Origin of the sequence: Neoroseomonas alkaliterrae (assembly GCF_014199195.1) — a bacterium.
GTDB lineage: Bacteria > Pseudomonadota > Alphaproteobacteria > Acetobacterales > Acetobacteraceae > Neoroseomonas > Neoroseomonas alkaliterrae.
On record NZ_JACIJE010000002.1, the window covers coordinates 497,672 to 548,870 of the forward strand.

A 51,199-nucleotide genomic window follows, 5' to 3' on the forward strand; every position below is an offset into this window, starting at 1 on the left:
TCTCGACCACCCAGGGATGGGGCGCGCCGCGGCTGATCCGGTCCACGAGGATCCGCGCCACGAGGTCGGTCGAACCCCCTGGCGGGAAGGGGAGGATGATGCGCACCGGGCGGTCCGGCGCCCAGTCCTGGGCCAGGGCGGGCGTGGCAATGAGCCCCGCAAGGAGCGCGAGGGCAATCCGGCGCAGCATCGGCTTCCTCCTGCTTTCGTTGCCGCCAGACTGCCCCTGGCCGCCTGGGTCGGCAACATCGGCGCTTGCGGCAGGCGCGCGCCCCACTTATCCTGCGTTGTGCGATGATGCTGCGCGCCATCCCGTCCGGCCTGATCCCGGGGCGTCCCGCCCCGTCAGCCGCTCGCGCGCCGCTCGGCCTCCTTCTCCTTCGACTTACCCGCCCCTGGGCGTGACGCCCGGCTGACCGAGGCCGGCCATCGCTCAGGGGAACCTGGGACCGAACGCGCGCATCCACACTCATTGCCACACGGGACACGCCTGACATGGCCATCACCCATCCTTCCTTCGGCACCCTGCCGGACGACCGCATCATCATCTTCGACACCACGCTGCGCGACGGCGAGCAGTCGCCCGGCTTCTCCATGAACCTCGAGGAGAAGCTGCGCATGGCCGAGGCGCTGGCCGAGCTCGGCGTGGACGTGATGGAGGCCGGCTTCCCCATCGCCTCGCCAGGCGACTTCGAGAGCGTGCTGTCCATCGCGAAGCATTTCGCGAAGGACGGGCCGGTGGTCTGCGGCCTCTCGCGCACCGCCCCGGCCGACATCCTGCGCGCGGCCGAGGCGGTGAAGCCCGCCGCCCGCAAGCGCATCCACACCTTCGTCTCGACCAGCCCGCTGCACATGCGGGTCAAGCTGCGGCTCGAGCCCGAGCAGGTGCTGGAACTGGTGACCAGCAGCGTCTCGCTCGCCCGCCAGCACACCGACGACGTCGAGTGGTCGGCCGAGGACGGCACCCGCACCGAGCCAGACTTCCTCTGCCGCTGCGTCGAGGCGGCGATCAAGGCCGGCGCGACCACGATCAACATCCCGGACACGGTCGGCTATGCGCTGCCGGAGGACATGACGCGCATCTTCAGCATGGTGCGCGAGCGTGTGCCCGGCGCCGACCGGATCATCCTCTCCGCGCACAACCACAACGACCTGGGCCTTGCGGTCGCGAACACGCTCGCCGCCATCCGCGCGGGCGTGCGCCAGGTCGAGAGCACCATCAACGGCATCGGCGAGCGCGCGGGCAATGCCAGCCTTGAGGAGATCGTGATGGCGCTGCGCACGCGCCACGACGCCATCCCGACGCGGAACGCCATCGTCACCGAGCGCATCCTGCGCACCTCGAAGCTGCTCGCGACCATCACCGGCTTCGACGTGCAGCCCAACAAGGCGATCGTCGGTCGCAACGCCTTCGCCCATGAATCGGGCATCCATCAGGACGGCGTGCTGAAGGACAAGTCCACCTACGAGATCATGACGCCCGAGAGCGTCGGCTGGTCCGACACCTCGCTGGTCATGGGCAAGCATTCCGGCCGTGCCGCCTTCCGCGACAAGCTGAGGTCCATGGGCTACGAGATCGGCGACAACCAGCTGAACGACGCTTTCCGCCGCTTCAAGGACCTCGCGGACCGCAAGAAGGTCGTCTACGACGAGGACATCGCCGCCCTGGTGGACGACGAGGTGGTGCGTGGCCATGACCGCATCCGCCTGACCGCGCTGACGGTCGCGACCGGCATGGCGACCAAGCCGACCGCCTCGATCACGCTGGAAGTGGACGGGCAGCCGCGCGACGGCGTGGCCTCGGGCGACGGCGCGGTGGACGCCACTTTCAACGCGCTGCGCCAGGCCTTCCCGCACGAGGTCAACCTCAAGCTCTATGCCGTGCAGTCGGTCACCGGCGGCACCGATGCCCAGGCGCGGGTCACGGTGCGGCTCGAGGAGGACGGCAAGCTCGTGGACGGGCAGGGGGCGGACACCGACACCATCGTCGCCTCCGCCCGGGCCTATGTGCACGCGCTGAACAAGCTGCTGGTCAAGCGCCAGCGGACCGAGCCGCCAGCCGTCCTGCGCGCGTGATGCTCCTGCGGCGCCGGGCGGGGCTGCTCGCCATGCTGGCCCTTCCGGGCGCCGCCCAGGGCCAGCCCGCCCCGGCGCCGATCGGGGTGGCCCGGATGGAGCCCGACGGGACCATCATCCTGGACCTTGTGGCCCGCACCGGCGGCACCACGGGCCAGGCGCGGCTGGTCTACCCGCCGGGGCATCCGGACCATGCCATGATCCTGCGCCATCTCGGCGGGTTGCGGCCCGGCGAGGTCAAGCCGGTGCCGCCCTTTCCCTGATCCCCCCGCCGCCCCGGGGAATCCGGCTTGAGAGTCCGGCCCGGGGGGGGTAAACGCCGCAATCTCCATCCAAGCCCCAACAGTCGCGACGGCGGCTTCGGCCCCCTCTGCGGGCTGGGCGGCCCCGTCGGAAGGTCCGGTACGCATGTTCTCTCGCCTGTTCGGCTTCCTGTCCGCCGACATGGCCATCGACCTCGGCACCGCGAACACGCTCGTGTACGTGAAGGGCCGCGGCATCGTGCTGAACGAGCCGAGCGTCGTCGCCATCTCCGACCAGCGGGGACGCAAGCAGGTGCTCGCGGTGGGCGAGGAGGCCAAGCAGATGCTCGGCCGCACCCCCGGCAACATCGCCGCCATCCGGCCGCTGCGCGACGGCGTGATCGCCGATTTCGAGGTGGCGGAGGAGATGATCAAGCACTTCATCCGCAAGGTGCACAACCGCCGATCCTTCGCCTCGCCGATGATCATCGTCTGCGTGCCCTCGGGCAGCACGGCCGTGGAGCGGCGCGCCATCCAGGAGAGCGCGGAATCGGCCGGCGCGCGGAAGGTGCTGCTGATCGAGGAACCCATGGCGGCGGCGATCGGCGCGGGCCTGCCGGTGACCGAGCCCTCGGGTTCCATGATCGTGGACATCGGCGGCGGCACGACCGAGGTCGCGGTGATCTCGCTCGGCGGCATCGTCTATGCGCGGTCGGTCCGCGTGGGCGGCGACAAGCTCGACGAGGCGATCATTTCCTACATCCGCCGCCAGTTCAATCTGCTGATCGGCGAGTCCACCGCCGAGCGGATCAAGATCGAGATCGGCGCCGCATCGGCCCCGGAAGATGGCGAGGAAGGCCCGCTCGCCGAGGTGAAGGGCCGCGACCTGATGAACGGCGTGCCGCGCGAGGTTGTGGTCAGCCAGCGCCAGGTCGCCGAGTCGCTCAACGAGCCCGTGACGCAGATCGTCGAGGCGGTGAAGGTGGCGCTCGAGAACACGCCGCCGGAACTCGCCGCCGACATCGTGGACAAGGGCATCGTGCTGACCGGCGGCGGCGCGCTGCTCAACCGGCTGGACCAGGTGCTGCGGGACGCGACGGGGCTGCCCGTGGTGGCGGCCGAGGATGCGCTGTCCTGCGTCGCCCTCGGCACCGGCCGTGCGCTCGAGGACATGAAGCGGCTTCGCCACGTCCTCACTTCGATGTATTGATGAGGGCGGTGGGCCCGCCACGGGGCGGGTCCGGGGGCTTCACGGTCCTGTCAGGGGAAAGAGGGGCGCGTGATCCGGCTGAGCATTCCGCTCCGTCAGGCCTTGGCGCGGCTTTCGCTGCCGCTGATGATCGCGGCTGCCTTCGGCGTGATGCTCCTCGGCAAGGCGGACGCGCTGCTCGCCGAACGGCTTCGCACCCATCTCTCCGACGCGCTGTCGCCGATCTATGCCGCGCTTGCCGAGCCCACGGCCGCGGTCCGCTCGGCCGTCGAGGAGGTGCGCTTCCTCGCCACCCTGCGGGAGCAGAACGCGGCGCTGCGCGAGGAGAATGAGCGGCTCCGTCGCTGGCACGCCACCGCGCTCGCGCTCGAAGCCGAGAACGAGATGCTGCGCCGGCAGCTCAACTTCCTGCCGGAAGCCGCGCCGGCCTTCGTGACCGCCCGTGTGGTCGCCGACGGTGGCGGCACCTATGCGCGCGCCGTGCTGCTTGCCACGGGTCCGCAGCACGCCATCCGCAAGGGCCAGGTCGCGCTCGACGAGCGGGGCTTCGTCGGCCGCGTCACCGAGGTCGGCTCGCGCTCCGCGCGCGTGCTGCTCGCCACCGACATGAACAGCCGGATCCCGGTGACGCTCGAATCGAGCCGCGCGCGCGCCATCATGGCCGGCACCAATGGCGCCCGCCCCCGGCTTGCCCACTGGCCCGAGGGCGTCATTCCGGTCGAGGGCGAGCGCGTGGTGACCAGCGCAGAGGCCGGCGCCTTTCCCGCCGGCCTGCCGGTCGGCGTGATCCGCGTCTCGCCGCAGGGCGCGCCGGAGATCGAACTCTTCGCTCGCCTCGACCGCCTGGATGCGGTGCGGCTGTTCGACTACGGCCTGTCGGGCATCATCCCGCCCGAGGCCGTGGCGCGGCCGGAACCGCGGCCCAGGCGGCGCTGAAAGGGCCGCCCCCGTGGCGACGCCGCCGAACCGCCGCCCGCAGGGCCGCCCCGCACCTGCGCCGGGGCTGGTGCGCCGCGTGGATGCTTTCGCGCGGCTGGCCTTTCCCGGCTTCTCGACGGCCTTTCTCATGGTGCTCGCCGCCGCGCCGGTGACCCTGCCATCCCCGGTCCTTGCGGTGACGCTGCCATGCGTCGCCTTCTGGTCGGTCTTCCGGCCGGCGGCGATGATGCCGCCGATCGTGTTCCTGCTCGGCCTGTTGCTGGACCTGCTGACCCTCGCCCCGCTCGGCTCCGGGATCCTGGTGCTGCTGGTGCTGCAGGCGGTGGCGCTACGGTTCCGGCGGTTCCTGGTGCGCCAGTCCTTCCTGGCCGTCTGGCTCGCCTTCTGCGTCGCGGCCTTCGGAGGCGCGCTCCTCTACTGGGCGTTGCAGTCGCTGCTCGCACTCCAGTTGCCGCCGGTGGCGCCCGCCCTGCACGCCGCGCTGCTGTCCTGCGGCCTGTATCCCGCCGTGGCGCTGCTGCTGACGCGCATCCACGAGGCGATGCTGCAGGCGGAGAACGCGCCGTGATCTGGCGTCCCTGGGCGAAATCGGGGCTGCTGGGCCGCGAGCGCACCGTTCGCAAGGAGGAGGAGCGCCGCCGCGGCATCTTCACCCGCCGCGCCGCGGCGCTCGGCTTGGTGCAGTTCGGGGCCTTCGCCTTCCTCGGTTCGCGTCTCTACCGGCTGCAGATCGAGGAAGGGGCGCGCTACGCGACGCTCGCGGAGGAGAACCGCGTCAGCGCCCGGCTGTTCGCGCCGCCGCGCGGGCGCATCCTCGACCGCAACGGCAAGGTGGTGGCGGGCAACCGGCTGAACTGGCGCGCGCTGCTGGTGGCCGAGCAGGCGGTCGATGTGGGCGCGACGCTCGAGACCTTCTCGAAGATCGTCCCGCTCGCCGACCACGAGAAGGCGCGGATCGAGCGCGACATCCGGCGCAGCCGGCGCTTTGTGCCGGTCGTCATCCGCGAGTTCCTGACCTGGGAGGAGATGGCGCGCATCGAGGTCAACGCCCCCGATCTGCCCGGCATCAGCGTGGACATGGGCACGACGCGCATCTACCCGGAGACGGAGCATCTCGCGCATGTCGTCGGCTATGTCGCGGCGCCCGCCGAGAGCGATGTCGGCGACGATCCGCTTCTGCAGTTGCCCGGCATCCGCGTCGGCCGCGCCGGCATCGAGCGGCACCACGACCGGATCCTGCGCGGCCGCGCCGGCACGGTGCAGGTCGAGGTGAACGCGGTGGGACGCGTGATCCGAGAACTGGACCGGCGTGAGGGCATACCCGGCCAGGACGTGCAGATCAGCGTGGATGCGGAACTGCAGAAGGCGATCCGCGGCAAGATCCAGGAAGGCACCACCGCCGTGCTGCTCGATGCGCGGAACGGCGAGGTGCTCGCGATGGCGACCAAGCCCGCCTTCGATCCGAACATCTTCAACTCGGGCGTCAGCGCGGCGCAGTGGCGGCAATGGACGGCGGCGCGCAGCACGCCGCTGATCAACAAGGCGACGAACGGGCTCTATGCGCCGGGCTCGACCATCAAGATGGTGGTGGGGCTCGCCGCGCTCGAGGCCCGGGTCTGCCGGCCTGGCGACATCGTGCATTGCCCGGGCCATTTCGACTTCGGCGACACGCGCTTCCACTGCCACAATCGCAACGGCCATGGCGGGATGAACCTGCGCAGCGCCATCGTCGCCTCCTGCGACGTCTATTTCTACGAGATGGCGCGGCGCATGGGCATCGACCGCATCGCCGCCATGGCGAACCGCTTCGGCCTCGGCGTGGATCTCGAGATCGAACTGCCCGGCACGCGGCGCGGCGTGATGCCGACCCGTGGCTGGCGGCTCGCCCAGGGGCGGCCCTGGTCGATCGGCGACACCATCGTCCATGGGATCGGTCAGGGATTCTACCAGCTCACGCCGCTCTCGCTCGCCGTCATGACGGCGCGGCTGGCCACCGGCCGCGCCGTGCAGCCGCATCTCACCCGCGCGATCGGCGGGCGGCCGGTGCGCGGCTCCCGCCCCGAGGACTGGCCGAGCCTCGGCATCCCAGAGGCCGATCTGCGCTTGGTGCGCGAGGCGATGTGGGCGGTGGTGAACGGCGGCGGCACGGCCAGCGCCTCCCGCCTGCCGGCGCAGTATGGGCAGATGTCCGGCAAGACGGGCACGACCCAGGTTCGCCGCGTCTCCCGCGAGCAGCGCGAGCGGGGTTTCAACGTCAATGCGCTGCCGCGCGAATGGCGCCCGCACGCGATGTTCGTGGCCTATGCGCCGCACGACAATCCGCTGTTCGCTCTTTCGGTTGTCGTCGAGCACGGCACGAGCGGCTCGGGCGCGGCGGCGCCGCTCGCGCGCGACATCCTGATCGAGGCGTTCCAGCGGCTGCGCCCCGCCCCGGGCGCACGCGTGGCGGAGGCGACACGATGATCTTCGAACGGCGCCTCCTGGCCCGCGACCGCGGCGCGGGCGTGCTCGAGAAGCTGTGGCAGATCCCGTGGTCCTTCGTGATCCTGCTCTGCGGGGTGGCGGCGATCGGCTATGTCGCGCTGCTCTCGGCCGGCGGCGGCAATCCGGACACCTATGCGCAGAAGCACGCGATCCGCTTCGGCTTCGGGCTGGTGCTGATGCTCTGCCTTGCGCTGGTGGACATCCGAATCATCGCGCGCTTCGCCTGGCTCGGGTATCTTGGTGCCCTGGTGCTGCTCGTGCTCGTGCTGCTGCACGGCAATGTCGGCAAGGGGGCGCAGCGCTGGATCGACATCGGGCCCGTCCAGCTGCAGCCCTCGGAGCTGATGAAGATCATGCTCGTGCTGGCGCTGGCGTCGTGGTTCCACCGCGCGTCGTGGGAGCGGATGGGCAATCCGCTGTTCCTCATCCCGCCGGCGATCGCGGTGCTCGTTCCCGTCCTGCTGATCCTGAGGCAGCCCAACCTCGGCACGGCGCTGATCACCGGCATGATCGGCGCGGCCGTGTTCTGGGCCGCCGGCATGAGGTGGTGGAAGTTCGCCGCTGCCGCCGGACTTGCGGCCCTCGCGGCGCCGATCGCCTATGATCGCCTGCACGACTACCAGCGGGCCCGCATCACCACCTTCCTCGATCCGGAGAGCGACCCGCTCGGCGCCGGCTACAACATCATCCAGTCCAAGATCGCCCTGGGTTCCGGGGGGCTCTGGGGCAAGGGCTTCCTGCAGGGCACGCAGGGGCACCTCAACTTCCTGCCCGAGAAGCAGACCGACTTCATCTTCACCATGATCGCCGAGGAGTTCGGCCTCGTCGGCGCGATGACGACCCTGGCGCTGCTGATGCTCACGGTTGCGTTCTGCTTCTTCGTCGCCTTCCGCTGCAGGCACCAGTTCGGGCGGCTGCTCGCCATCGGGCTGGGCACCAACTACTTCCTCTACGTGTTCGTGAACGTCGCGATGGTGACCGGTTCGATACCGGTCGGTGGCGTGCCGCTGCCGCTCATCAGCCACGGCGGTTCGGCTATGCTGACCGTCATGCTGGGGTTCGGGCTCCTGCTCTCCGCCTATGTCCATCGCGACGCCGAAATGGGGCCCATGCGGGATTGATGGCCGGGCCGGTTTCAAAGGGGCTGGACAAAGCCGCCGCGGGCGCTAAGTAGCGCGCTCTGGCGGCGGCCATGCGGCCAAGCCCGGCGGGCGCATAGCTCAGTTGGTAGAGCAGCTGACTCTTAATCAGCGGGTCCAAGGTTCGAATCCTTGTGCGCCCACCATGTTTTCAAGGCCTTAGCCCCGCAACCCGCGGTATCCGGTTCCACGCAAGTCGTGCTGGGTCGCAGCACGGCCCTCGTCGGGAGGGGTGATGCGGCGAGCGACCTGGGCTATGCCGGCCTCCATGATCCGTCCCGATCCCCTGCCGGCGCTGCGGCGCGTGGCGGCCAGCTTCGCGCAGAGCCCGCAACCGTTGCACGCACTCGCAACCCTGGAATCGGCGATAGGCGACGCAATAGGCCATCGCCTTTTCACCGTGATGCGCCACGATGCGGCAGGCGGGCGCAACCGCCGCGTGCACAGCAGCGACCCCGCATCCTATCCCGTCTCCGGCTTCAAGCCCGTGATGTGGGAGCATCCCTGGACGCAGCGCGTGCTCGTCGCGGGCGAGCCCTGGATCGGGCGTGACGAGGCCGACATCGCCTGGGCCTATCCCGACCACGAGAAGATCGCGGCCATGGGGCTGCGCAGCGCGATGAACCTGCCGGTCCGCTGGAACGGCGCGACGCTCGGGACGGTCAACCTCCTGCACGATGCCGGGCACTTCACCGAAGCCGATACCGCACTCGGGATTGTCTTTGCGGCTCTTGCGGTCCCGGCGCTTCTGGCCGTGGATGTGACATGACTTTCCGGAGAACAGCGATGATGCCCTTGCCCCGCCGCGGCCTGATGCTCGCCGCCCCCGCCCTGATCGCCGCCAGGGAAGTGGGCGCGCAGGGTGCGTTCACCCGCCCCGTTCGGCTCGTCATTCCCTGGGCTCCGGGCGGCACCACGGACATCCTCGGCCGCATCGTGGCCGAGCCGCTGGCCCAGGCGCTCGGCCAGCCGGTGCTGGTCGAGAACCGTTCGGGTGCGAGCGGCAATGTCGGGTCCGATGTCGTGGCGAAGGCGGCCCCGGATGGTCATACGCTGCTGTTCGGCTCGATGAGCACGCATGCGATGAACCATGCGCTGATGCGCAGCATGCCCTTCGATGGCGTCGCGGATTTCACGCCGCTGGCCATGCTCGGCTTCGCGGTGAACACCATGGTGATCCACCCGTCGCTGCCGGCGCGGACGGTGCCCGAGTTCATCGCCCATGCGCGCGCCAACCCCGAGAAGGTGGCCTATGCCTCGGCTGGCCCGGGCTCGACGAACCATCTCTGCGCCGCTCTGTTCGAGAGCATGACCGGCGTGCGCATGGTGCATGTGCCCTATCGGGGCGGCCAGCCCGCGGTCACCGACACCGTGGCGGGCCAGACTCAGCTCCTGTTCAGCGCGGCGACGCAGACCATGCCGCATGTGCAGGGCGGCCGGCTGCGCCTGCTCGCGGTGACGGAGGCGGCGCGCTGGACGCGCCAGCCCGAGGTGCCGACCGTCGCCGAGTCCGTTCCCGGCTATGAGATGGCGGTGTGGTATGGCGCCTTCGGCCCGAAGGGGATGGATCCCGCCCTGCAACAGCGGTTGAACGCGGAACTCAACCGCATCCTGTCCCTGCCCGCGGTGCATGAGCGCCTTGCGGGCATGGGCGTGGAGATCGCGCCCGAATCCACGGAGGCCTTCGCGGCAAGGCTGCGGGCCGATGCCGAGAAGTGGGGCGCGCTGATCCGGCGTCTCGGCATCGAGGCGAGCTGAGCGCGTCTTGCCGCCCCGGCGGCCGCGCTCCATCCTCCGCCGCGCAGGACGGGGGATACGCCGATGGACGCGCCGATCAAGGTCGAGATCGAGGAGGGCATTGCCCTCCTCACGATGAACCGCCCGGAAACGCGCAACCCGCTCGACCCGGAGATGCAGGATGCGTTGCTCGACACGCTGTCCTCGCTGGATGCGGGCCAGGCGGTGCGCGTGGCGATCCTGACCGGCGCCGGCTCCGCCTTCTGCGCCGGCGGCAATGTCCGCCGCATGGGCGAGGCTGCGAGCGGGCCCAAGGAACGCACCCCGGCCCAGGCGCGCGGCTACTACCGCTGGGGCATCCAGCGCATTCCCCGCCTGCTGGAGACGCTGGAAATGCCGGTGATCGCCGCGGTCAACGGCCCTGCCATGGGGGCGGGTTGCGATCTCGCCTGCATGTGCGACCTGCGGATCGCAGCCGAGAGCGCGCGCTTCGCCGAAAGTTTCGTGAAGCTCGGCATCATTCCGGGCGATGGCGGGGCCTGGCTGCTGCCCCGCGTCGTGGGCTTCGCCAAGGCATCGGAAATGGCGCTCACCGGGGATGCGCTGAGCGCGCAGGAAGCGCTCGCCGCCGGGCTCGTGTCCCAGGTGGTGCCTGACGCCGAACTCATCCCCGCAGCGCGCGCGCTCGCGGCCCGTATCGCGGCCAACCCGCCCCAGGCTGTCCGCATGGCGCGTCGGCTGCTGCGCGAGGCGTGGAACAACCGCCTCGATACGGTGCTCGAGATGTCCTCGGCCATGCAGGCCGTCGCGCATACCACCGAGGACCACAAGGAGGCGCTCGCGGCCATGCGCGAGAAGCGGAAGCCGAGCTTCAAGGGCGCCTGAGATGGCCTTCGCGCCGGGGCTGCTGGCGGGGCGCCGGGTGCTGGTCACCGGCGGCGGCACAGGGCTCGGGCGCAGCATGGGGCGGCGATTCCTGGCGCTCGGCGCGTCGCTGGCCATTTGCGGGCGCCGCGGCGATGTCCTCGATGAGGCGGCGGCGTCGTTCCGTGCGGAGTTCCCGGACAGGCCGGTCACGACGCATGTCTGCGACATCCGTGATGCCGCCGCGGTCGAGGCGATGCTCGACGCCATCTGGCGCGACGCGCCGGCGGACGTGCTGGTGAACAACGCGGCGGCCAATTTCCTCGCGCAGACGCACCGCCTTTCCCCGCGCGCGGTGGATGCCGTGCTCGGTACCACCCTGCACGGCGCCGCCTACTGCACCATCGGCTGCGGGCGGCGCTGGATCGAAGCCGGGCGTCCCGGCGTCGTGCTCTCCATCCTGACGCTTTCGGCGCTGCAGGGCGGCGCCTTCACGGTGCCTTCCGCCATGGCGAAGGCAGGGTTGCTCGCCATGACGCAGAGCCTTGCCGTCGAGTGGGGGCCGCATGGCATCCGTCTCGTGGCCATCGCTCCTGGCACCTTCCCCACGGAATCCGCTGTCGCGCGCCTCCGGCCGGGCGGCACGGATGCCGAGGGCGTGCCGCTCGGGCGCAATGGTCGGCACGAGGAGTTGGCGGATCTGGCGGCGTTCCTGGTGTCCGATCATGCCGGGTATATCACCGGCGAATGCGTCGTGGCCGATGGCGGGCGGCGCTTCCTGGGCGGCGCGCGCGCGGGCGCCCAGGCGATGCTGCGATGGAGCGACGAGGAGTGGGCCGCGCAGCGCGCCCGCACGCCGGCACGCTGAGGGAGCGCGACCATGTCCTTCACCGAGATCGTCTACGAGGTTGCCGGCCGGATCGCCACGATCACGCTCAACCGGCCCGATCGGCATAATGCCTGGTCGCCCGCGATCGAGGCCGAGGTGCGCGAGGCCTTCGCGCGCGCCGCGGAGGATGACGCGGTCCGCGCGATCATCCTCACCGGCGCGGGCCGCAGTTTCTGCGTCGGCGCCGATGTCACGGGAATCGCGGGCCGCAAGCCGGACCGGCCGCGCTTCGCGGGGGTGACCCCGCCGCCCGGCGGCGCGCCTCCGGTCACGGATCTCGCTCGCCGCTACTCCTACATCCTGAATATTGGCAAGCCGGTCATCGCGGCGATCAACGGCGCCGTCGCGGGCGTGGGCCTCGCCGTGGCGCTCTATTGCGACCTGCGCTTCATGGTGGCCGGCGCGCGCCTGGCCTGCGCCTTTCCGCGCCGCGGGCTGATCGCCGAACATGGCATCGCCTGGATGCTCCCGCGCCTTGTCGGCGCGATGAACGCGGCCGACCTGCTGCTGTCCGGCCGCACCATCACGGCCGAGGAGGCGGAACGCATGGGCCTCGTCCGCGTTCTCCCCGCCGGCGAGTTTGCCGCCGGCGTGCGCGCCTACGTGACCGACATGGTCGAGAACTGCTCGCCACGCTCGCTTCGCGTCATCCGCAGGCAGCTTGCGCTCGCGCCCTTGCAGTCGCTGTCGGATGCGATCGAACTGGCGGAGGCCGAGCAGGCCGCCACCATCGGCACCGAGGACAGGCGCGAAGGCGCGGCGGCCTTCCTGGAGAAGCGCAAACCCAATTTCACCGGGCGCTGAAGCGCGGCCCGAGCCCGCCCGCCGCGCGGATCGCCTCGCGTTCCGCCTCGTCGAGGCCGAGCATTCCGCCGAGTATCTCGGGCTCGTGCTGGTTCAGGAATGGGCTCGGCGCGAAATCGGGCGGCGGCGCGTCGGCGATCCGCAGCGGCGTGGACGGGAGGACGACGCGGCCGACCTCGGGATGATCCACCCAGCGCAGCATGCCGCGCTCGTGCATGCCGGCATCGTTCAGGACCTCCTCGAGCGTCCTGACCGGGGCGGCGGGCACCCCGTGCTGGCGGGTCAGGGCTTCGAGTTCCGCGCGGGTATGCCTGCTCGTCCAGTCGGTGACGAGGCGATCCACCTCCGCCATGTGCGTGACGCGGTCCAGATTGCTGCGGAAGCGCGGGTCGCCGATCAGCGCCTCCTGGCCCATGGCGCGCAGCAGGCGGTCCCAATGGTCCTCGGTCACGACGATGATGGCGATCCAGCCATCGGTGGCCGGGTAGACGTTGTAGGGCGCCATGGCGAGGCCGGCATGGCTGTTGCCCGTGCGCGGTGGCACGTCCTTCCGGTTGCCGCCGAAATGCATGCCGATCGCGGAGGCGAGCGTCGCATAGGAGGCGTCCTGCATCGCGACCTCGACGAAGCTGCCCCTGCCGCTGCGCTCGCGGGCGAAGAGCGCGGTCATGATCGCGCCGTAGAGATGCGTCCCGCCGAGGAAGTCGCACACCGTCGGCCCGGCCTTGGTCGGCGGCCCGTCCGGGAAGCCAGTGGTGTGCATGATCCCCACCGCCGCCTGCACGGTCAGGTCCATAGCGAGCCTGTTGCGGTCAGGCCCCGTCTGGCCGTAGCCCGAACCGGCAGCATAGACGAGGCGCGGATTGCGCGCGCGCAGCACCTCATGGCCGAGGCCGAGGCGTTCCATCGTGCCGGGCGAGAAGTTCTCGATCAGCACATCGGCCCGGTCCACCAGGCGGAGGAACACCTCCTGGCCCCGAGGGTTCTTGAGGTCCAGGGACAGGCCGAGCTTGTTCGAGTTGAGCATCGCCTGCGGCACGGAGCCGCCCGCGACCATCGCCCGGCGCCTGAGCGGCTCGCCGTTCGGCGGCTCGATCTTGATGACCGTCGCGCCCGCCATGGCCATCAGGAAGCCCGCATAGGGGGCCTGGTAGATGTGCCCGAGGTCGAGGACGAGGATGCCGTCGAGCGGGCGGGTCGTCATCGGCGTGCCTCAGACCTTCGCGCCCAGTGTGCGGCGGCCGATCGCGCTGCGATGGACCTCGGACGGCCCTTCATAGACACGCATCAGTCGCACCTGCTGGTGCATGAGCTGGAGCGGCAGCTCCTTGGTCATGCCCATCGCACCTAGCGTCTGCATGGCATTGTCGAGGACCGACTGCGCCATCTCGGTGGCCCGGACCTTGAGGATGGAGGCCTCCATTCGGACATCCGCCCCGGCGTCCAGCTTGGCGGCGAGGTCCTGCACCATCAGGCGGCAGGCGTGCATCTCCATCACCGCCTCGGCGGCGAACCACTGGATCGCCTGGCGGTCGGCGAGGCGCACGCCCCATGTCACGCGGTTCTGCGCGTGCTCGGTCATCATCTCGAGCGCGCGGCGCGCCATCCCGATGCAGCGCGCGCCCATCTGCATGCGCCGGACGTTCAGGCGGAGCTGCATCGGGGCATAGCCGCGGCCAAGCTCGCCCAGCACGTTCTCGTGCGGCACGCGGCAATCCTCGAAGACGAGCTCGTAGGTCTTGCGGCCGCCGATCATCGGGATCTCGCGCTCGATGACGAAGCCGGGTGTTCCCTTCTCGACGATGAAGGCGGTGATGCCTTCCTGGCGCTTCCCGTCCCCGGTGCGCGCCATGAGGATGATGAAGTCCGCCCGCGGCACGTTGGAGACCCAGATCTTGCGCCCGTTGATGACCCAGTCATCCCCGTCGCGCACGGCGCGCGTGGTCATGCCCGCGGGGTCTCCGCCGGCGCCGGGCTCGGAGATCGCCATCGCCGAACGCTGCTCACCCTTCGCGTAGGGCGTGAGATACTTGGCGCGCTGCATCGGGCTCGCGACGGCGAGCATCATGTGCAGGTTGGGGCTGTCGGGCGGGATGGTGAAGGGGACGCAGGCGCGGGCCAGTTCCTCCTCGGCCGCGGCGAGCGAGAGCAGCGGCAGGCTCGCGCCGCCGAACTCCTCCGGCACGTCCAGGCCCCAGAGACCGAGTTCCGCGCAGCGGGCGAGGAGCTGCTTCTCCTCCTCCTCGGTGAGCCGGAACCCGCCGCCGCTCGCCTCGCGCTTGAGGATCGCGGGCTCCAGCGGCAGCAGGTCGCGTTCGACGAACTTCGCCACGAGGTCCCGCAACATCCGGGTTTCCTCGCTGGCGGCCTGTGGCTGGTTGTGGTCCATGGTCCGATCCTCCGACGTGGGCGAAGCCGACCACCCGGGGGTGGTCCCGTCAAGCGCGGCCGCCGCTCAGCGCATGTAGCGCCAGCGGAAGCGTTCGCCCTGCGTCTCGATGCGCCCGACCGTCGGGTCCGGGAAATGGATCGGCAGGATGCGCGTGTCCGTCCCGGCGACCTGGCCGAAGAATCGCCGGCGGCTGACTTCGGCCTCCGCCGGATCCCAGCAGAAGACCGTGGACCAGTCGGGCTGGTGCACCTGGAGGGCGTGGTGCATCAGGTCGCCCGTGATGACCGCGTGCTGCCCCGCGCTGCGGATATGCACGCAGCAATGGCATGGCGAATGGCCCGGCGTGGGCTGCAGCGTGATGCGGTCGTCGAGCTGGAAGTCGTCCTCCACCAGCAGGGCCTGGCCGGCCTCGACGATCGGCTCGCAATTGAAGCGATGGACGTTGCCGCCGCCGCCCGGGCGCTCGATCCCGGCCTTGGTCGTCGCGTCCCAGGCCTCGTATTCGCGCTTGTGGAAGACGTACTTCGCCTTCGGGAAGGTCGGCACCCACCGGCCGTCGCGCAGCACCGTGTTCCAGCCGGAATGGTCGATGTGCAGGTGGGTGCAGAAGACGTAATCGATGTCCTCGAATGACAGGCCCTGCGCCTTGAAGCCGTCGAGCCAGGGCTGTTTGGGGAAGTCCATGGGCGCGGGGTAGCCCTTGTCCTCGCCGGTGCAGGTATCGACCAGGATCGTGTGGTGGGGCGTCCGCACGACATAGGTCTGGTAGGTAATGACCATCCTGCCGGAGGCGGGGTCGAAGGTCTCGGGCTCGATCTCCTTCAGCCGCGCGGCGAGGAGTGCCGGCTCGGCGGCCGCCTTCGGGAACATCTGCTCGGGCGCGCGCCAGGGGCCGTCGCGCTCGATGATGCTGGTGATGGTGACATCGCCGATGGTCAGGCTGCGCATGGTGTTCCCCGTCCCGGTGTCAGGTGATGGTCCGGCGCCGGATCGCGCCGGGTGCGCGGGCGCACGCCGGCGCGATGATCGTCGCAAGCGATGGCCGAGCGGAATGTGGTGCCCCGCGGATCACGACGTCCTCCTCGCCGGAACGGCGCCGGCGGTTTCGAGAAGGTTCCAACGGGCCGCGGAGCGACGCAAGGCCCCGCTACCGCCGCGTCGCCTCCCTGCGGGCGATCCAGGTGGTCGCGGCGAAAATGATCGCCGCACCTGCGAAGGTCGTGCCGGCCGGCACCTCGGCAAAGACCAGCCAGCCGAGCATCGCCGCCCAGATCATGTCGATGAACTTGACCGGTTGGGTTGCCGACATGTCGGCGATGCGGAAGGCCTCGGTGAGGCACCAATGCCCGGCGCTGCCCAGCAGGCCGGTCATCAGGAACCATCCCCATTGCCCGGCCGATGGCCATTGCCAGCCCGCGAGGGCGAAGGGCAGGGTGAGTGCGGAGACGGTGATCGCCTGCCACGCCACGATCACCTCGGGCCGGTCGCGCCGCGTCAGCGCCTTGGTGATGAGGAACGAGGCGGCGAAGAGCGGCGCCGAGGACAGCATCACGAGCGACCAGAACCCGCCCCCCGCCGACCCCAGCTGCGGCGCGACGACCACCAGGACGCCGAGGAAACCGATGCCCGCGGCGAGCCAGCGGGCGCGCACCATCGGTTCGCCGAGGAACAGCACCGCACCCGCCATGATGAAGATCGGCCCGGTGAAGCCGATCGCCGTCATGTCCGCGAGCGGGACGTGCGGCAGCGCCCAGAACCACAGGAGGAGGCCGCTCGTATGGACGAGGCCGCGCCACCATTGGCCGCGCAGGTCGTGCGGCCGCCATGCGCTCAGCCCCGTCCGCAGCACGAAGGGCAGCAGGACCAGGAGCCCGGCCAGGTAGCGGAGGAACTGCGTCTGGAAGGGGTCGAGTTCCTGCGCGAGACGGCGCGCAATGGCGTTGAGCAGGCAGAAGAGCAACCCCGCGAGCGCCATCCATGCCATGCCGCGCAGCGTCGCGCTGCGCGCCGCTGCCGATCCGCCGCTCACGCCGCCGCCGCTTCGCGGGCGAGGATCCTGGCGAGAGCCGCGTTGAATGCATCGGCCGCCTCGTACGCGACCCAGTGGCCGGCACCCGGGATCTTCGCGGTCAGCGCGCCCTCGCGCAGGCGATGGACAAGGTCGAGGCGGAGCTGCACATGCGGGCGCGCGATCGCGTCCTGCTCCCCATAGACCGCGGCAAGCGGCGCGCGCCCGCGCTCGATCGCCTGCCTGAGCGAGTCCGTGCCGGCCCAGCCGCGGCTCTTGAACCGTGCGCGGCGGGTGTGGAGGTCCTGCATCGCGAGCGCGACTTCGTCGATACGATCCGCGTCGGCGAACATCAGCGCGGCGAGGTTGTGACGGTTGGCCTCCTCCCGCGCCTTGCCCTCGAGGTGCCGGACCTTGACCAGCTCGGTCGGACTCCGCGTGAAGCCGAGGGCGCCCGCGCCGACAATCGTCAGGGACCGGCACCGCCCCGCATCGAGCGCGGCGAGGTGACCCGAGCACAGGGCGCCGAAGGAGAATCCGACAAGGTCGTACCCCGCGCCATCGGCGAGGATCAGGTCCAGCCCGTCGCGCAGGATCCTCGCAAGGCTCTCCGGCGTTGCGGGCTCGGGCGGCATGTCGCTGTCGCCGAGCCCTGGAAGGTCGGCGCAGATCACCTCGCGATCCTTCGCGAAGGCCGGGATGTTCCGCAGCCAATGCCTCCACGAGCCGGAACCGCCATGCAGCAGCACCAGCGGCGGCCCGCTGCCCCAGGCGCGCCAGACCATGCTGCCCGCGCCGCAAGGCGTTTCCGCGCGGCGTGCCGCGGCGGCGACCGCGCGCAGTTCCGCATGCGGTTCCTCGCGCGCGTCGTTCGCGCGCCATGTCGCCCGTGTCATGCTTGCCGACCCATGCCCGTTCGCGGGCATCCTAGGGCAGGCTCCGGCGCGGTCCAGCCCGCGCGAGGACGGATCAGGCCGCGCCGACCGGCTGCGCCGGGATGTCGGCGACCACGCCCTCGATCCCGAGCCGGCGCTCGAGCTCCGGCAGGGTCGCGCGCGCCACGGCGATCACCGCGGCCTGCAGGTCGGGCGCAGGGTCGCCGCCGCGCGCGGCCTTCTGCAGCGCCTCGGCCTCGGTCGCGAGCCGCGTGGCGCCGAGCGTCCGTGCGGCGCCGACGAGCCGATGCGCGGCGTGCTGGACATGCGCGGCGTCGGACTTCTCGCCCGGTGTTGCGTTGCTCAGGAGGGAGAGCGCCCGCCTGACCTCGCCGACGAACTCCGCGAGGATCCCATGCGCGGCATGGCCGAGTTCGCGTTCGAGCGTATCGAGCGCCGTGCCGTCGAGATAGGGCGTGGCGGGTTCTCTCGCGTCGCTCATGGCATGCGCACCGCGTCCGTTCGGGAGGTTCTGCAGGAGCTGCAGCAACGCGGAGCGATCGAGGGGCTTGGCGAGGTGCCCGTCCATGCCGGCGCGCCGCGTCGCCTCGATCTGCTCGGGCAGCGCGGATGCCGTCAGCGCGATGACCGGCACATCGCAGGCGGGAGGCGGCAGTGCGCGGATGCGGCGCGTCGCCTCGAAGCCATCCATGGTCGGCATCTGCAGGTCCATCAGGACCGCGTCGAAGCCGCCATTCGTCAGCGCGAGCAGGGCGCCGACGCCATCCTCCGCCACCTCGACCGAATGGCCGGCGCTGCGCAGCATGGCCTGGGCGATCTGGCGATTGGCGGCGACATCGTCCACGACCAGAAGGCGCAGCGGCTTTCCGGGATGGGCTCCGGCCGGGGCAGCGGTGCCGGCCTGGTCCGGTTCGGGTAGCGTCGCGGGGCGGAGCGGGATCTCGATCCAGAACAGCGCGCCGCCCCCGGGAGGTTCCGTGCAGCCGATCCGCCCCTCCATCAGCGCGACGAGACGGGCGGAGATCGCGAGGCCGAGGCCCGTCCCCTGGGCTTCCTCCGATCCCTGCGGTTCGAGCTGGACGAAATCCTCGAAGAGTAGGTGTCGCTTCTCCGGCGGCACGCCAGGGCCGGTGTCCTGGACCTCGATCCGCAGATGGTCAGCGTCCAGCCGGCGCAGACGCAGCTCGACCCGGCCGCCGCTCGGCGTGAACTTCACGGCGTTCGACAGCAGGTTGAGCAGAAGCTGGCGGAGCCGGGTCGGATCGAGCTCGGCGGCTTCAGGCAGGGCAGGGTCCACATCGAGATGGAAGCTGAGCGCCTTCCTCGCGACCTCCGGCGCGAGCAGGGTCGCGCAGCCATCGAGCAGCGGCCGCAGCGCCACCGGCCGAGGCGCGAGGTCGAGGCGCCCGGCCTCGATCTTCGACAGGTCGAGCAGCCCGTTCACGAGATCCAGCAGGTGACGCCCGGCTTCGTGAAGCGTCTTGACCTGTTCCCGCTGGTCCGGTTCGAGGCGGGGATCCTGCAACAAGACCTGCGCGAAGCCGAGGACGCCGTTCAGCGGCGTCCGCAACTCATGCGAGACGCGGGCGAGGAAGCGGCTCTTGGCTTCGCCCGCCGCCGCCGCCGCGTCGCGCGCGGCGGCCAGATCCTGCATCGCGCGCTTGAGCGCCGTGATATCCGTGCGGATGCCGACCGTCCCGCCATCCGGCGTTCTCCGTTCGGTGATCAGCACCCATCGCCCGTCGGGCAGCAGCCGCTCCATCGGCGGCTTGTCGCCGAGGTGGAAGGCCTTGCTCTCGGCCACGAAGGCTTCGATGTCGTCGCCCGCCTGCGGGTACTGGCCGCGCTTCGCGCCCTCCCGCATGATCTCCTCGAAGCTCACGCCGGGGCGGATGAAGGGCGCGCTGATCCGGTAGAAATCCTTGTAGCGGCTGTTGCAGGCGACCAGGCGATCGTCGGCGTCGAACATGACGAAGCCGTCCGACATGGCCTCGAGCGCGTTCTCCAGCGTATGCCTCGCGCGTGCCCGTTCCTCCTCAGCCTTGTCGCGCTGGCGCAGCATCACCATCAGCGCGAGGGCGACGAGGATGATCACCATCCCAAGGATGCTCGAGACGGCGAAGGCGCGAACACGGTCCCGATACCAGCCGGCGAGCGCCGCATCGACGTCGTAGGTCGTCGTGATGACCAGCGTCGCATAGAGGGTGGGCCGCATGGCGATGAAGACCGAGGCACCGTCGAAGCGGCTGGTGCCGAGCGTGGCCGTCGGGCCGATGCCGAGCTGCGTCGCCGGGGGGCTCAATCGCTGACCGATGCGGGTCTCGTCATGCGGCACGCCTGCGAGAAGAACGCCGTCATCCCTTTCGAGCGTCGTGCGCATGCCGGGACTTTCGCCGGCCGCACTCAGGAGGGCGCGCACCGACGGCACCGGAACCTCGGCCACGGCGAGGACCGGCCCCAGCCCGGTCACGGTGATGTTCCGGGCGAAGAAGAGCGTCCACTCCCCTGTCGTCGGGTTCTGGATGGGGCCGCCGATGGAGACGCCGCCGCCGCGCTCGGCGAGATCGGAGAAACCTGTTTCGACGGGCAGCGGGAGGCGCCGCCGCCGCGAGACCGGCAGCGCCGTGGCGACAGGCAGGCCGTCCGGTCCCAGGAGGAGGATGTCCCGATAGGTGAAGTTCTGGTTGTTGAACTGGCGCAGGACGCGGTTCAGCACGGCGATGTCCATGCGGCCGTCCTGCGCGAAATGGGCCAGCATCGCCGGAAGCCCGGCCAGCATGGCATCCACCTGCACGAAGGCCCGGTTGATCGAGGCCTCCGTCGCGAGGCTCACGCGCTCCACCGTCTCCCGCGCGGCCGTGATCTGCGCTTCCCGTGCCCGATCGATGATCAGGAGCGTCGCTGCGGTCTGTGCAAGAAGCAGCACGATGGCGCCGATGAAGATGGCGCGGCGCAGGAGAAGCGTGTTGTGCATCGTCAGTCGAGGCGCGCGCTCACGCCGAGCGTGGGCGCGAGGTAGGTATTCCAGGCCTCGACGCAGGGCTCGCCGCAGCGCCGCACCCAACCGGGCAGGACGGTCTCCGTCAGCAGGCGGATGCGCCGCTGCTGGTCGGCCTCCGAGACGGGTACGACGGTCATGGACCCTCTTCGTCCGCCCGTGCAGGTCGGTCTGCCGGCGTTGCAGGCGATCCCCTGCACCGTCTCCACCTCGGCCGCGTCCCAGATCTGCCGCTCCAGATTCGCGAGCTCGGCGCGGAGCAGGGTGCGGGCCCAATCCGGCATGCCGTTCCACACCGCCTTGTTCGCCCCGAAGACGGACAAGCCCCAGGTGATCGCCATGCTGTGCATGTGGGTCGTCACTTCGTGCAGTCCGATCGCATTCGCCGAGAGGGTCCCGGTCACGGCGCATTCGACCACGCCCGAGCGGATCGCGGCGAGCGTTTCCCCGAAGGGTATGACGATAGGCCTTGCGCCGAGCGCCGCGAACATTTCCGACTGGCCGACAGAGGACGTCCGAATGCGCCGGCCCGCGAGGTCCGTGAGCCCATTGAACGGGCTGCGGCAGAACACGACCTGCGCCGGGTAGGTATAGACCGCCAGCAGCTCCACATCGTAGCGCTCCGCGAGCAGCGCTTCGAGATGCGGGCGGTACAGCGCCAGGCTGCGGCGCAGCGAGGCCATGTCGGGGTTGACGATCGGAAGGTCCACGGCATTGAACTCCGGCTCTTCCGTGCTGACGATGGCCAGAAGCGCGGTGCCGAAGGGCACGACGCCAAGCCGCATCAGCGCCAGCATCTCCTGCGCCCGGATGCCGCTGCGGTCGAATGGCGCGATCTCGGCCTGCAAGCGGCCGCCGGAGGTCTCCTCGAGGCGGCGCCAGAACGGTTCCTCATACCGCACATACTGGCTGACATCGGCGAGGCCGCCGACGATCTTGAGCCTCAGGGGACCTTGCGCCGGCGACTGGGCATCCGTCACGGCCGGCAGCAGGCCGAGAACGAGCGGCACAAGCCACAGGACCACCTGGCGAAGTCGGAAGAACAAGCACGCCACGTGACTCTCCTCCAGGGCGTGAACGCCCGATGGATTATTGCTACCTTTACGGGAAGAGTGTCACAGTCTCCATTAAAGAAACGCGGATCTGCCGATGGGCGGCCCCCGTCCGGACCGCCGGCAGGCCGGCCGCACCCGGTTCCACGGATCTAGCCCATGGGCGGACACCGAAGCGCGATCGCGAGCCACCGGGGGGGCGCCTTCCTCTGGCCCGAAAACAGCCTGACGGCGTTCCGCGAATCCGCCCGACTTGCCCTGGAACAGGCCGAATGTGACGTCCATGCCTCTGCCGATGGCGTGCCGATCGTGATCCACGACGCCTCCCTCGAGCGGACCACGGACGGCACAGGGCTTGTCTCGGCGCATACCGGCCAGGACCTCTCGCGCGTGCGACTGCGCGGTGCCGGAGGCGAAGGCGTACCCAGCCTTGCCGATGTTCTCGGCATCCTGCGTGGCTCGGCCGTCACCCCGCGGATCGAGATCAAGACCGACGCGCATGGGCGCCCCTATCCCGGCCTCGTGGCCCGTGTCCTCGAGGATCTCGACCGCGCCGGGCTGCGGGGCCGTTCCTGGATCATAGGCTTCGATGCGCCGACCATGGCCGAGGCGCTGGCGGCCGGTGGCGTCGCGGGCGTCGCTTGGCTGCTCGAGCGCCAATGCTGGGGATCGCTCGGCATCCCTGGCGTGATCGCCGTCGCGCGGCACTACGGCTTCCAGGAGGTCGGCGTCCACGAATCGGTGCTGGATGCCGAGGCCCTCGCCGCCGTGAAGGCCGCCGGGCTGGGCGTTTCGGTCTGGGGCGCCAACCACGCGCCGACCATCCTGCGGATGCTCGCCCTGGGCGTTGACCTGCTGGCCACGGACGATCCGCCGCTTGCAATCGCCCTGCGCGACGCCCGCGGCTGAGCGCCGCGCGGCGCCAGCCGCGGCGGGCCGCGCCATGCCGCGCCGACAATACGTCGGGTGCCGCGTGCGCCGGGTGGCTGCGGGCGAGCGACCCTGAGGGCCGGGACGGGGGGTGGCCCGCGCCGTAGCCGGAGATCGGGCGCGACCGCCGCGCCCGCCCGCCGACTCGTGCGTTGCGGAGGAAGGCGCTCTGGCCTCGCGGGCCGAACATTCGGGGCCGGGTTCACGCACAACCCAGCCCGCGTGCCGCCGGATCCGCTGGCCCCGATCACTCCGCCTGGATGTTGGCGACGCGGACGACCTCGCTCCAGCGCCGCACCTCGGAGGCCACATGCGCCGCGAACTCCGCCGGCGTGCTCGTGCGCGGCTCGATACCCTGCCGCTGCAGCGTGGCCTGCACCTCCGGGTTGGTCATCGCGCGCACCACCGCGGCATGCAGCCGCGCGACCTCCGCCTCCGGTAGCCGCGCCGGGCCGATGACACCGCTCCAGCTCGTCGCCTCGAAGCCCGGGAAACCCTGCTCGGCCACGGTCGGCAGGTCGGGCGCCTGCGGCATCCGGGTGAGGGAGGTCACGGCGAGGCCCCGCAGGCGGCCTTCGCGCACATGCGGCAGCACGAGCGGCGCGGTATCCGCTGCGACCATGATCTGCGCGCCGATCACCGCCGTCATGTTGGCCGCGCCGCCCCGGAACCCAACATGGACCCAGTCCACACCCGTCATGCTGCCGAGCTGCGCCATGCTCAGATGCGGCATGGAGCCGACCCCGCCGGTGCCGTAGTTCACCTGGCCGGGATTGGCGCGGGCGTAGGCGATCAGTTGCTGCACATTGGTCGGGGCGAAGCTCGGATGCACCGCAATGAGCATCGGCACCGAGGAGACGAGGCTGATCGGCGTGAAATCCCTGACGCTGTCATAGGGCAGGCGATCGCCGCGCAACGCCTGATTCAAGGCATTGGGGCCGGCATTGCCCATCAGCAGCGTGAGGCCGTCCGGTGCGGAGCGCGCGACCATCTCGGCGGCGATGGCCCCGTTCGCGCCGGAGCGGTTCTCGACCACCACGGTCTGTCCGAGCGCCTCGCCCATCGGCGGGGCGATGAGGCGGGCGATGATGTCGCTCGCCCCGCCCGGTGGGTAGGGCACGACCATGCGGATCGCGCGCCTATCGCCCTGGGCGATGGCAGGGACCGCAAGCATTCCGATGCCGGCCGTGGCGCCGGCTGCGAGCAGGTGACGTCTCTTCATGGCAATCCTCCTGGTTGTCCTTGGGGGTGGTCAGGCGGCTCGCAGCGCATCCGCCTCGGCCTGATTGAGGGGCAGCAGGGGCGGGCGAAGGCGATGCCAGCCCGGCTGACCGGTGCGGTCCGCCAGCAGCAGCTTGAGCGAGGCGATCTGTGCGAAGCGGCTCGCCCGGTCGCGCGCGGCGACGATGCGCGCCTGCGCGGCCTCCACCTCCGCCGTCAGGGCCGCATCGGCATGGTGGCGGAAGACGAAGGCGAGATCGCCTGCGACGAGGTTCGAGGTCGCTGTGATGCAGCCCGCACCACCCGCCTTGAGCAGCGGCAGCATCAGCGGATCTGCGCCCGCGAGCACGGCAAGGCCCGGGAAGGTGGCGACAAGTTCTTCCATGTGCGCGAGGTCGCCCGCCGAATCCTTGATGCCGGTGAAGATGCCCGGATAGGTGGCGCGCAACCGCGCGATCACGGGGAAGGGGATCGGCACCGCCGACATCTGCGGGATGTGATAGAGCACGATGCGCAGGCGCGGATCGGCCACGCGCTCAACCACCTCGGCATAGGCGGCGAACAGGCCGTCCTCGGTGACGCCCTTGTAGTAGAAGGGCGGCAGCATCACGACCGTCGTGACGCCGAGCGAAAGGGCATGGCGCGTCAGCGCCACGGTCTCGGTCAGCGCCGGGACACCCGTGCCCGGCAGCAGCCGATCGGGCGCAATGCCGGCGGCGACCACGGCTTCCAGCAGGCCGCGGCGCTCGTCGGAGGAGAAGGAATTCGCCTCGCCCGTCGTGCCGAGCAGCGCGACGCCGTCGCAGCCCTCGGCCAGCAGGCGCCGACAATGCGCGACGAACAGGGCGTGGTCGGGGGCCAGCGCCTCGGTCACCGGGGTCAGCGCGGCGCAGAACACGCCGCGCGGATGCAGCGCGATCATGCGTTCTCTCCTGCGGCCCAGTCCGGCGCGATCCGCACGTATTTTATGGCCTGCCGCCAGTAGGTGTAGGCGATGTGCAGCACCCCGTCCGGCGTCTGGCAGAGCGAGGGATAGGAGAACTCCCGGTTCAGCCGGTCTTTCGAGTTGTTGGTCATGCAGAAGCCGTCGCCGGTTTCGAGGTTGCGCCGGACAGGCCAGCTGCGGCCCTGATCGGCCGAGATGGCGAGCGTCAGCGGCGCGCGGGGCGCGCCCCAGAAGGCGCTGCGCCCCGCAACGGGAGGCGCGGCTGGGGCGGCCTCGTCGCCGCCGATGTCGTCGTAGAGCGAGAGGCGCCGCCCCGTCGCATCCGCCGCGCTGGAGTGGTTGTAGACCATCGCGAGGCGCCCATCCGCGAGGCGGGTCGCCATCACCGAGGAGTTGTTGTTGGGGAGTTCCGTCGGCACCGGCGCTGACCAGCTCCGCCCGCCATCCGATGATCTGCTCGCGTGGATCCAGTCCGCCCATCGGCTGCGATAGAAGGCCGCCAGCGTGCCATCGCGCAGATCGACGATGCTCATGTGCACGCAGCCCGTGCTGTCGGGCACCGCGTGCTCCGCCCAGGTGGCGCCGCCATCGGTGGAGATCATCACCGAACTGGTGTCGAGATCGCCCGTCCATGCGCCGGCGGGAGGCTTGGTGCAGCGCCAGATGGGCAGAAGCCAGTCGCCATTGTCCAGCACCACGATCGGGCTGCGGATGAAGGTGCCGAAGCCGGGTTGCTCGCCGAACAGCGTCTCGATCGGGTCCCAGCTTCGCCCTCCGTCGTCCGAGATACGGCGGCGGATGATCGCGGTGTCCTGGTTGCCCGAGATCTGCGCCGTCCAGAGCAGCCACAGCCGGCCATCGGGCGCGTTGAACAGCAAGGGGTTCTGTTCCGATCGCGTCGGGTCGTCCGAAAGCCGGATCGGCGGGGACCAGCGATCCGCGCCGGCAGCAAGGCGCGAGAAGTGGATGGAGATGTCGGGAATGCCCTCCTGCGTGCCGCCGAACCACACGCAACCCAGGTCGCCGCCCGGCAGCGGATGGAGGAAGGCGGCATGGTTCTGCACGCAGGGCGTCGGGATGAAGGCCTCGATGCGCGCCGGGTCTCCCGGCGCGGGGGCGAGGATCTCGGGACGCTCGATCGCGCCGGCTGCGGACATGGAGGTCTCCATCAGAGGGCCGCCCGGTAGATCGCGAGGATCTGCTCGCGGCTCATCTCGCGCGGGTTGTTGTCGAGCAGGCGACGTATGGCATGCGCCTCGGCCGCCATGGCGGGCAGGTCGTCCTCGGGGACGCCGAGGTGGGAAAGCCGCATCTCGATGCCGAGCGCGGCGCACCAGCGGTGGCTCGCTTCCAGCACATCACCAGCGGCGGCGAGGCCGAGCGCCTGCATCACCATCGCGGTCTTGTCAGGCACGGCGGGCGCGTTGAAGGCCAGTGTGTGCGGAAAGACCACCGCGCAGGCGAGCCCATGCGCGACATGGTGCCGCGTTCCCAGCGGATACGCCACGGCATGGCCCGCCGTGGTGTTCACGGGCCCGAGGCAGAAGCCGCCATAGAGCGAGGCGAGGGCGAGGCCTGCGCGCGCCTCCCGGTCGCTGCCGTCCGCGACAGCACGTGGGAGATAGCGCCCAACGAGCCGGATGCCCTCCAGCGCGTAGAGATCGATGAGCGGATGGGCCTTGCGGCTGGTGAAGGCCTCCGTGCAATGGGCCAGCGCATCGACGCCGGTCGCGGCCGTGACGGCGGCGGGCACGCTGAGCGTCAGGTCGGGATCCACCACCGCGAGGTCCGCGACCATGTGCCGGCTCTGCACCGCGAGCTTGTTCCGTGTCGCCGGATGTGTGATCAGGGCGCGGGATCCGGCCTCGCTGCCCGTGCCCGAGGTCGTGGCCACCTGCACCAGGGCGACGCGGCGTCCGGCCACCTTCTCCGGGCCGACCACGTCGTGCAGCGTCTTGCCGCTGCCCGGCAGGACGGCCACGAGCTTCGCGAGGTCCATCGCGCTGCCGCCGCCGAAGCCCACCACGAGCTGCGGTTGAACGCGCTCGGCCATCGCCAGCGCGGCCTCAAGATTCGCGATGTCCGGCTCTGGCTCGACGGCGCCGAAAACCGCCACTTCTCCCGGCAACCCCAGCAGCCCGACACGCGCGGCATTGGATCGGCCGGTGACCACGAGGCTGCGCGTGATGCCTCGCTCCCGCGCCAAGGATGCGACAGTGGCCACCTGACCGGGGCCGAAGGCGATGCGCGCGGGAACGTCGAGTGCGATGGGGTGAAGAAGGACTGTCATGAGGCATGTTCCGTCGCGTTTGCGCGATGCGCGGCGAGCAGTTCGGCGTATTCGATCGCCTCGATCAGGCTGCGCTCGCTCGCGATGCCCTTGCCGGCGATGTCGAAGGCGGTGCCGTGATCGACCGACGTGCGGATCACCGGCAGGCCGAGGGTGATGTTCACCCCCGACAGCGCATCCCACTTTCCCGTCGCCGGATCGACATGGAAGCCCAGCAGCTTCACCGGGATGTGCCCCTGGTCGTGGTACATCGCGACCACGGCATCGAACTGACCGGCGCGCAGCTTCACGAAGACGGTGTCGCCCGGCACCGGGCCCGTCACATGCATCCCGTCCGCCACCGCCTGCGCGATGGTTGGGGCCACGATGTCGATGTCATGCCGCCCGAACAGGCCGCCCTCGCCCGCATGCGGGTTCAGCGCCGCGACGGCGATGTGGGGGTGCCTGACGCCGAGGCCGCGCAAGGCCCGCTGCGTGAGGTCGAGCACCTGGCGGATGCGCTGAGGCGTCACGCGCTTCGGTACCTCCTCGAGCGCGCAATGGGTCGTGACGTGGCTGACGCGCATGTTGCCGTGTGCGAGCAGCATCACGCTGCCCTTCACGCCGGTCAGCTCCGCCAGCATCTCGGTGTGGCCGGCATAGTGGTAGCCGGCCTTGTTCAGCGCCTCCTTGTTCAGTGGCGCTGTCACGATGGCCCCGACCTGGCCGGAGCGGGCAAGGCGCACGCCATGCTCGACCGCCAGATAGGCGAAGCGGCCGCCATCGGCGCTGAGAATGCCGGGCTCGATCGGCGCGCCTTCGGGGCCGGCCTGGAGGAAGGCGAGCGGGGGCCATGCGCGATCATCGGCCTTGACCTCGGGCAGAGTGATCTCCGGCGCGAAGGCGGTGCGCGCGCGCTGGAGGGCATCGCCGCTGCCGATCACCAGCAGGCGCAGCTCCCCGGCCTCGATGCGCCCGCGCAGCGCTCGGCACGCCTTGACGATGATCTCCGGGCCGATGCCGGCCGGGTCGCCCATGGTGATCGCGAGGTGACGGGGCGTCATGCGGGAATGCTCCGGGACTTGGGGGCTTGGGCGGCGAGCAGGTCGCGCCACAGCGCATCGCCGCCGAAGGCGCCCGATTTCGAGACCACGGGGACGCCATCCCAGGCGCCGCCGCGCATCACGGAGCGCGCCACGCCCGGCTGCACGATGCCCACGGCGTGCAGCCCCGAGGCACCGAGCGCATCGCATATCGCCCGGAGCGTCTCCCCGCCGGCCGCGATCAGCGTGCCGGGCGGCAGTAGGCGTCGCACGAGGCCGGCCATCACCGCCGCGACACGCCGCGCCGCCTCGCCGCGGCCGATGCCACCCGGCAGCGCCACGCGAACCATCGCGGCGCCCTTCGACTCCACCATTCGTGCGACGCGCGCGGCCGACGCTGTCCCGCCGTCGGGCACCTCGATCGCGCAGTCCCCGCAGGCGGCGACTTGCCGTGCGGTCACCGCCTGGTCGGAGCCGAACAGGCCGAGCACGGGGCCTTGCAACCCGTTGCTGGTCGCTGCCGTGGTCGTGCCGGCTAGTGCCCGCGCAAGGCCGCCGCTGCCGCACCAAAGGACCGGCCCCCGCGCCTGCCGCGCGACGTCAACGATGCGGGCGAGGTCCGCCTCGTCCTCCGCATCGAAGAGCGTGAGGCCAGGAGGCAGGGGCTGCGTGGGGTCGCCTCGCCGCGGTTGCAATCCTGCGGCCTCGAGCAGCGCAGGGAGGTCCGGGGCAATCGTGGCGCAACTGCCATCCGCCTGTCGGACGACCACCCGGCCATCACGGGTGAGGCGACCCTGCGCGGGGAAGGCCGGCGCCATCACGACATGCCGCCAGTAGCCCGACTCCACGCACGCGGCGAGTTCAGCGGCGACATGGCCTCGGAGCAGGCTGTCGATCTTCTTGAAGGCTATGTCCGCCCCGCGCAGCGCTGGGGCGAGGGCACGCACCCTGTCCACGGCCGCGTCGCGGCTTGCCTCCCGCGTGCCGGAGTCGAGCGCCAGGCTTCCGGCCATGGTGCCGGCGAGCATCCACCGCACCGGCACCGGACCGCAGAGGCCGGTCAGCTCTGCGGCGGAATCGAGTGCGCCGGTGAGGTCGTCGGCGATCAGGCGGAGGACGATGCGCGTCACTCGGACGCCCCCCCCGACCGGATGGTCCCGAGCGACAGGCGTAGTGCCGTCCCGAGTTCTTCCGCCAGCGCGCGCACACGCGGCGCCGTGAGAGAGACGAAGTCGGCGAGCGGAAGCCTGCCGCCGCCGATGGTCAGGCTGACCCCCGCAGCCGGCGCGCCGCGCGCATCGAGCACCGGCGCCGCGACAGTGCGCAGGCCGTAGGCGTTCTCGCCGTCGGAAACCGCGTAGCCCTGCTGGCGGACCTCATCCAGCCGCGCCAGCAGCGCGTCGAGATCCGTCAGCGTGCGGTCGGAGAGTTTCACGCGCGGGACGCATTCGAGCTGCGCGACCTGCTCCTCCCGCGGCAGCCAGGCGAGGATCGCCTGACCGAGCGCGGTGGCATAGGCGCCGATGCGCGTGCCGGGGCGGCGCACCACGCCATGGCGCTCCAGGCCGGCCTCGACGCGGGCGAGATAGATCACCTCGCCCTTCTCCAGCACGCCGAGGGAGCCGGCATCCGCCACCTCGGGCACCAGTTCGCGGAGCAGGGGCTGCGCATGGGAGGGAAGGTCACTGGCCGAAAGGGCGGCATAGCCGAGTTCGAGGCATTTCAGCGTCAGCCGGAAACGGCGGCCGCCGGGCACGGCCCGCAGATAGCCGAGGCCGACGAGCGTGTGGATGAGGCGGAAAGCGGTGCCGCGGTCATGGCCGGTGCGCGCGGCGACTTCGGAGACGGTCAACTCGGGCAGGTCCGGTCCGAAGGCCCTGAGAACGGCGAAGGCCTTGGCGACCGACTGGACGAGGTTCTTCGGGTTTTCGGCGCGGCTGCGCATTCCGTCCTGACCCGCCTCCCTCGATACTAGGTGATCGGATTGCGAACACTTGTTCGTTTAATGCCACTTTGCTATTCGGCCACCGTCGGTCCTGTCAAGCGCATCGGGACCGCAAGGGAGACGCCGCATGACACCGGGAAGCGCCGGCCACGCCATCGTCACAGGCGCCAGTTCCGGCATCGGTGCGGCGATCGTCGCGCGGTTGCTGCGCGAAGGCTGGCGCGTGACCGGCCTCAGCCGCCGCGACCCCGGCCTCACCGATCCTGACTACGACCACAGATCGGTGAACCTGCTGGATGCGGATGCGCTTCTGGCCTCCGTTGCGGACCTCAGTCCGAATGCGCTGGTCCATGCCGCCGGGCTGATGCGTGGCGGCCTGATCGGCTCGCTTGATGCCGAGGCCGGCCGCGCGCTCTGGCGCCTGCATGTGGAGGCAGCCTCGCTGCTCGCCGACCGGCTGGTCCCGCGGATGCCGGATGGGGGGCGCATCGTGCTCCTGGGCAGCCGCACCGCGGCCGGATCCGCCGGGCGCAGCCAGTACGCCGCGACCAAGGCGGCGCTCGTCGCCATGGCGCGGTCCTGGGCGATCGAACTCGCACCCCGGGGAATCACCGCGAATGTCGTGGCGCCGGCAGCCACCGACACGCCGATGCTGCGCGATCCCGCACGGAGCACCGTGGCGGCGAAACTGCCGCCGATCGGCCGCCACATTCGCGCCGAGGAGGTCGCAGCCCTCGCCGCCTTCCTGCTCGGGCCGGAGGCCGGCGCGATCACCGGGCAGCAGATCGTGGTATGCGGCGGCAGTTCGCTCTGATGACGGGCGGCCGGAACGTCTCGCGACCCGGCCGCCACCTGTCACTCCACGCGACCGCGCTGGCCTTCTGGCCGCGAGGCGCGCGCCCTGCCGGGCCCTGCGGCCCGGCCCACGGCGATCAGGGCATCGCCACGTCGATGCCGCGGTAGAAGTAGTTCTGCGCGCGGATCTGGTCGTCCGTCAGGCGCTGGCCGGCGGGGATCACCTCCGTGCCGTCCTGCCGCAGGATCGGCCCGTCGAAGGGATGCAGCGTGCCCGCGGCGATCGCGTCGCGGATGCGCTCCGCCTCCGCCGTCTCCTCCGGCGTCATGTTGGTGAAGGGCGCCAGGCGGAACATGCCCGAGTTCAGCCCGCCCCAGACATCGCCCGGCCGCCAGGTGCCCTCCAGCACCGCGCGCGCGCGCTCGGCGTAGTAGTCCCCCCAGTTGTTGACGCTGCTGGTCAGGTGCGCGCGCGGGGCGAAGCGCGTCATGTCGGAGGCCTGGCCGAAGCCGAAGACGCCGCGCTCGTTCGCCAGCTGCAGCGGCGCCGGGCTGTCGGTGTGCTGGCAGATCACGTCGCAGCCCTGGTCGATGAGCGCGCGCGCGGCATCCGCCTCACGCGCCGGGTTGAACCAGGCCGAGACCCAGACCACGCGGATCCGCATCTGCGGATCGACCGACCAGGCGCCGCGCATCACCGTGTTGATGGCGTGGATCACCTCCGGCACCGGGAAGGAGGCGATGTAGCCGATCGTCTTGGAGCGCGACTTGCGCGCGGCGATCACGCCCTGGACGTAGCGGCCCTCGTAGAAGCGGGCGTTGTAGATCGACAGGTTCGGCAGGGTGCTGGTGCCCGTCGCGTTCTCGAACATCACGTTGGGCAGCGTCGGGGCCACGCGCATCGTCGGCTGGAAGTAGGAGAAGGAGGTGGTGAAGATCAGCCTCGATCCCGTGCGCGCGAGCTGGTTGGCCACGCGGTCGAAGTCGGGCGGCGCGACGCTTTCCACCTGGGTCGCGGTCACGCGGTTGCCGAGCACCTCGAGCATCCGGCGCCGGCCGACATCGTGCATGGTGGACCACCCGAAATCGCCCACCGGGCCGATCAGGATGAAGCCGACATTGAGCGGCGCCTGGGCCTGCAAGGCGCCGGGCAACGCGGCGGCGCCGGCGAGCGCGGCAGTGCCGAGTCCGAGGGTGCGGCGGGTGATGGTCATGGGGTGAAGCCTCCTTCTGGTTGGGATTGCGAGGGTCGAGATGCCGCCACCCGTCTTACGGTTCAGCGGTCCGGCACGAAGGGCGTGCCGAGCCCGGCGGGCGCGGTGCTGCCACCGCCGCGCGCCTGCATGATCAGCACGAGCGCGAGGATCGTGACGAGGTAGGGCAGGGCGGCCATCGCCTGCGGCGGGATCGGTACACCGGCCCCCTGTGCGTGCAGCTGCAGGATGGTCACGCCGCCGAAGAGGTAGGCCCCCGCCACCGCCCGCCACGACATCCAGGAGGCGAAGACGACGATGGCGAGCGCGATCCAGCCTCGCCCGCTGGTCATTCCGCTGGTCCAGAAGGGCGTGAGCACCAGCGACAGGTAGGCCCCCGCCAGCCCCGCGCAGGCGCCGCCGAAAAGCAGCGCCAGGAAGCGGATGCGCAGCACCTTGTACCCCAGCGCATGCGCCGCCGCCGCGTTCTCCCCGCAGGCGCGCAGCACAAGGCCCGCGCGCGTGCGCCCGAGGAACCAGGCAACGCCCGCGACCAGCGCGAAGGAGGCATAGACGAAGGGATCCTGCCGGAACAGCAGTGGGCCGAGGAAGGGGATGTCCGACAGGAACGGCACCTCGATCTTGCCGATCCCGGCCCGCGGCACGCCGACGAAGGGTGCGCCCAGAACGCCTGACAGCCCCAGGCCGAAGATCGCCAGCGCCAGCCCCGCCGCCACCTGGTTCGTCGCGAGGCCGAGCACCAGCAGGCCGAAGATCGCGGCGAGAGCCATACCGGCGAGGATCGCCGCCGCCACGCCCGCCGCGCTCGATCCCGTGGTGATCGCGGCGGCGATGCCGGCCGCCGCACCCATGATCATCATGCCCTCGACGCCGAGGTTGAGCACGCCGGCGCGCTCGGCGATCAACTCGCCGATCGCGGCGATCAGAAGCGGCGTTGAGGCGGTGATCACCGTCAGCAGGATCGCCTCGATGAGAGTCATGCCGGGACACTCCGCAGCAGACGCACGCGGTAGAGCAGCAGCGTGTCGCAGGCGAGGACGTAGAACAGCAGCAGGCCCTGGATGACCCGCGTCGCGTCGAGCGGCAGGCGCAGCATGATCTGTGCGTTCTCCCCGCCGATGAAGGTCACGGCGAGCAGGATCCCGGCGACGAGGCAGCCGACCGGGTTCAGGCGGCCGAGGAATGCGACGATGATGGCGGTGAAGCCGTAGCCTGGCGACAGCCCCGGCTGCAGCTGCCGCAAGGTGCCCGAGACCTCAAGGATGCCCGCGAGACCGGCCAGCGCCCCGGATAGCGCGAAGACGCCCCAGGTCAGCCGCTTCGCGTCCACCCCGGCGAATCGCGCGGCGCGCGGGGCCTCGCCCAGCAGCCGGATCTCGAAGCCCTTCAGCGTGCGCGTCGCGACGAAGGCCGCCACGATGACGACCAGCAACGCGATCGGCGTGCCGAGGTTGAGACGCCCTCCCTCCGCCAGCAGCGGCAGCGTCGCGGCCGGGGAGAATGTCACGGTCTGCGGCATGTTGAATCCCGCGGGATCGCGCCAGGGTCCGCGCACCAGCCAGTCGAGCAGCAGCTCCGCGACATAGACCAGCATCAGGCTGGTCAGGATCTCGCTCGCGCCGAAGCGCGTGCGGAGCAGGGCCGGGATCAGCGCGAAGGCCGACCCGCCCAGCGCGCCGGCGGCGAGCATGGCGGGCAGCAGCCAGGGCCCCTGCGCCGCGCCATGCGTCGCGATGGCGAGCCAGGCGCCGGCCAGCGCGCCCACCAGGAACTGGCCCTCCGCCCCGATGTTCCAGACCCCGGCGCGGTAGCAGAAGGCGAGACCGACCGAGATCAGCACAAGCGGCGTCGCCTTCACCGCCACCTCCTGCAGGCCCCAGGAATCCGACAAGGGCAGCAAGAAATAGGCATGCAGCGCGACCAAGGGATCGGCGCCGAGCGCGGCGAACATCACCGCCGCCGAGGCGAGCGCGAGCGCGACGGCAAGCAACGGGGAAGCCATCCGCAAGGCAAGGCCTGTCTCTCCCCGTTGTTCGAGGACGAGCCGCATCAGGCCGCCTCGGCCATGGCCGCGCCGCCCATGAGCAGGCCGATCCTCTCCCGAGTCGCCTGCGCTGCGGTGAGTGGCGCGGACAGGCGGCCGTGGAATATCACCGCGATCCGATCCGCGATCTCGAGCAACTCGTCGAGATCCTGGCTGATCACGAGCACCGCTGCGCCGCTGCGCGCGAGGTCGAGGATGGCCTGGCGGATCACCCGCGCCGCGCCGGCATCAACGCCCCAGGTCGGCTGGCAGACCACGAGCAGCCGCGGCTGGCGCAGGATCTCCCGCCCCACCACGAATTTCTGCAGGTTGCCGCCCGAGAGAGCGCGCGCCTCCGGATCCCGCGCTCCCTTGCGCACGTCGAAGGCCGCCGAGATGCGGTCCACGAAGTCGAGCGTGCGCGAGCGCCGGACCAGTCCGCCTGGCGCGAAGCCTTCCGTCGCATGGCCGGCCAGGAGTGCATTCTCGGACAACCGGAAGCGCGGGACGGCGGCGTGGCCGAGCCGTTCCTCCGGCACGAAGGCCGCACCGCGGCGGCGGCGTGCGGTGATGTCCTCACGCCCGATCGGCGCGCCGTCGAGGATGATGCGATCGGCGGCCGGCGCGGCCTGTTCGCCCGACAGCGCTGCGAACAGGACATCCTGTCCGTTGCCTGCGACGCCGGCGATGCCAAGCACCTCGCCCGCGCGGAGTTCCAAGGATGCGCCGTCCAGCCCGACGCCATGCGGTTCGGGCGGCGGCAGGCTGAGGGCATGGACGGAGAGGCGCACCGGACCAGCCTCCGCCGTGGCGTTCCGCCGTGCCGCGCCGACATCGGTGCCAACCATCATCCGCGCGAGGCTTGCAGCGGTTTCCACGCGCGGATCACACGTGGCCACGACCCGCCCGTTGCGCAGGATGGTCGCGGCCTCGCACAGGCGGCGCACCTCCTCGAGCTTGTGGGAGATGTAGAGCACCGCACGGCCTTCGGCGCGCAGATGATCCAGCGTGGCGAACAGGCCGTCCGCCTCCTGCGGCGTGAGGACCGAGGTGGGTTCGTCGAGGATGATCAGCCGCGGATCCTGCATCAGGCAGCGCACGATCTCGACGCGTTGGCGCTCGCCGACCGAGAGGCGCCAGACCTCGCGCTGCGGCTCCAGCGGCAGGCCGTAGGCCCGTGACACCGCCACCAGGCGCTCGGCCACGCGCGGGAGCGGCTCAGGCACGTCGAGGGCGAGCGCCACGTTCTCGGCCACGGTCATGGCCTCGAACAGCGAGAAGTGCTGGAAGACCATCCCTATGCCAAGCGCGCGCGCCGCCCGCGGATCGGGGATCGGCACCGGCGCACCGCGCCACGCGATCTCCCCCGCATCCGGCTGGAGCAGGCCGTACAGGATCTTCACAAGGGTGGATTTGCCCGCGCCGTTCTCGCCAAGCAGCGCATGCGCCTGCCCCCCGGGCACGGCAAGGTCCACGGCATCGTTGGCGACCAGCGCGCCAAAGCGGCGGGTCACGCGGCGCGCCTCAAGCAGCGGCATCGTGGCGGACAGGTGGCGGACCCTCCCGGGCATCTTGGGGCAAAGCCGCGCAACCGGCCCGAGGGCCGGGGACCGATGCTGCCTCCCGGACCCGCTACCTAGGGAAATACCCCTGCATTGTGAAGAGTGCCCGTCCGGCAGGCGGCGCGCTTCTTCCCATCGGCCCGACAGGCGCGGTAGGACACTCAGCGCCGCTGGCGTTCCCGTCCGCGGTGCGCCAGCGACCCAAAGCCCCGGCCCGAGGTGACACGATGCTCGCCAACCAGATCCCGATGCTGGATTTCGGACTCGGCGATGAGGTCGATATGCTGCGCGACAGCGTCAGGTCCTTCGCGGTCGAGCGCATCGCGCCCATCGCCGCCGAGATCGACCGGACCGACGAGTTTCCGCGGCATCTCTGGCCCGAGATGGGCGCTCTAGGCCTCCATGGCATCACGGTCGAGGAGGAGTATGGCGGCTCCGCCATGGGCTATGTCGCGCATTGCGTGGCGATGGAGGAGGTCAGCCGGGCATCCGCCTCCGTCGGCCTGTCCTACGGCGCGCATTCGAACCTCTGCGTGAACCAGATCCGGCGTTGCGGGTCCGAGGAGCAGAAGCGCCGCTACCTGCCCAAGCTGATCTCCGGGGAACACCTCGGTGCCCTTGCGATGAGCGAACCGGGGGCGGGCAGCGATGTCGTGTCGATGCGGCTGCGCGCCGACAAGCGTGGCGATCGGTACGTGCTGAACGGCACCAAGATGTGGATCACCAATGCCCACTACGCCGAGACGATGGTGGTCTACGCCAAGACCGACCCGGAGGCGGGCGCCAGGGGCATCACCGCCTTCATCGTGGAACGCGACTTCAAGGGTTTCCGGCCGGCGCAGAAGCTCGATAAGCTTGGCATGCGAGGTTCGCCGACGAGCGAACTGGTGTTCGAGGATTGCGAGGTCCCTGCGGAGAACGTGCTGGGCGAGGTCGGCGGTGGCGTCCGGGTCCTGATGTCCGGCCTCGATTACGAGCGCGCCGTGCTGGCGGCCGGGCCGCTCGGGATCATGCAGGCCTGCCTCGATCTCGTCGTTCCCTATGTCCACGAGCGCAAGCAGTTCGGCCAGGCGATCGGGGAGTTCCAGCTCATCCAGGCCAAGCTCGCGGACATGTACACCACGCTCAGCGCGTGCCGCGCCTATGTCTATGCGGTGGCGCGGGCCTGCGACCAGGGGCGCACGACCCGCAAGGATGCGGCGGGCGCCATCCTCGTCGCGGCCGAGGCGGCGACGAAGGCGGCGCTCGACGCCATCCAGATCCTCGGGGGCAACGGCTACATCAACGACAACGCCACGGGCCGGCTGCTGCGCGACGCCAAGCTGTACGAGATCGGCGCCGGCACGAGCGAGATCCGCCGCATGCTGATCGGCCGCGAACTCTTCCGGGAAACCGCGTGAGCCACGTCATCGCATCAGCCGTCGATCCGCGCTCGGAGGCCTTCGCGGCCAATGCCGCGATCATGCGCGGCCTTGTGCAGGCACTCTCCGAACATGCGGCGAAGGCGGCGCTCGGCGGCCCGGCCCCGGCGCGCGAAAAGCATGTGGGGCGCGGCAAACTCCTGCCGCGCGAGCGGGTGGAGCGGCTGCTCGACGCCGGCGCGCCCTTTCTCGAGCTCTCGCCCCTCGCGGCGCATGGCATGTATGGCGGCGAGGTGCCGGGCGCCGGCATCATCACCGGCATCGGCCGCGTGTCGGGACGCGAATGCGTCATCGTCGCGAATGACGCGACGGTGAAGGGCGGCACCTACTACCCCATCACGGTGAAGAAGCATCTGCGCGCGCAGGAGATCGCGCTGCAGAACCGGCTGCCCTGCATCTATCTGGTGGATTCCGGCGGAGCCAACCTGCCGAACCAGGACGAGATCTTCCCGGATCGCGACCACTTCGGCCGCATCTTCTACAACCAGGCCCGGATGTCCGCGGCGGGCATCGCACAGATCGCCTCGGTGATGGGATCGTGCACCGCGGGTGGCGCCTACGTGCCCGCCATGTGCGACGAGGCGATCATCGTGCGCGAGCAGGGCACCATCTTCCTCGGTGGCCCGCCCCTGGTGAAGGCCGCCACCGGGGAGGTCGTCAGCGCCGAGGATCTCGGCGGCGCCGATGTGCACACGCGCCTTTCGGGTGTTGCTGACCATTACGCCGCGGACGACATGCACGCGCTCGGGATCGTGCGGCGGATCGTGGCGAGCCTCGGATCCGGTTCCAGGGCTGATGGCGCGCCCCAGGCCCCGGCGCCGCCTCTCTACGACCCGGCCGAACTGCACGGGATCGTGCCTGCCGATCTGAGGATCCCGGTCGATCCCAGGGAGATCATCGCGCGAATCGTGGATGGGTCGGAGTTCGACGAGTTCAAGCACCGATACGGAACAACTCTTGTCTGCGGCTTCGCCCGCATCTGGGGAATGCCGGTCGGCATCCTCGCGAACAACGGCATCCTGTTCTCGGAATCCGCCCTGAAAGGCGCGCACTTCATCGAGCTCTGCTGCCAGCGCCGGATCCCGCTGCTGTTCCTGCAGAACATCGCCGGCTTCATGGTCGGGCGGAAATACGAGGCGGGCGGCATCGCGAAGGATGGCGCGAAGCTGGTCACGGCCGTGGCCTGCGCCGAGGTGCCGAAGTTCACCGTCATCACCGGGGGCTCCTTCGGCGCGGGCAATTACGGCATGTGCGGCCGGGCCTATTCGCCACGCTTCCTCTTCACCTGGCCCAACTCCCGCATCTCGGTGATGGGCGGGGAACAGGCGGCGAGCGTGCTCGCGACGCTGCGGCGGGACAATCTCGAGGCGCGCGGCGAATCCTGGAGCGCGGAGGCCGAAGAAGCCTTCAAGGCGCCGATCCGCGAGAAGTACGAACGCGAGGGCGATCCCTACTACGCGACCGCGCGCCTCTGGGATGACGGCATCATCGATCCCGCCGATACGCGCGATGTCCTTGGCCTTGCCATGGCGGCCGCGCTGAACGCGCCGATCGAGGAGACGCGCTTCGGCGTGTTCCGCATGTGATGTTCCGCAGCCTCCTCATCGCCAATCGGGGCGAGATCGCCTGCCGAATCATGCGGACGGCGCGGCGCATGGGCATCCGCTGCATCGCCGTCTTCAGCGAGGCCGATGCGGATGCGCTGCATGTGGCGATGGCGGACGAGGCGCATCCCATCGGTCCCCCGCCTGCGCGCGACTCCTACCTGCGTGCCGAGCGCATCATCGAGGTGGCGCGCGCATCCGGGGCCGAGGCCATCCATCCCGGCTACGGCTTCCTGTCCGAGAACGCCGATTTCGCCGAGGCCTGCTCGTCCGCCGGCATCGTCTTCGTCGGCCCGCCCGCATCGGCCATTCGCGCGATGGGCAGCAAGGCGGATTCCAAGGCGCTGATGGTCGCGGCGGGCGTGCCGGTTGTGCCGGGCTACCATGGCGAGGACCAGTCCGAGGAACGCCTCGCCGCCGAGGCGGCACGCATCGGCTTTCCGCTGCTGATCAAGGCGAGCGCGGGCGGCGGCGGCAAGGGCATGCGGCCGGTGCACAGTGCGGCGGATTTCCTGGACGAGCTCGCCGGCGCGCGGCGCGAGGCACGGGCGGCTTTCGGCGACGACCGGGTGCTGCTCGAACGCTACCTGCAGCGGCCGCGCCACGTCGAGGTGCAGGTCTTTGCCGACCGTCACGGCCGGACCATCCACCTGCACACGCGCGACTGCTCGGTGCAACGGCGCCACCAGAAGGTGCTCGAGGAAGCGCCGGCGCCGGATCTGTCGCCCGCCCTGCGCGAACGGCTGCACGCGGCGGCGGTCGCGGCGGCGCGTGCGGTCGGCTACGTCAATGCCGGAACGGTCGAGTTCATCGTCGAGGGCGATGACGCCTTCTTCATGGAGATGAACACGCGCCTGCAGGTCGAGCATCCGGTGACCGAGATGATCACCGGCCTTGATCTGGTGGAGTGGCAGTTGCGCGTCGCGGCCGGGGAGCCGCTGCCGTTCGAGGAGCCGCCGGAGCCGCGGGGCCATGCCGTCGAGGTGCGCCTCTATGCGGAAGACCCGGCGGCGGAGTTCCGGCCCTCCGTCGGTGCGCTGAAGGGCTTCTCCGGTCCGGCTGAGCGCGAAGGCGTCCGGCTCGACACGGGCGTGCGCAGCGAGGACCGGATCACCGCCCATTACGACCCGATGATCGCCAAGATCATCGCCGCTGCGCCGGAGCGGCGCATGGCGTTCGAGCGGCTCGGCGCCGCCCTGGCCGAGACGAGGCTCGGCGGGCTGGCGACCAACCTCGCCTTCCTGCGGCGTCTGGTCGCGCATCCGGCGATGGTGGCCGGCGATCTCGATACGGGCTTCATCGCGCGGCATGCGGCGGCGCTGATCCCGCCGCCGCGCGAGGTTCCGCCCGAGGCGCTCGCCGCCTTCGCCGCGGTCCACCTCGAGCGCCTGCGTCAGCGTCACCTAGGCGATTCTCCTTGGGATCGCCTGTCCGGCTTTCGCCTCTTCGGCCCAGGGGAGGAGGTGCTGCTCCTGCGCGACGATGTGGGCGTGCGCCGGATCGTCCTGCATCGTCGTCGCGGCGCCATGGCGGCGATCGTGGATGGCGGCACGGCGATCCCCGTCGCAGCCGACCTGTCCGACGGTTCGCGGGCATCGGTGGATGGCGTCTGGCGCCATGTTTCCTTCTCGGCCGATGACGGCGTGGTGGCGCTCACCTTCGGCGGGGAGGATTACGGCTTCCGTCTGCTCGATCCCTATGCCCCGCGGGGCGGCGAAGCGGCGGCGGAAGGCCGGCTTTCGGCGCCGATCCCGGGGCGCGTGGTCCAGGTGCTGGTCGCCGCCGGGGATCGGGTGGCGCGCGGCCAGGTCGTCGCGATCCTCGAGGCGATGAAGACCGAATTGCGCATCGTCGCGCCAGCCGACGGGATCGTCGCGCATGTCGGCTGTGCCGCCGGCGACAGCATCGAGGAAGGCACCGAGATCGTCACCCTCGCGCCGCCGGACGAGAGCGCATCGCCTCCCTGATCGGGTGGCGCAGCAGCAGGCCTGCGCGTCGGAAGGCGCAGCCCAGGTGGATCGCCGCCGGCATGGCCGCATAGGCACGCCGCAGCGGGAGCAGTCGGAGCAGCGCGGCCAGCGCCTCGCTGCGCGCGCCGCGCTGCGCCAGGGCACAGGCCAGGATCAGGGCCGCCTCCTCCGGCGCCACCGTGGGGCAGAGCGGGCAGCATGCCCGGACGGGCGCGGCGCGCAGGAGGCTGTCGAGCGGCGCGGCGGCGGCGCCGGCATCCTCCGCCGCGAGGACCATCGCGGCCGCATGCAGGGGCGGCGTGCCGTGGCGCCAGGCGCGGACGGCGTCGAGCAGCAGGCGCTCGGCGGCCGGGAGGTCGTCGGCGGGTGTGCCGGCCCAGGGCCAGTCGGGAAGTCCGCTGGTGGACATGGGGGGGTTCCTCTCGCTGCGGGAGCGAGGGGTAACGCAACTGAGAATGATTCGCAATAAGCGGATGCTCAGTGAAAGTCGCGGCTCGCCGGCATGCGGATGCGCGCACGGGGATCATCGCGCGGATTGGGACGGCGCACCTCGTCCGCCCGCGCCATGGCGGCCTCCCAGCGCGCCTCCCCCATCAGGTGCAGCCCGTCGAGCAGGTCGGAACGGTCCTCGATCCGCGCGACAAGCAGGTGGATGATCGGCACCTCGGCGGATTCGAGCCGCTCCACGCGGCCCTCGGCGACGACCAGGCGGGAGGCGACGACGGCGGCGCGGAAGCGCTCCGCAGTGTCGGGATACATCACCAGGTTGGCAATGCCGTGCTCGTCCTCGATGGTGAAGAACACCACGCCCTTGGCGCTGCCCGGGCGCTGGCGCACCAGCACGAGGCCGGGCAGACGCAGCCGCCGCCCCTGCGGCGCGCCGTTCAGCGCGCGCGTGTCGGCAAGCCCCAGCGCATCGAGCCGCGGCCGCAGCAGCGCCAGGGGATGCGCGCGCAGGGTGAGCCCGGTGCCGGCATAGTCGAGCACCGTCTGCTCCCCTGAAGTTGCGCGCGGCAGGCGCGGCGCCGCCTCGCGCCCCTCCGCCGCGGCCAATGGCGGCGCCGGCGCGGACAACGCCGCGGCATCCCACAGCGCCGCGCGCCTGTCCCGCCCAAGGCCGCGGAAGGCGTCGGCGCGGGCCAGCGCCTCCAGCGCGCCGCGATCGAGCCTCGCGCGCCGCGCCAGGTCTGCGATGGATGCGAAGGGCGCTTCGGCCCGCGCCTCCTCGATGCGCCTTGCCTCCGCCTCCCCGAGGCCGGTGACGAGGCGCAGGCCGAGCCTGAGAGCGAGCCCTTCCGCGCTGCGCGGGTCGCGTTCCAGCGTGCAGTCCCAGGCGCTCGCGGTCACGTCCGCCGCGCGCACGGCTACCCGGTGCTCGCGCGCATCGCGCACGATCTGCGCCGGCGCGTAGAAGCCCATGGGCTGGCTGTTGAGCAGCGCGCAGGCGAAGACCGCGGGGTGGTGGCACTTCACCCAGGCGCTCGCATAGACCAGCAGGGCGAAGGACATGGCATGGCTTTCCGGGAAGCCGTAGGTGCCGAAGCCCTCGATCTGGTGGAAGCAGCGCTCGGCGAAGTCGCGGCTGTAGCCGCGCCGCGTCATGCCGCCGACGAACTTGTCGCGGAACTGCATGACCTTGCCCTCGGCGCGGAAAGTCGCCATGGCGCGGCGCAGGGCGTCGGCCTCGGTCGGGGTGAACCGCGCCGCGACGATGGCGATGCGCATCGCTTGTTCCTGGAACAGGGGAACGCCGAAGGTGTGGCGCAGCACCTTCGCGAGCTCGTCCGGCGGGCCGTGCTCCGGCGCGGGGCCGGGCAGTTCCACGGGCTCCTCGCCCGCGCGCCGCCGCAGATAGGGATGGACCATGTCGCCCTGGATCGGGCCGGGTCGCACGATCGCCACCTGCACCACCAGGTCGTAGAACGTTCTGGGCTTCAGGCGCGGCAGCATGTTCATCTGCGCGCGGCTCTCGACCTGGAAGACGCCGACCGCATCCGCCCGGCGCAGCATGGCATAGACGCGCGGATCCTCGGGCGGCAGATCCTCCAGCGCCAGGCGGCGCCCGTGATGCGCCTCGATCAGGTCGAAGCAGCGCCTGAGGCAGGTCAGCATGCCGAGGCCGAGCACATCCACCTTGAGGATCCGCAGCGCCTCGATGTCGTCCTTGTCCCATTCGAGCGTGGTGCGCCCGTCCATCGCCGCCTGCGTCACCACCGCGTGCTCGACCAGCGGGCCTTTGGTGATGACGAAGCCGCCGACATGGGTGGAGAGGTGGCGCGGGAAATCCTGGATCTCGTCGGCGAGTTCGATCGCCAGCGCGAGCCGCGGGTCGCCCTGCGCGTCGAGGCCGCGTTCGGCGGCCACCTCGGCCATGTCGCGGTCCCCGCGCGGCCCCCAGGAGGCGCGGGCGAGGCCCGCCGTGATGTCCTCCGTGAGGCCCAGCGCCTTGCCGACCTCGCGGATCGCGCTGCGCGGGCGGAAGCGGACCAGTGTCGCGCAGATCGCCGCGCGGTCCCGGCCGTAGCGGTCGTAGATGTGCTGGATGACCTCCTCGCGCCGCTCATGCTCGAAATCCACGTCGATGTCGGGCGGCTCGTCGCGCGCGGCCGAGATGAAGCGTTCGAACAGCAGGTCGTGCGTGTCCACATCGGCGGCGGTGATGCCGAGCACGTAGCAGATGGCGGAATTGGCGGCCGAGCCGCGCCCCTGGCACAGGATGCCCCGCGAGCGCGCGAAGCGGACGATCTCGTGCACGGTCAGGAAATAGGGCGCGTAGCCGAGGTCGCGCACCAGCGTCATCTCGTGCGCGATCAGCCCGCGCAGCCTGGCCGAGGCGCCTTGCGGCCAGCGCCGCGCCAGCGCCTCCTCCACGCGCCTTTCTAGCGTCTCCTGCGCGCCCAGGCCGGGCTCGAGGATCTCATCGGGATATTCGTAGCGGAGCTGGTCGAGCGAGAAGCCGCAGGCCGCCACGACGCGCATCGTGTTGGCGACCGCCTCCTCGTGCCCGGCGAACAGGCGGCGCATCTCCGACTCGGGCTTCAGATGCGCCTCGGCATTCGGCGCCGCGGCCAGGCCCAGCGCATCCACCGTGGTGCGCAGGCGGATCGCCGCCAGCACATCGGCAAGGCGCCGCCGCGCCGGCACATGGAAGCGCACGCCGCCGGCGGCGAGCAGCGGCGCGCCGATCGCGGCCAGCGCATCGAGCCGCCTGCGGTCGTCCCCGCCATGGCGATGCGCGGCGGCCAGGAACAAGGGCAGCGGCAGGCGCTTGCGCAGCGCCGCCATGTCGCGGCGCATGCGGTCCGCGAAGTCCTCATCCGGGCTCTCGGGGGCGAGGCGGGCGAGCACGCTCCCCTCGGCGGCGCCGATCAGCGCGTCGCGCCCGATGCGGCATTCCCCCTTGGGCGAGGCGAGCCGCGCCTCCGACAGCATCCGCGTCAGCCGCCCCCAGGCGGCGCGATCGCCGGGCCAGGCGAGATACTCCGCCCCATCCTGCAGCGCGATTCGCACGCCCGGCACGAAGCGCAGCCCGGCCCTGCGTGCCGCCACATGCGCGCGCACCACGCCGGCGAAGGAATTGCGGTCCGCCACGCCGACCGCGGCATGGCCCAGCGCCTTCGCGCCTTCCACGATCTCGTGCGGATGCGACGCACCTTCCAGGAAGGAGAAGTTCGTCAGCGCGCCGAGCTCGGCATACCCGCTCATGGCAGGTGGCCATGCAGCGCCCAGCGCGCCTCCTCGCCGTGCTCCGCGAGGCCGATGCGGCAGACCCAGAGCCGCGCGCCGGAGGCCAGCTCCACCCGGTAGTAGTCGCGCAGCCTGCGGTCGGGGCGGTCGCGCCACCATTCGGGCTCGAAGCGCTCCGGCCCCTCGGCGCGCAGCACGCGATGCGAGGCGCGGCCGATCCGCAGCAGGGAGGGCGGCGCATCCGGCAGCAGGGCCACCGCCCCGATGAAGGGCGGGCGGCGCAGCAGGCGCACGGGGCGGGGCTTCGCGGCCCAGCCGGGGAAATCCTCCACCGGATCGAAGGCGCCGATGCGCTGCATGGCGCGTTCCGGCCAGTGCGAGGCGCGCGGGGCGAGGCGCCAGACCGGCAGGCGCTGCGACAGGCGATCCAGCAATTGCGCCAGCTCCTCCCGCCGCGCCGCGCGCCCGGCCGTGCCCAGCCCGTCCTGCACCCCTGTCAGCGGGTCGGTCGCGGGGGCTTCCAGCGTGAGCCGGTCGAAGCCGCAGCCGGGTTCCAGCCGTTCCAGTTTCCCGTGGAACAGCCGGGCGAGGTGCCTCGCCTCGCGCGTCGCGAGCCCGGTGCCGATCGCGACCTCCTGCACCGCGCCATCCACCCGGTGCGCGCGCAGCAGCATCCGCCGCGCGCCCCGCCCGGCATCCCGCAAGGCGCGGCACAGATCCCCGAGCAGCAGGCCGAGCGCCGCCTCGATCCCTTCCCGCGTCACTACCGGATCGGCGAAGTCCCGCGCCACGCGCATCTCCGGCGGCGGGCGGATGGGCGAGATCGGGCGCGCCGCCCTGCCCAGCGCCTCGTCCAGCGCACGCGCCAGCCCGGCCCCGAATCGGCGCACCAAACCAGCCCGAGGCTGTGCCGCGACGCTGCCGACATCGCGCAGGCCGAGCCCCTGCAGGGCGCCGACCAGTGCAGGGTCCAGGCGCAGCGCCGCGAGCGGCAGGGGTGACACGGCCGCGGCTTCCCCGCCCTCCGCGACCAGCCCCTCCCGCCCGGCGCGGACCAGCGCCAGCGCCGTGCCGGCCATGCCCGCCACCGCCCCCAGCGCCGTCAGGCCCAGGCGTGAAAGCCGGTCCAGGACCTCCTGCCGGAGGGCCGCCTCGCCGCCGAACAGGTGCTCCACCCCGGTGATGTCGAGCAGCAGCGAATCCCCGCCCTCGGTCCCCGCCAGCGGCGTGAAGCGCAGCGCCCAGAGCGCGAGGCGGTCCAGCGCCGCGGCATCGCCGGCCGGATCCTCCGGCACCAGCAGCACGCCTGGCAGGATGGCCTGCGCATCCGCCAGCGCCTGGCCTGCCCGCAGCCCTGCCGCTTCGGCCTCCGCCCCGACCGCCACCACCACCCGCCGCGACCCGCGCTGCGCCCAGACGGCGACCGGGCCGGGGCGGCGCAGCCGCTCGACCGGCAGGCGGGGGAGGAGAAGGGCGAGGATGCGGCGGCGGGACGTGCAGCCAGGGGGCGCCGCCGCCCTCTGGACCCCCGCCGGGCAGGCTGCGGACTCCCCGGGCCCCGCGCCCGATGGCAGCGAGGGGCCGGGAGGCCGGGTGGGCTGGCCCCCCGCTGCCGCCATCCCCATCCGCGGCGGCCTGCAGCATCGCCGCCTCATGCCCGCCTCCGCGCCGAGCCGGCCTGAGCCGTCTCCTCCCCGGTCACCAGCCGGTCGCCATGCCAGGTCGCGCGCCAGGACGCGGGGCGGCCGCCGCGGCAGCGCAGCAGGTCGAGACTCCAGGCCGGGTCGCCGAGCGCATGCGGGCTGCCGCTGTCCGAGGTCACGGCCCCGATCCGCCAGCGGGTCAGGGCGGCGGTCGGGGCGGCGTTGTCCGCGTCCGGGCGCAGCAGCAGGCCGAGCACGCCACCCGCCTCGGCCGCGAGCTGCAGCCGCCGCGCGGCCGTCAGGTCGAGCGCGCCCGCGACCAGCAGCGCCGCGCCGACCGCCGGGCAGCGCAGGGTTTCCTCCATGGCCCAGAGCGCGTCCTGCTCCCGCGCGGCGCGAACCAGCACGAGCTGCGCGGGGGAAAGGCCGAATCGGGCGAGGCCCGGCGGCCAGGCATCGGGTTCCGGCGCGATCCACAGCACCGTGCCGCCGGCCCGGGCGAGCACCAAGGCGGCGAAGCCTGCGGCCGCGCCCGGCTCGGCGGCCAGGATCTCGTGCAGCGCCGCGCGCGGCAGGCCGCCCCAGGGCAGGGCGGCATCCATGGCGGGGCAGAGCGGGACCGCATCCTCCCCGCGCGCCGCCAGGGCTTCGGCCGCGCCGGCGCGTTCCAGGCGCGCGATGCGCGCGCGCAGGGCCGAAAGAAGGGCAGGGCGGTCGAGCGGAGGGGCGGACATGGCCTGGGGGAGGGGCCGTTGTTGTTCGCTTTATGTTCTCGTATCGCGCCCCGGAAGGTCAAGAAGCGTGGAGGCCTTGCCCCGGCGGGCGCAGCCGGCAACCAAGGGATTCTGCCCGCAAGCCCTTCCGGAGAAAGGGTTTCGCTCCCCTTGTTCCAGGGCCCGCGGCACCCGACCATCACCGCGGAAAGCGCAAGGAACGCCCGGTCATGGATGCAGCCCCGCCACCCGCCACCGGCATTGTGGACGGCTTCGAGGGCGCGGTCGGCAACACGCCGCTGATCCGCCTGCGCCGCGCCAGCGCCGCGACGGGATGCGAGATCCTCGGCAAGGCGGAGTTCATGAATCCCGGCGGATCGGTGAAGGACCGGGCCGGCCTCGGCATCATCCTCGACGCCGAGAGGCGCGGCCTGCTCACGCCCGGCAAGCCCGGCACGATCGTGGAGGGCACCGCCGGCAACACCGGCATCGGCATCACCCTCGTCGCCAATGCCCGCGGCTACCGCAGCGTGATCGTGGTGCCCGAGACGCAGAGCCGCGAGAAGATCGACTTCCTGCGCATGATCGGCGCCGATCTGCGCCTCGTGCCGGCGAAGCCCTTCTCCGACCCCGGCAACTACGTCCATGTCAGCCGCCGCCTCGCCGAGGAGATGGGCGCGGTGCATGCCAACCAGTTCGACAACACCGCCAACCGGGCGGCGCACGAGGCGACGACGGGGCCCGAGATCTGGGCCCAGACCGATGGCCGCGTGGACGCCTTCACCTGTTCCTGCGGCACCGGCGGCACGCTGGCCGGCGTGGCCCGCGCCCTCAAGGTGCGCAACCCGGGCGTGCGGATCGTGCTCGCCGACCCGATGGGCAGTGCCCTCTATTCCTGGGTCAAGACCGGTACGCTGAAGGCCGAGGGCAGTTCCATCACCGAGGGCATCGGCCAGGCCGCCCGCGTGCCCGGCAACCTCGAGCCCGACCGCGCGCTGATCGACGACGCGCTGCAGGTGACGGACGAGGAGGCGCTCGAGCAGGTCTTCGACCTGCAGATCCACGAAGGCATCTCGGTCGGCGGATCGGCCGGCATCAATGTCGCCGCCGCGATCAAGGTGGCGAAGGCGCTCGGGCCCGGGCACCGCATCGTCACCATCCTCTGCGACGGCGGAGCGCGCTACCAGTCCAAGCTGTTCAATCCGGAATTCCTGCGCGGCAAGGGCCTGCCCGTGCCGCCCTGGCTTGCCTGATCCGTCGAGGCCGCGCCCCATGGAAGCGATCGAACTCGCCCGCGCCATCCGCAACCGGGACCCCGCCCGGCCCTCCTGGCCGGAGACGATCCTCTGCTACGCGGGGCTGCACGCCGTGCTGTGGCATCGCCTGGCGCATGCGCTGTGGCGGATCGGGCTCAGGGGCCTCGCGCGCTTCGTCTCGCATCTCGGCCGGTTCCTCACCGGCATCGAGATCCATCCCGGCGCGCGCATCGGCCGGCGGCTCTTCATCGACCACGGCATGGGCGTGGTGATCGGGGAGACGGCCGAGATCGGCGACGACGTGCTGATCTATCATGGCGTCACGCTCGGTGGCCTGTCGGGCCAGCCCGGCAAGCGGCATCCGACGATCGGCAACAATGTCGCCATCGGCGCGGGCGCGCAGGTCCTGGGGCCGATCACCGTCGGCGACGGCGCGCGGATCGGCGCCAATGCGGTGGTGACGAAGGACGTGCCGCCGAACTGCACCGTGGTCGGCATCCCGGCCCGGCCGCCGGCGGGCTCGACCTGCTCCGATCCGACGGTCGGCTACGGCATCACCGACCCCGAGGACGACCCTGTCGGCGAGCAGCTCGCGGCCCTGCGGGCGGAACTGGCCGCGCTGCGGGCGCGCGTCGCCGAGCTCGAGCGCCAGCCTGAGCCGACCCGCTGACCGGCTCGCCGCCGGGCCCTTCGCTTCAGGAGGATTCCGCGGCGACGATCAACGCCGCCGTGGCGCGAGGTCCCACGGCGCGCGGGAGGCTTCCTCCAGCGCCTCGGCCCGGCTGATGCCGATGTCCGAGAGCAGGCGGTCGTCGAGTTCCGCCAACTGGCGACGGCTGCGGATCGCCTGGATGCAGCGGCGCAGCCAGCCGAGCCACGGCATGCCCGCGGAAGCGGCGATCCGGTCGGTGTGGGAGGCGGGAAGGCTGCGCGTGGTCATGGGGCGATCCTGCTGGTTGCGCCTGGGCGGGGAGGATCGCACCGGCAGGCGCATCAGAAAAACGAAATCCCTTGACGATTATCATCAGCATCGTTGATTTCAGGCCCGGAGGAGACGCCGATGCTCGCCATCCCCCCTGGCCTTGATCCGGACCTGCTGCGCTCCTTCGTGCTGATTGCGGAGGGCGGTTCCTTCACCCGCGCGGCCAATGCGGTGGGGCGCACCCAGTCCGCCGTCTCGATGCAGATCCGCCGGCTCGAGGAGACGCTCGGCCAGCCCCTGCTGCTGCGCGGCCCGCGTGGGGTCGAGACGACGCCGCACGGCGCCTGGCTCCTGGAACGCGCGCGCCGCCTGCTCGCGATGCATGACGAGATCGTCGCCACCTTCCGCGCGCCGGCCGTCGCGGGGACGGTGCGGCTCGGCACGCCCGACGACTACGCGCTGCGCTGGCTGCCGGGCATCCTCGCCCGCTTCGCCGAGGTGCATCCGGCGGTCGAGGTCGTGGTCACCTGCGCCCCGTCCAACGAACTCGTCGAGCGGCTGGATCGCGACGAGATCGATCTCACCCTCCTGTCCGCCGGCAACGAGGGGCCCGGTGCATCGGGGCAGACCCTGTGGCAGGCGGGGCTTCGCTGGATCGGGTCCGCGACTCATGCGACGCATCGCCGCGCGCCGATCCCGCTCGCCCTGGCGCAGCCGCGCTGCGTGTGGCGGCGGGCCGCGGTGCGGGCGCTGGAGGAGGCCGGCATGCCCTGGCGCGTCGCCTACACGAGCACATCGCAGACCGGCACGCTCGCTCCGGCGCTGGCGGGGCTCGCGGTGACCGTCGCGCTTCCCGGCCCGCTGCCGCCCGGCCTGCGGTTCCTGGGGCCGGAGGACGGCATGCCGCCGCTGCCGGATTTCGCCATCATCCTGCTGCGCGGCGCGGCCGGCGGGCCCGTGGTCGAGACCCTCGCCGAGGCCATCCGCGCCGGGTTCGCGGAGGCCGCCGTCACGCAGGCTTGAGCGGCCCGGGCCGTCGTGCAATCTGCCGCGGCCTTTGCGGGCCATGCGGATCGGGAGGGGATGCGTGCGCCGTCGGAGATTGACTGCAGGCCGGCCCGCCGCGGCGTTGCGCCGCCATCCCGCCGGGGGCGGCGGTGATCGCTGCGGTGGAAGTCGCACGCATCCGCTGTCCGGACCGCGATCGGGGGGCGAGATGCGGTTCGGCGGACGATCGCCGGCCGGGATTCGTGCGCCTTGGACGGCGCGGGCGCGGATGGCGCGCGCATGAGCATCCTGCTGACCGGCGCCGCGGGCTTCATCGGCATGCATGTCGCCGAGGCGCTGCTGGCGCGCGGCGAGCATGTGATCGGCGTGGACAATCTGAGCCCCTACTACGACGTGCGGCTCAAGCGCGCGCGGCTGGGGCGCCTTGAGTCGCATCGGAACTTCGAGTTCCTCGAGGCGGACATCTCCGATCGCGAGGTCATGCTCCCGCTGGCCGCGCGGTACCCGAGGGTGACGCGGATCGTCCACCTCGCGGCCCAGCCGGGTGTGCGGCACTCGCTCGTCGATCCCTTCGCCTATGTGCAGGCGAATGTGATGGGCCATCTCGTGGTGCTGGAGATGGCGCGGCGGCTGCCGAGGATCGAGCATCTCGTCTATGCGTCGTCCTCCTCGGTCTATGGCGGGAATCGCAAGCTGCCTTTCGCCGAGACGGACCGGGTGGACCATCCGGTCTCGCTCTATGCGGCCACGAAGCGTGCGGATGAGCTGATCAGCGAATCCTACGCCCATCTGTTCGGCCTGCCGCAGTCGGGCCTGCGGTTCTTCACGGTCTATGGCCCCTGGGGCAGGCCGGACATGGCGCCCTGGATGTTCGCGGAAGCCATCCTGCGGGGACGGCCGATCACGCTTTACGACGGCGGGCGGCTGAAGCGGGACTTCACCTATGTCGGGGACATCGTCGCGGGCGTGCTGGGCTGCCTCGACCATCCCGCTGCTGGGGCGTCGCCACGCATCCTCAACATCGGCAACCACCGCAGCGAGGGGGTCCGGCGATTCGTCGCGGTGCTGGAGGAGGCGCTGGGCCGGCGAGCGATCATCGTCGATGCGCCGCGTCCGGCGACGGATGTGGAGGAGACTTTCGCGGATATCGGCGCGATCCGCGAGGTGTGCGGCTTCGAGCCCGCCACGCCGATCGAGGTGGGCATCCCTCGTTTCGTCTCCTGGTTTCTTGTTTGGTCTGGTGTTGGGGGGGCTTGACGTGTGTGAGTTGTGTTCGTAGAAGCCCGCCCACGCCGCT

Annotated in this window: 45 protein-coding genes and 1 tRNA gene (1 of these 46 only partly in view); 22 read left to right on the forward strand and 24 right to left on the reverse strand. The window is 71.2% G+C overall.

Annotation, left to right across the window (positions count from 1 at the left end):
* Positions 1-190: the 5' end (the start) of a Bug family tripartite tricarboxylate transporter substrate binding protein gene (locus FHS88_RS05765; RefSeq protein ID WP_184482197.1), read on the reverse strand. 779 nt of this gene lie to the left of the window's left edge; only the first 190 of its 969 coding nucleotides appear in the window; it begins with the start codon at positions 188-190; its stop codon lies off the left edge, out of view.
* 305 nt (positions 191-495) lie between these two features.
* Between FHS88_RS05765 and FHS88_RS05770 the strand changes: the two genes are divergently transcribed.
* The 13 genes from FHS88_RS05770 to FHS88_RS05830 all read left to right on the forward strand — a co-directional run bounded on the left by FHS88_RS05770 (position 496) and on the right by FHS88_RS05830 (position 12,384).
* Positions 496-2,076: a 2-isopropylmalate synthase gene (locus FHS88_RS05770; RefSeq protein ID WP_184482199.1), complete on the forward strand. Its 1,581-nt coding sequence runs from the start codon at positions 496-498 to the stop codon at positions 2,074-2,076.
* Positions 2,076-2,339 carry a hypothetical protein gene (locus FHS88_RS05775; RefSeq protein ID WP_184482201.1) on the forward strand — a complete coding sequence of 88 codons (264 nt, stop codon included), beginning with the start codon at positions 2,076-2,078 and terminating at the stop codon, positions 2,337-2,339. Before FHS88_RS05770 ends, FHS88_RS05775 begins: the two co-directional genes overlap by 1 nt.
* Before the next feature lie 145 nt (positions 2,340-2,484).
* Positions 2,485-3,528: a rod shape-determining protein gene (locus tag FHS88_RS05780; protein ID WP_184482203.1), complete on the forward strand. Its 1,044-nt coding sequence runs from the start codon at positions 2,485-2,487 to the stop codon at positions 3,526-3,528.
* A 69-nt stretch (positions 3,529-3,597) separates the two neighbouring features.
* Positions 3,598-4,464 (forward strand): rod shape-determining protein MreC, encoded by an 867-nt coding sequence (mreC, locus tag FHS88_RS05785; RefSeq protein ID WP_184482205.1) that lies wholly within the window; start codon positions 3,598-3,600, stop codon positions 4,462-4,464.
* Positions 4,465-4,477: 13 nt separating this feature from the next.
* On the forward strand, positions 4,478-5,035 hold the full coding sequence (locus FHS88_RS05790; RefSeq protein ID WP_184482207.1) for a rod shape-determining protein MreD: 558 nt from the start codon (positions 4,478-4,480) through the stop codon (positions 5,033-5,035).
* Entirely contained in the window at positions 5,032-6,930 is a 1,899-nt protein-coding gene (gene mrdA, locus FHS88_RS05795; protein WP_338146425.1) for a penicillin-binding protein 2, read from the forward strand. The genes FHS88_RS05790 and mrdA overlap by 4 nt, the downstream gene beginning before the upstream one ends.
* Positions 6,927-8,072 (forward strand): rod shape-determining protein RodA, encoded by a 1,146-nt coding sequence (gene rodA, locus FHS88_RS05800; protein WP_184482209.1) that lies wholly within the window; start codon positions 6,927-6,929, stop codon positions 8,070-8,072. The genes mrdA and rodA overlap by 4 nt, the downstream gene beginning before the upstream one ends.
* 88 nt (positions 8,073-8,160) lie before the next feature.
* A tRNA-Lys gene (locus FHS88_RS05805) sits at positions 8,161-8,236 on the forward strand.
* Between the two features lie 122 nt (positions 8,237-8,358).
* Positions 8,359-8,859, forward strand: coding sequence for a GAF domain-containing protein (locus FHS88_RS05810; protein ID WP_184482211.1), 501 nt, complete (start codon positions 8,359-8,361; stop codon positions 8,857-8,859).
* Positions 8,860-8,879: 20 nt separating this feature from the next.
* Positions 8,880-9,848, forward strand: coding sequence for a Bug family tripartite tricarboxylate transporter substrate binding protein (locus FHS88_RS05815; RefSeq protein WP_184482213.1), 969 nt, complete (start codon positions 8,880-8,882; stop codon positions 9,846-9,848).
* Between the two features lie 63 nt (positions 9,849-9,911).
* The gene (locus tag FHS88_RS05820) at positions 9,912-10,712 is read left to right on the forward strand and encodes a crotonase/enoyl-CoA hydratase family protein (RefSeq protein ID WP_184482215.1); all 801 of its coding nucleotides are present in this window, start codon (positions 9,912-9,914) and stop codon (positions 10,710-10,712) included.
* Position 10,713: 1 nt separating this feature from the next.
* A complete protein-coding gene (locus FHS88_RS05825) occupies positions 10,714-11,559 on the forward strand; it encodes an SDR family oxidoreductase (RefSeq protein WP_184482217.1) in 846 nt (281 codons plus the stop codon).
* Positions 11,560-11,571: 12 nt separating this feature from the next.
* Positions 11,572-12,384 carry an enoyl-CoA hydratase-related protein gene (locus tag FHS88_RS05830; protein WP_184482219.1) on the forward strand — a complete coding sequence of 271 codons (813 nt, stop codon included), beginning with the start codon at positions 11,572-11,574 and terminating at the stop codon, positions 12,382-12,384.
* On the opposite strand, the gene FHS88_RS05835 is transcribed toward FHS88_RS05830, so the two are convergent.
* The 7 genes from FHS88_RS05835 to FHS88_RS05865 form a co-directional block, all read right to left on the reverse strand.
* A complete protein-coding gene (locus FHS88_RS05835; protein ID WP_184482221.1) occupies positions 12,371-13,588 on the reverse strand; it encodes a CaiB/BaiF CoA transferase family protein in 1,218 nt (405 codons plus the stop codon). The two genes, FHS88_RS05830 and FHS88_RS05835, sit on opposite strands and share 14 nt — an antisense overlap.
* 9 nt (positions 13,589-13,597) lie before the next feature.
* Positions 13,598-14,773, reverse strand: a complete 1,176-nt coding sequence (locus FHS88_RS05840; RefSeq protein WP_184482223.1) for an acyl-CoA dehydrogenase family protein — start codon at positions 14,771-14,773, stop codon at positions 13,598-13,600.
* Between the two features lie 66 nt (positions 14,774-14,839).
* On the reverse strand, positions 14,840-15,724 hold the full coding sequence (locus FHS88_RS05845) for an MBL fold metallo-hydrolase (protein WP_184482225.1): 885 nt from the start codon (positions 15,722-15,724) through the stop codon (positions 14,840-14,842).
* A 199-nt stretch (positions 15,725-15,923) separates the two neighbouring features.
* Positions 15,924-16,805 (reverse strand): DMT family transporter, encoded by an 882-nt coding sequence (locus FHS88_RS05850; protein ID WP_338146426.1) that lies wholly within the window; start codon positions 16,803-16,805, stop codon positions 15,924-15,926.
* On the reverse strand, positions 16,802-17,680 hold the full coding sequence (locus FHS88_RS05855) for an alpha/beta fold hydrolase (RefSeq protein ID WP_184482227.1): 879 nt from the start codon (positions 17,678-17,680) through the stop codon (positions 16,802-16,804). Before FHS88_RS05855 ends, FHS88_RS05850 begins: the two co-directional genes overlap by 4 nt.
* A gap of 73 nt (positions 17,681-17,753) precedes the next feature.
* The gene (locus tag FHS88_RS05860) at positions 17,754-20,654 is read right to left on the reverse strand and encodes an ATP-binding protein (protein WP_184482229.1); all 2,901 of its coding nucleotides are present in this window, start codon (positions 20,652-20,654) and stop codon (positions 17,754-17,756) included.
* 2 nt (positions 20,655-20,656) lie between these two features.
* Positions 20,657-21,733 (reverse strand): TRAP transporter substrate-binding protein, encoded by a 1,077-nt coding sequence (locus tag FHS88_RS05865; RefSeq protein WP_338146427.1) that lies wholly within the window; start codon positions 21,731-21,733, stop codon positions 20,657-20,659.
* 156 nt (positions 21,734-21,889) lie between these two features.
* Here FHS88_RS05865 and FHS88_RS05870 point away from each other — a divergent pair, with 156 nt between their 5' ends.
* Positions 21,890-22,639 carry a glycerophosphodiester phosphodiesterase family protein gene (locus FHS88_RS05870; RefSeq protein ID WP_184482231.1) on the forward strand — a complete coding sequence of 250 codons (750 nt, stop codon included), beginning with the start codon at positions 21,890-21,892 and terminating at the stop codon, positions 22,637-22,639.
* A 268-nt stretch (positions 22,640-22,907) separates the two neighbouring features.
* Here FHS88_RS05870 and FHS88_RS05875 read toward each other — a convergent pair whose 3' ends face one another.
* From FHS88_RS05875 to FHS88_RS05905, 7 genes are read right to left on the reverse strand one after another with little or no spacing between them, the layout of a single operon-like run.
* The gene (locus FHS88_RS05875; RefSeq protein WP_184482233.1) at positions 22,908-23,882 is read right to left on the reverse strand and encodes a Bug family tripartite tricarboxylate transporter substrate binding protein; all 975 of its coding nucleotides are present in this window, start codon (positions 23,880-23,882) and stop codon (positions 22,908-22,910) included.
* 30 nt (positions 23,883-23,912) lie between these two features.
* A complete protein-coding gene (locus FHS88_RS05880; protein WP_184482235.1) occupies positions 23,913-24,803 on the reverse strand; it encodes a dihydrodipicolinate synthase family protein in 891 nt (296 codons plus the stop codon).
* Complete coding sequence (locus FHS88_RS05885; protein WP_184482237.1) at positions 24,800-25,984, reverse strand: sialidase family protein; 1,185 nt, start codon at positions 25,982-25,984, stop codon at positions 24,800-24,802. Before FHS88_RS05885 ends, FHS88_RS05880 begins: the two co-directional genes overlap by 4 nt.
* Positions 25,985-25,995: 11 nt before the next feature.
* A complete protein-coding gene (locus tag FHS88_RS05890; protein ID WP_184482239.1) occupies positions 25,996-27,117 on the reverse strand; it encodes an iron-containing alcohol dehydrogenase in 1,122 nt (373 codons plus the stop codon).
* Positions 27,114-28,160 carry a 4-hydroxythreonine-4-phosphate dehydrogenase PdxA gene (gene pdxA / locus FHS88_RS05895; RefSeq protein WP_184482241.1) on the reverse strand — a complete coding sequence of 349 codons (1,047 nt, stop codon included), beginning with the start codon at positions 28,158-28,160 and terminating at the stop codon, positions 27,114-27,116. Before pdxA ends, FHS88_RS05890 begins: the two co-directional genes overlap by 4 nt.
* Entirely contained in the window at positions 28,157-29,269 is a 1,113-nt protein-coding gene (locus FHS88_RS05900) for a four-carbon acid sugar kinase family protein (protein ID WP_184482243.1), read from the reverse strand. The genes pdxA and FHS88_RS05900 overlap by 4 nt, the downstream gene beginning before the upstream one ends.
* The gene (locus FHS88_RS05905) at positions 29,266-30,084 is read right to left on the reverse strand and encodes an IclR family transcriptional regulator (protein WP_184482245.1); all 819 of its coding nucleotides are present in this window, start codon (positions 30,082-30,084) and stop codon (positions 29,266-29,268) included. The genes FHS88_RS05900 and FHS88_RS05905 overlap by 4 nt, the downstream gene beginning before the upstream one ends.
* Before the next feature lie 127 nt (positions 30,085-30,211).
* On the opposite strand from FHS88_RS05905, the gene FHS88_RS05910 reads away from it, so the two are divergent.
* Complete coding sequence (locus FHS88_RS05910; RefSeq protein ID WP_184482247.1) at positions 30,212-30,898, forward strand: SDR family NAD(P)-dependent oxidoreductase; 687 nt, start codon at positions 30,212-30,214, stop codon at positions 30,896-30,898.
* A 118-nt stretch (positions 30,899-31,016) separates the two neighbouring features.
* Here FHS88_RS05910 and FHS88_RS05915 read toward each other — a convergent pair whose 3' ends face one another.
* From FHS88_RS05915 to FHS88_RS05930, 4 genes are all read right to left on the reverse strand, one after another.
* On the reverse strand, positions 31,017-32,093 hold the full coding sequence (locus tag FHS88_RS05915; RefSeq protein ID WP_184482249.1) for a BMP family ABC transporter substrate-binding protein: 1,077 nt from the start codon (positions 32,091-32,093) through the stop codon (positions 31,017-31,019).
* Positions 32,094-32,155: 62 nt separating this feature from the next.
* Positions 32,156-33,073 (reverse strand): ABC transporter permease, encoded by a 918-nt coding sequence (locus FHS88_RS05920; RefSeq protein ID WP_184482251.1) that lies wholly within the window; start codon positions 33,071-33,073, stop codon positions 32,156-32,158.
* Positions 33,070-34,095, reverse strand: a complete 1,026-nt coding sequence (locus FHS88_RS05925; protein ID WP_246419485.1) for an ABC transporter permease — start codon at positions 34,093-34,095, stop codon at positions 33,070-33,072. The genes FHS88_RS05920 and FHS88_RS05925 overlap by 4 nt, the downstream gene beginning before the upstream one ends.
* Positions 34,096-34,142: 47 nt before the next feature.
* Entirely contained in the window at positions 34,143-35,654 is a 1,512-nt protein-coding gene (locus FHS88_RS05930) for an ABC transporter ATP-binding protein (RefSeq protein WP_221244333.1), read from the reverse strand.
* A gap of 251 nt (positions 35,655-35,905) precedes the next feature.
* Between FHS88_RS05930 and FHS88_RS05935 the strand changes: the two genes are divergently transcribed.
* The 3 genes from FHS88_RS05935 (at position 35,906) to FHS88_RS05945 (ending at position 40,670) form a co-directional block, all read left to right on the forward strand.
* Complete coding sequence (locus tag FHS88_RS05935; RefSeq protein ID WP_184482257.1) at positions 35,906-37,078, forward strand: isovaleryl-CoA dehydrogenase; 1,173 nt, start codon at positions 35,906-35,908, stop codon at positions 37,076-37,078.
* A 62-nt stretch (positions 37,079-37,140) separates the two neighbouring features.
* Positions 37,141-38,685 carry a carboxyl transferase domain-containing protein gene (locus FHS88_RS05940; RefSeq protein WP_184482359.1) on the forward strand — a complete coding sequence of 515 codons (1,545 nt, stop codon included), beginning with the start codon at positions 37,141-37,143 and terminating at the stop codon, positions 38,683-38,685.
* Positions 38,685-40,670, forward strand: a complete 1,986-nt coding sequence (locus tag FHS88_RS05945; protein ID WP_184482259.1) for an acetyl/propionyl/methylcrotonyl-CoA carboxylase subunit alpha — start codon at positions 38,685-38,687, stop codon at positions 40,668-40,670. The genes FHS88_RS05940 and FHS88_RS05945 overlap by 1 nt, the downstream gene beginning before the upstream one ends.
* On the opposite strand, the gene FHS88_RS05950 is transcribed toward FHS88_RS05945, so the two are convergent.
* The 4 genes from FHS88_RS05950 to FHS88_RS05965 all read right to left on the reverse strand — a co-directional run bounded on the left by FHS88_RS05950 (position 40,630) and on the right by FHS88_RS05965 (position 46,737).
* Entirely contained in the window at positions 40,630-41,082 is a 453-nt protein-coding gene (locus FHS88_RS05950; protein WP_184482261.1) for a hypothetical protein, read from the reverse strand. The genes FHS88_RS05945 and FHS88_RS05950 overlap by 41 nt on opposite strands.
* A gap of 68 nt (positions 41,083-41,150) precedes the next feature.
* A complete protein-coding gene (locus FHS88_RS05955; protein WP_184482263.1) occupies positions 41,151-44,378 on the reverse strand; it encodes an error-prone DNA polymerase in 3,228 nt (1,075 codons plus the stop codon).
* A complete protein-coding gene (locus FHS88_RS05960) occupies positions 44,375-46,015 on the reverse strand; it encodes a Y-family DNA polymerase (protein WP_338146430.1) in 1,641 nt (546 codons plus the stop codon). The genes FHS88_RS05955 and FHS88_RS05960 overlap by 4 nt, the downstream gene beginning before the upstream one ends.
* Entirely contained in the window at positions 46,012-46,737 is a 726-nt protein-coding gene (locus FHS88_RS05965) for an ImuA family protein (protein ID WP_184482266.1), read from the reverse strand. The genes FHS88_RS05960 and FHS88_RS05965 overlap by 4 nt, the downstream gene beginning before the upstream one ends.
* Before the next feature lie 209 nt (positions 46,738-46,946).
* Between FHS88_RS05965 and FHS88_RS05970 the strand changes: the two genes are divergently transcribed.
* Positions 46,947-47,969 (forward strand): cysteine synthase A, encoded by a 1,023-nt coding sequence (locus tag FHS88_RS05970; RefSeq protein WP_184482268.1) that lies wholly within the window; start codon positions 46,947-46,949, stop codon positions 47,967-47,969.
* Positions 47,970-47,988: 19 nt separating this feature from the next.
* Positions 47,989-48,642 carry a serine O-acetyltransferase gene (gene cysE, locus FHS88_RS05975; protein ID WP_184482270.1) on the forward strand — a complete coding sequence of 218 codons (654 nt, stop codon included), beginning with the start codon at positions 47,989-47,991 and terminating at the stop codon, positions 48,640-48,642.
* A gap of 48 nt (positions 48,643-48,690) precedes the next feature.
* On the opposite strand, the gene FHS88_RS05980 is transcribed toward cysE, so the two are convergent.
* Positions 48,691-48,912 carry a DUF1127 domain-containing protein gene (locus tag FHS88_RS05980; RefSeq protein WP_211842229.1) on the reverse strand — a complete coding sequence of 74 codons (222 nt, stop codon included), beginning with the start codon at positions 48,910-48,912 and terminating at the stop codon, positions 48,691-48,693.
* A gap of 120 nt (positions 48,913-49,032) precedes the next feature.
* Here FHS88_RS05980 and FHS88_RS05985 point away from each other — a divergent pair, with 120 nt between their 5' ends.
* Both FHS88_RS05985 and FHS88_RS05990 read left to right on the forward strand, forming a co-directional pair.
* Positions 49,033-49,917, forward strand: coding sequence for a LysR substrate-binding domain-containing protein (locus tag FHS88_RS05985; protein ID WP_184482272.1), 885 nt, complete (start codon positions 49,033-49,035; stop codon positions 49,915-49,917).
* Positions 49,918-50,181: 264 nt separating this feature from the next.
* Positions 50,182-51,159 (forward strand): NAD-dependent epimerase/dehydratase family protein, encoded by a 978-nt coding sequence (locus FHS88_RS05990; protein WP_184482274.1) that lies wholly within the window; start codon positions 50,182-50,184, stop codon positions 51,157-51,159.
* The last annotated feature ends 40 nt before the right edge of the window (positions 51,160-51,199 follow it).

What these genes read in the sequence shown, in the direction of transcription:
- FHS88_RS05770 (WP_184482199.1), top strand. Translation starts at nt 496, where the DNA reads ATGGCCATCACCCATCCTTCCTTCGGCACCCTGCCGGACGACCGCATC.
- FHS88_RS05775 (WP_184482201.1), top strand. Translation starts at nt 2,076, where the DNA reads ATGCTCCTGCGGCGCCGGGCGGGGCTGCTCGCCATGCTGGCCCTTCCG.
- FHS88_RS05780 (WP_184482203.1), top strand. Translation starts at nt 2,485, where the DNA reads ATGTTCTCTCGCCTGTTCGGCTTCCTGTCCGCCGACATGGCCATCGAC.
- rodA (WP_184482209.1), top strand. Translation starts at nt 6,927, where the DNA reads ATGATCTTCGAACGGCGCCTCCTGGCCCGCGACCGCGGCGCGGGCGTG.
- FHS88_RS05810 (WP_184482211.1), top strand. Translation starts at nt 8,359, where the DNA reads ATGATCCGTCCCGATCCCCTGCCGGCGCTGCGGCGCGTGGCGGCCAGC.
- FHS88_RS05815 (WP_184482213.1), top strand. Translation starts at nt 8,880, where the DNA reads ATGCCCTTGCCCCGCCGCGGCCTGATGCTCGCCGCCCCCGCCCTGATC.
- FHS88_RS05820 (WP_184482215.1), top strand. Translation starts at nt 9,912, where the DNA reads ATGGACGCGCCGATCAAGGTCGAGATCGAGGAGGGCATTGCCCTCCTC.
- FHS88_RS05825 (WP_184482217.1), top strand. Translation starts at nt 10,714, where the DNA reads ATGGCCTTCGCGCCGGGGCTGCTGGCGGGGCGCCGGGTGCTGGTCACC.
- FHS88_RS05830 (WP_184482219.1), top strand. Translation starts at nt 11,572, where the DNA reads ATGTCCTTCACCGAGATCGTCTACGAGGTTGCCGGCCGGATCGCCACG.
- FHS88_RS05835 (WP_184482221.1), bottom strand. Translation starts at nt 13,588, where the DNA reads ATGACGACCCGCCCGCTCGACGGCATCCTCGTCCTCGACCTCGGGCAC.
- FHS88_RS05840 (WP_184482223.1), bottom strand. Translation starts at nt 14,773, where the DNA reads ATGGACCACAACCAGCCACAGGCCGCCAGCGAGGAAACCCGGATGTTG.
- FHS88_RS05845 (WP_184482225.1), bottom strand. Translation starts at nt 15,724, where the DNA reads ATGCGCAGCCTGACCATCGGCGATGTCACCATCACCAGCATCATCGAG.
- FHS88_RS05855 (WP_184482227.1), bottom strand. Translation starts at nt 17,680, where the DNA reads ATGACACGGGCGACATGGCGCGCGAACGACGCGCGCGAGGAACCGCAT.
- FHS88_RS05860 (WP_184482229.1), bottom strand. Translation starts at nt 20,654, where the DNA reads ATGCACAACACGCTTCTCCTGCGCCGCGCCATCTTCATCGGCGCCATC.
- FHS88_RS05870 (WP_184482231.1), top strand. Translation starts at nt 21,890, where the DNA reads ATGGGCGGACACCGAAGCGCGATCGCGAGCCACCGGGGGGGCGCCTTC.
- FHS88_RS05875 (WP_184482233.1), bottom strand. Translation starts at nt 23,882, where the DNA reads ATGAAGAGACGTCACCTGCTCGCAGCCGGCGCCACGGCCGGCATCGGA.
- FHS88_RS05880 (WP_184482235.1), bottom strand. Translation starts at nt 24,803, where the DNA reads ATGATCGCGCTGCATCCGCGCGGCGTGTTCTGCGCCGCGCTGACCCCG.
- FHS88_RS05885 (WP_184482237.1), bottom strand. Translation starts at nt 25,984, where the DNA reads ATGTCCGCAGCCGGCGCGATCGAGCGTCCCGAGATCCTCGCCCCCGCG.
- FHS88_RS05890 (WP_184482239.1), bottom strand. Translation starts at nt 27,117, where the DNA reads ATGACAGTCCTTCTTCACCCCATCGCACTCGACGTTCCCGCGCGCATC.
- pdxA (WP_184482241.1), bottom strand. Translation starts at nt 28,160, where the DNA reads ATGACGCCCCGTCACCTCGCGATCACCATGGGCGACCCGGCCGGCATC.
- FHS88_RS05905 (WP_184482245.1), bottom strand. Translation starts at nt 30,084, where the DNA reads ATGCGCAGCCGCGCCGAAAACCCGAAGAACCTCGTCCAGTCGGTCGCC.
- FHS88_RS05910 (WP_184482247.1), top strand. Translation starts at nt 30,212, where the DNA reads ATGACACCGGGAAGCGCCGGCCACGCCATCGTCACAGGCGCCAGTTCC.
- FHS88_RS05915 (WP_184482249.1), bottom strand. Translation starts at nt 32,093, where the DNA reads ATGACCATCACCCGCCGCACCCTCGGACTCGGCACTGCCGCGCTCGCC.
- FHS88_RS05920 (WP_184482251.1), bottom strand. Translation starts at nt 33,073, where the DNA reads ATGACTCTCATCGAGGCGATCCTGCTGACGGTGATCACCGCCTCAACG.
- FHS88_RS05925 (WP_246419485.1), bottom strand. Translation starts at nt 34,095, where the DNA reads ATGGCTTCCCCGTTGCTTGCCGTCGCGCTCGCGCTCGCCTCGGCGGCG.
- FHS88_RS05930 (WP_221244333.1), bottom strand. Translation starts at nt 35,654, where the DNA reads ATGCCGCTGCTTGAGGCGCGCCGCGTGACCCGCCGCTTTGGCGCGCTG.
- FHS88_RS05935 (WP_184482257.1), top strand. Translation starts at nt 35,906, where the DNA reads ATGCTCGCCAACCAGATCCCGATGCTGGATTTCGGACTCGGCGATGAG.
- FHS88_RS05940 (WP_184482359.1), top strand. Translation starts at nt 37,141, where the DNA reads ATGCGCGGCCTTGTGCAGGCACTCTCCGAACATGCGGCGAAGGCGGCG.
- FHS88_RS05945 (WP_184482259.1), top strand. Translation starts at nt 38,685, where the DNA reads ATGTTCCGCAGCCTCCTCATCGCCAATCGGGGCGAGATCGCCTGCCGA.
- FHS88_RS05950 (WP_184482261.1), bottom strand. Translation starts at nt 41,082, where the DNA reads ATGTCCACCAGCGGACTTCCCGACTGGCCCTGGGCCGGCACACCCGCC.
- FHS88_RS05955 (WP_184482263.1), bottom strand. Translation starts at nt 44,378, where the DNA reads ATGAGCGGGTATGCCGAGCTCGGCGCGCTGACGAACTTCTCCTTCCTG.
- FHS88_RS05960 (WP_338146430.1), bottom strand. Translation starts at nt 46,015, where the DNA reads ATGAGGCGGCGATGCTGCAGGCCGCCGCGGATGGGGATGGCGGCAGCG.
- FHS88_RS05965 (WP_184482266.1), bottom strand. Translation starts at nt 46,737, where the DNA reads ATGTCCGCCCCTCCGCTCGACCGCCCTGCCCTTCTTTCGGCCCTGCGC.
- FHS88_RS05970 (WP_184482268.1), top strand. Translation starts at nt 46,947, where the DNA reads ATGGATGCAGCCCCGCCACCCGCCACCGGCATTGTGGACGGCTTCGAG.
- cysE (WP_184482270.1), top strand. Translation starts at nt 47,989, where the DNA reads ATGGAAGCGATCGAACTCGCCCGCGCCATCCGCAACCGGGACCCCGCC.
- FHS88_RS05980 (WP_211842229.1), bottom strand. Translation starts at nt 48,912, where the DNA reads ATGACCACGCGCAGCCTTCCCGCCTCCCACACCGACCGGATCGCCGCT.
- FHS88_RS05985 (WP_184482272.1), top strand. Translation starts at nt 49,033, where the DNA reads ATGCTCGCCATCCCCCCTGGCCTTGATCCGGACCTGCTGCGCTCCTTC.
- FHS88_RS05990 (WP_184482274.1), top strand. Translation starts at nt 50,182, where the DNA reads ATGAGCATCCTGCTGACCGGCGCCGCGGGCTTCATCGGCATGCATGTC.